Here is a 57,671-nt window from a genome sequence, read left to right as displayed (position 1 = left end):
GCAACTAATCGAAATAGTCCTTGAAAGCAACTCGAGGGGACACTTGACATCTAAGCAGGGGGGATGATTTCCTTTCCTCATCACGCGAAATCTCTGTGGGGAAAAATAGTTTAAAACAACACAGCAGCCGGCAACTAATCGGCTGCTGTTTTTGTTGAGTATGCATGCAGCCTTTTTAACTTTTCTCTTGCTGTCGAAGGGAAGGCTAAGCCAGGAATGAAATTCCCGTGGCTTAGCCTTTTTTTGTTGTCATCTGATAGCAACTCCGCTCTTTGTTCAAAGTTCCCATTCAAAATTGGCAGCGGCCGGCGTGTAAATCGGATTGGTCTCCTTCAGCAGCTCGATAAATTTGGCCAGTGCACCGGTAAGCAGCGAATCTTTATGGCGGATGAAAAAGGTTTTGGTGCTGCAAAATTCCGGCGGAACCAGAAAGGTCCTCAGCAGTCCTTTTTCCTCATAATCCTGGACAACGGAATGGGGAAGGAAAGAGACGCCGAGATCGGCGAGCACGCCCTGGATAACCGAATCCAGATCATTAAAGTCCATAAACCGGACCTGGCTTATCCCCTGGAACTTCAGCCAGCTTTCCAGCCGGCTCCGGTTGGGGCAGCCGCTTAGATTCACCAGAAAGGGCTTGGAGAACAGGCTTTTCATATTCTTGTATTCGGGACGCGCAACGATAACCAGTTCCTCGGTGATTTCCAGTTCTTTTACGAGATTGCTGTCATTGACCTCCGGGAGCTTCACAAAGGCGCCGTCCAGCTCGTAATGAAGCACCTTGTCGAGCAGATCCTCTGTCTGCCCGGTAAACAGCGACAAATTCACGTCGGGATAAAACTTATGGTAGCGGGCCAGCAGCTTGGGAAGGTGGGGCGAGGAAATGTTGGCATACGCACCAAGCTCCAGATTGCCCGAAGGCAATTCCGTCTCGGCCATAAATTTCTCAGCCTGGTCCAGCAGATGCAAAATCTGCTCGGCATACGTCAGCAGCTTGCTGCCTGCAGGTGTCAGAATCATGCCGCGCTGCCGGTAAAATAACGCTGTCCCTACCTCCGACTCCAGCTGCTGTATACGGGCCGTCACATTTGACTGTACATAACCCAAAGTCGCAGCCGCCTTCGTAATACTTCCCTCCCGGGCAACCGCCCGGAATATTCTCAGCTCTGCGCTCTCCATTTCATACTCTCCCTCACTTATATCACTAAAAACGAAACATACTATCGTTTATATTCATTTTACGTGATGCAAGAAGCGCTGTAAACTACAGACAGGTCCTGAAAATGGAATAGCAGCCTGAAGGAAGCGGGCAATGGCTGACCGCATAAGAAATAAATTTACATTTGAGAGGAATGTGTCTATATGAAAACTTTAATTATTGTTGCACACCCCGATTTGCAGGCATCGCGGATTAACCGCGCCTGGGTGGAGGAATTGTCCAAGCAAGAGAATGTAACGGTTCATTCCCTTTACAATGAATACCCGAGCGGAGCAATTGACGTCAAACACGAGCAGGAACTGTTGGACAGCCATAACCGGGTGATTTTTCAATATCCATTTTACTTTTATAGTACGCCGGCGCTTCTCACACAGTGGTTTAATGAGGTGCTTAAATTAGGCTGGGCGTTTGGCCCGGGCGGGGACCATATGCGCGGCAAACAATTCGGCATTGCTATTTCGACGGGCGGAACTGCCGCAGCCTATCAGGACGGGGGCCACAATTTGTTTACCATCCAGGACCTTACGAAGCCGATGGCTTCGATCGCCAATTACGTGCATGCCGATTATCTCCCGCTGTTTGTTCTGCATGGCGTCGATAAAGTGACAGACGAGGAGCTGGCAGCAAGCGGGGCCGCTTACGTCAACCATTTGGCTGCCGTAGAACCTGTTGTTTATAAATAAAGGAAATATGGATTTAACTGAAGAAGCAGCGGATATTTCGGTATCAGCGGGCTTCTTTTTTTGTTGACCGATATTGGTAAACTAAGGCAAAGAGGCCTACGGAATTGCAGCTTTCATTCTTCCATCCGTAAGCCATTACAAATAGGAAATTCGTATAAAGCCGGGAGCCCGGTAATTGGCCCCGGATCGACCATCGGTCTATTGGGCGGAGTCCAGCTGGGGCGGATGATGGCGCTGGCCGGGGCAAACCTTGGCTACCGGTTTGTTGCCCTTGACCCGACGCCGGACAGTCCCTGCGGGCAGGTCGCCCGGCAGATTGTGGCCGGTTACGGCGACAAGGAAGCGGCGCTGCAAAAATGGTGTCGAGGGACAAGAACATAGTCCCAATGAAAGCCGCTATTTTAGCGGTTTTTTTGTTTATCGGTACAAGTTCTTGTCCCGAACCAAAGACAAGAACTCGTACCGATTGCCGTAAAGGACAAGAACATAATCCGATTACCGATTAGATAAGCATCAAACTACATTTCACTGCACTAGTTCATTAAGCTAACTGGCAGGATAATTCAGTTATACCTGATCTTATCCTCCTAATTGTTTGATACGAATGTTAATATAAGACTACTAACCAACGTTTCGCTGCGAGATATCCACACCAAGTTCCCGTTGATCTCGACACTTTCTTGCGATAAAGGAAGTAATGAAGGGGTGAAGCATAGTGACTCAGGAAGAAGTATTAGATGGCGGTAATATTAATCACATTGTCCGGAAAGAAAACACTGTACTACGCCCCACAGGCATTTGGAGTCCGTGTGTGCATGAACTACTTAAGCATCTGGAGAAACAAGGGTTTGAAGGTGCGCCAAAATTCATTGGGATTGACGACTCCGAACGTGAAATATTGACATTTATTTCTGGAGAAGTACCAGGTAATAAATACCCTGAGCTTGAACCATATATGTGGTCGGATGCAATTCTTGTGGGTTTGGCACGACTTTTGCGGCGCTTCCATGATGCGACCGAAGGATTCATACTCATGTCGGAAAGCAAATGGCAACTTAGCTATTTTGACGAAGGCCAGCACGAAGTGATCTGCATAATGACGCAGCATTGTACAATGTGGTCTTTCAACAAGGGGTCCCTGTGCACTGATTGATTTTGATATGGCAGGTCCAGGTCCCCGTATGTGGGACATTGCATATACCATCTACACTTCAGTTCCGCTTGCTTGCTTTGCACCTGACTATTCTTCGGGGAAAACAAAGTCTTACCAAGCCGATTTACATGCTGCAGAGCGAAGTCGGCGAATTCAGTTGTTTTTGAATCATATGGAACCGCCATTCCTAAAGAATTGCTAAAGTGGATTACTCAACGGTTGACTGCACTATGCGATACATTACGAAATGGTGCTTCCGATGGAAATCCTGCCTATCAAAAAATGGTTGAAGAAGGGCACTTGGCGCACTATGAGCGTGAGATTGAGTTTCTAAATGATAATTTTGAAGACTGGATTATGAATGGATCATTAAGCTAACGGGGAGAAGAGGGAGCTGTAATGACCAAAGACTGTCATAGCTACTCGACAATTTCCGGTTGGCTCAAAGTTTTTGACCTTGTTGAACGGTTATCTAGTCGCCCAAACATTTAGATCCATGTTTGGTCAGGATACCTTGTACCTAAATCATTTCTCCCTTTTTCAGCACAAGGTAAAGCGTATCTCCTTTCCAGACGGAACGGTATCGGCGGGAAGACATACAGTTCTCAAAGACAATCATAAACTTTACAGAAAATTAATCATGGCAGATCAGTTTGGGGAAGTGGGGCATAGTTAGTTAAAGAAAGGGTTGGAATTTCAACAAGGGTCTAGTCCTTAAGGGATAATAAGTATCAAAGGGGTTAATTAAAATTTCAGGGTTAAAAGAAAGTGTGGAGTGAAAAGTTGAAAAGAATATTAGCAATGATTCAATCGCTAAAGTCACTCTCCATTAAAATGAGAAGTGGCTTTTTGCTGATGAAAAATAGCACTCATAATTGGTTGTCGAATATTTGCAGAAGTAAAAAAGCGACCGTTTCTCAGTGGAGTACCGAGGAACAGTCGCAGTATCATGGTGGCAATGTAATTCGTCCATGAAATCAGTTAAGCCATGCTTTACAAAATATAACTTTGAATTTGGGGAAATTACCTCTGGGATATTAAACTGCTGAGCCAATCTTGAAAATGTGTCGTTGTAATACGCGCACTTTGCTCATCTGGTACGAGAGATTGATCATTCACCTCTACCGATCCGTAGTATAGCGCGTTGTTGTCTTTGACCACCTGCCGCGGATCTTGAATGGCGCTCAAGTATTGCCGAATGAGTTCATCCATACGGAACTGATCCGGACCAGCCACATCTACGATACCATTCACGGGCGTTCCAAGTGTGAAGTCAACCAGCGCGCCGGCGATATCATCCGAAACGATAGGCTGCATCAGGGCAGGAGGCAAACGAACGATGTCTCCTTCGGTGGCTACATCGGCAATACCGCCGAGGAATTCGAAGAACTGCGTCGCGCGGACGATCGTATAGGGAATCTTGGAATCCTGGATCAGCTCTTCTTGAGCCATTTTCGCACGGAAATATCCACTTTGAAGAAGTCGCTCGGTACCAACGACCGACAATGCAACATGGTGTCCCACGCCAGCGGCTGCCTCGGCGGCAAGGAGATTGCGGGTGGATGTCTCGAAAAACTCCAAAACTGCCTTATCCTCGAACGAAGGTGAGTTTGAAACGTCTACAACGACCTCAGCACCATGAAGAACTTCTGCTAGTCCCTCACCTGTGAGGGTATTTACGCCCAAAGAACGCGAAGCAGCTGCTACCTCATGGCCGAGAACCTTTAGGTTATTTACGAGTTTGGTTCCAATTAGCCCACTGCCGCCAATAACTACAATCTTCATGTTGATCCTCCTAATTAGTTACCCTCTATGGGGCTTGTTTTCCTTTCATATGTAAGACAACACACCAATGAATTCTGTGACAATCATGTCTTCCAATGTTTTCTTATGCTGCCTTGAACCACAAAATCAGTGGTATTCCTATGTAAACCATCGGGTAAAAGAAGGAGATGGGAAGCGTGCTTCTAAGCGTATTCGAGATCCGGATATTATGTGAACCATAGAGTACGTAAGCCAGCCAAATCACCGTGATGACGCAGCCGATCCGCTTCCAATTTGTAAAGCCGGTCCATTCGGACAACCCGTAACTTAGAATGAACAAGCATACCGATACTTTAATGAAAGCACGTGTTTGCTACGCAGTGATAGAGCTTCCATTGATCAAGATGGGGCAATAGAGTGGTGAAGTATGTTGTCATATTTAGTGCTGATTTTTTCATGAATTAACTGAAGGTCTTGCAAAATTGAAAACAACAGGAGGAGAGATAATAGGGCCTAATTCTGTTCATAAAGACTTTCTTATTAATTTAAACACTATTCATGCAGTTAAAGGTGAACCTCATTTGGCTAATTTACTACTTGAATCAACTATAAATCGGGAAAATAAATCATTTCGTCGGAATAGCAACACATCATGTCGAGGGACAAGAACATAGTCCAATGTATGCCGTATACAGTTTTTTTGCAGAGTATCTTTCGAAAGTAACAAATATGCCTGATAAAGAAATAAGCATAATGTTGATATAATTTGCTTAACCGGTATTGCCGGGAACATGCTGGCAGGAAAATGGCTTAGCCGTAAACCAGTGCAGACAGCGGTTATTTATCCGATAGTAGCAGCTCTCTTTGTTTGTTTATCTTTTTGGAGATTTTCCATTCCCTATGGTGTTACTCATTGCAGTATGGGGTGCTCTCTTCACCTTTGCACTTAACCTCACTCAAAATTGGATTACTTCTGCGGCACCAGAGGCACCCGAATTCGCTAACGGATTATTCGTTTCGTTCTCCAATCTAGGTATCACAGTCGGCACATCAGTAGGAGGTTTGTTTATTTCAGGTATGGGGACTCATGACGTCGTATGGGCAGGTTTAATGATGCTGGTTGTAGGATTTTTATTTATAACGATAAGAGTCTCCGCTTTCCGTGAAAAAGCGTCATCATTGAATTAATCTCGCTGGCAAACGCATAATTGATGCGGTTGATTAACTCGATTAACTCGACTGGTCATTTTCTTTTTTTGCGCTAATGATGCTGTATTAGTGGGGGGGAGTTTTCCACCTTAAAAAATTCCAGTTAATATCCTGCTTCGGCAGAAACAACAGGTTTGAGTCATGCATACCGCGGGTATAATGGTTGATGATCTAAGTAGTTGAAAAAACATTGCCTTTCCAATGCGGATATGGGACATCCTAGACATGAAACTTCAAGAGAGCACCGATATGCAGTTTGGGTCTGGTCCTCCTTTGGGTGACCAAGTTTCACGAAGCCGATCGTTTCCGCAAAATATCGCTCCGATTCATTCATCGCGACGACATGGAGAGCGAGGGCTACGGCAAATATCTCAATCAGGTTGAGGAGGTTTAACATGCATCAGCGCGCTGTACTCGCTGGCGGATGCTTTTGGGGAATGCAGGACTTGATCCGCAAGCTTCCCGGCGTCGTCTCGACTCGCGTCGGCTATACTGGCGGTGACACTCCGAATGCAACCTATCGCAACCATGGCACTCATGCGGAGGGGATTGAAATCGTCTTCGATACAGCGGAGACGAGCTACCGGCGCATCCTGGAGTATTTCTTTCAAATCCATGATCCTACGACGCTGAACCGTCAGGGCAACGATATCGGCACAAGCTACCGTTCGGCGATCTACTATACGAGCGACGAGCAGAGAAAGGTGGCGGAGGAGACGATTGCCGACGTGAACGCGTCGGATCTGTGGCCGGGCAAGGTTGTCACCGAAGTGACGCCGGTCGGCGACTTCTGGGAAGCAGAGCCAGAACACCAGGACTATCTGGAGAGGTATCCGAGCGGCTACACCTGCCACTTCCCGCGCCCCAACTGGGTCCTTCCCAAACGGGATGCCGGTGGCGCCCCGTCAAGTAGACAACAATGAAATAAGAGCACTAAGCAACCTTAGTTCGGTACTCCACCGGACTAAGGTTATTTAATTTCTTCTGAAACCGCTTGTGCTTGTAAAAGTGAATGTATAAAAAAGTAGTCCTGTAAGACGACAAGAACATATATCGTTTGCCGAAAAAGACAAGAACATGTATGGTTAACCGTGGTTGATAAGGATTCTCATTACAGTTGCAGTTTTTACCATTTTATAATGCGTGACTGAGCAGGGGCAAAAGAAGAACCGAGTTCGATAACTGATACCCGCATAAACGGAGTTAAAAAGCTAAATTGGCTTTAGGGATTAAGCTAACGGGAAGAATAAGGGTAAAGGAGAGACTGAATTTCATGAGAGCACGATATTTGTTTATAATTGGGTTGTCGGGGGACAAGAACATAGTCCCATTGAAAGTCGCTATTATAGCGGCTTTTTTGTTTTATCGGAACAAGTTCTTGTCCCGAGTCGAGGACAAGAACTTGTTCCGATTACCGTAATGGACAAGAACATAGTCCGATTACCGATTAGGTAAGTATCCCAACTGGGTACCCTAACGGGCAGATACCACCGCCTGTATGTAAGACGACAAGAACATACACGCTTAAAAGCAGCCGCGTACCAGTGGCTTTGTTTGTTTTAACGATATATGTTCTTGTCAAAACCCGACGTATCGTTTGCCGAAAAAGATAAGACCAGGTATGGTTAGCCGTAATAGATACGGATTCTCATTACAGATGCAGTTTTTAGCATTTTATAATACATGCAATATCACTTTCTTGACTTGACAACAAAATACTTACACCATAAACTTACAATGTAAACTTATGGTGTAAGTATTTAGGTACAAACAACACAAGGAGAAGTATATATGGAAAAAATAGATCGAAAACGATCTCTAACTCGGGAAAAGGTACTAAAAGCTGCTGTACAATTGATTGATCAAGAAGGTTTAGAAAATTTTAGTATGCGGAAACTGGGATTAGCATTAGGCGTTGAAGCAATGTCCCTTTATAATCACATCGCAAATAAAGAAGAGTTGTTTGATGGAGTTATTGAATTTCTTTTATTACAAATACCATTCCCAGAAACATCAAATTCGTCGCCGTATGATGATTTATGGGTATTTGCACATGATTTTCGTAATGTCCTACGTGCACATCCACGTGCACTGCCTTTGTTTGCATCACGTCCATTACGAACTCCTGCATCCCTGTCAATCTTGGAACGTCTTCTTGCTACTCTCCATCGTGCAAATATATATGGAGCTCACGCGATCTATGTATTAAATGGTATGGTTGGTTTTATTATTGGTCATGAGCTACTTGATGTAGGTTCAGTCCTTTTTTCTGGCATGAAGCCAGAAGGGTCTCATTCAAAATTGTGGCAAGATATTCCCGGAAACAAGTACCCCGTTCTCCATAATTTGATGTCAGACCTTGAAAACGGGAATCCAGATCAACAATTTTCCTTTGGTTTACAAGCACTTTTAGCTTTCAGTTTTCCACCCAAAAATATCACTAGAGAGATTTGATTTTGAATAATGGCGCTGCTATTAACCTCAATAAGGAGGAGAAAATCAACATGGCTAATTTCGACTTTGCCCATTGGCAAAATCGTATCGATGAGTTACGTGCTAATAATCATGTTCCTGGTGCATCATTAGCAGTACTTGTTAACGATGAAATTCACGAATTGGCGAGTGGTATATTGCATCGTGGAACGGGTGTAAGGGTAACGACAGACTCAGTATTTCAGGTTGGTTCGATAACCAAAGTTCATACTGCAACAATGGTAATGAAATTGGTTGAATCAGGTGAACTAGACTTAGATGCACCAGTAATAGATGTATTACCAGAGTTTGAAACGGCAGATAAGATCGCTACTAAAACCATCACTATTCGACAATTGCTCAGCCATACGAGCGGTTTAACCTGTGATTTTACCCATGATACGGGACGTGGTGATGACTGTTTAGCACTTTATATTGAGGCCAGTAAAAACATAGCTTTGGATTGTCCACCCGGCAGGACAATTTCCTATAGCAGTGTTGGATACAACGTGTTGGGACGTATTATTGAAGTTGTAACAGGACAAACTTGGGACAATGCACTTAAGGATAGATTGTGTACTCCACTTGGACTAAATCGTACCGTTACATTACCAGAAGATGTATTGCGATTTCGATCGGCAATAGGTCACATTGGACTACCAGGTCAAGAGCCAGAACCATGTCCAACTTGGAATCCATTACCCCGTTCATCTGGTCCTTATGGCGGTGTTCTCTGTGCTTCTGCTGCGGATATTGTACAATTAGCAAAAATGCATCTAGATGGAGGAATAGCTTCTGATGGAACTCATTTTTTGAAATCAGAGACGGTATCTGCCATGCAAACACGTGAAGTCAATTGTGTTGATAAATGGACGTTTAGCTCCGATGGTTGGGGATTAGGATGGGCATTGTATGATTGGGATGGCGTTTTTGGATTCGGTCATGATGGTGCTACGATCGGACAGTATGGTTTTTTACGTGTAGCACCAGAATCAGGAGTTGCGATCGTCTTATTGACGAATGGTGGGGGTGCACAGCAGCTTTATTCTTCCTTATTTAAAGAACTTCTAAATGAGCTTGCAGGTATTAAAATGCGAGATTCTTTCGCTCCCCCCAAAAAAACGATCTCTGTAGATTTCAAACCGTTTATCGGCAGTTACAAGCGAGAAGGCATTGTTATCTCCATCACAGAACGAAACGGTAAACCATACTTTGTAGGGGAATTTGTTGATGGTATGAAAGGATTTGCACCTCCGCTAGAGACGAATCTCGTACCAGTATCCGATACAGCATTCGCTGCATTCTTTGGGGAGAATTGGCTACCTGTTGTGTTCTCTACTTTTTCAGACGGTACCGAATTTGTTTTACTTGGGATGCGAGTCGCTCAAAAGATTAAGTAATACCTTCCGGGTGCAGGGAACCGAAGTACAACAAGAGTAACGGTGTTGAAGGACGTCATCCCCCTTAGGGCAGTTTCGAGCCTTACGTTAATACCTGTTCATACCGATTGCTTGCGGTAACCTGGAAGGACCCGTCCGACGTGGACTTGGCTGTGATTACCCTCCGCTGGAACGTAAAGGGGTTAAGCGGAGCTCAGCGAACCGGTCGAGGTGTCGAAGGGAACCGAGTCGTTCGGAACGGCTCGGGTAATCGGAGAAGGGACGACAAGAAATTGTGTAGGATTCTAATTCTTCACAACCACTAAGGAGTATCAATGAATATTGACATTGTTTCCAGCCAATCTCATTAAGCTAACGGGCAGGATAATGTAATGATTTCTAATATATTTCCATGCACAGGTTACAAAAATCCATCCTACATCTAATACACAAAATGTAAACTATTATTATGATTTAAGTTTTATTTCTGATGGCTAGAAATGCAATAATAAGGGGTTTACTAAAATGGAGGGTGTTTAAATGGATTACATACAACATTTAAGGTCAATGGTAGGAAACGAGAAGGTTGTTATGGTTGTTGCGGGTGCATTCGTTTTTGATATAAAAAATCGAGTACTGATGCAGAAACGTTCTGATAATGGTCAATGGAGTTTTCCAGGTGGGTTTATGGATTTAGGAGAAAGCGTTCAAGATACAGCGAGAAGAGAAGTCTACGAAGAGACAGGGTTTAACCCAATGGGGTTTTTGTTACACTTCGCTATAAAGGGGGATGAGCTTGAGTGAGGGGACAAAACATCAAAGACATACGAGTTGTTATTGGTGCTGGCGGATATAGCAATAATCCCGAGTTGACGCAAACCGAAGATATTACGAAGAGAACAGTGGTCTGACCGTTTTCAACCCAATACCATTACTGTAGTTTTAGCCGAACATGTATGGGAGCACCTAGACTTCGAAGAAGGTGTTAAAAGGTAGGCGGCTCAAAATGGACGAGGCTCACCTGGGCCCAAAGAGCGGCTGGTTTCATGGTAGGGTTCAAAGGAAATAAATCGAGGGATACACCTATTTTGAAAGAAGTTCGGAGGCTTGGCAACAGAAACGACAGCTCGATATACGCAACCGAGCCTTAAAGGTACACGTAAGAAACTTAAAGATATCAAAGGGTAGAGTATCTTAAGCCAAGCTGATATATTCTGAGGACGAATCCGTTAAGCGATATCCACATTTTTACTCCATTATTTGCCGTGACTGCATAGGAACTCTAAACATAGGTTATTAGCATGAAGAGAGGAAAGGAGTTGGGGCGAAAATGGTTCGATCAAATGTCAAAGTATTCAAACATCGAGTTGGAAGAAATCAATTTATCGTCGTGAAAATCTTCCAATCATCAACTGCGAAGGCAGCGGGAGGAAACGCGCTGGCAAGCAACTCAGCGAACGTTCGAATTTCCAAATCTCATAAAAGATAGAATTGTCTGATTCTTCACCCCTTTATATATTGAAAGGAGGTGATATGTATGTTCAAACATTCAGCTAAACGTAAAAATAGTGTCCGTGTTACTCAAACCGCTACAGCAAAAGCAGGTGGAAATGCATTGGCAATTAACCTGGCGAACGTCAGTATCAAAAACAAGAAAAAACACTGGTAAGATGAAAGGGCTGGGACTTGTTTCCCGGCCTTTTGTTTTCGTTTTATTGAGAGTATACTCAGTTTTTTGTCGAAGGACAAGAACATAGTCCCATTGAAAGTCGCTATGTTAGCGGCTTTTTTGTTTTATCGGTACAAGTTCTTGTCCCGAGCCCAGGACAAGAACTTGTACCGATTGCCGTAATGGACAAGAACATGAGCCGATTACCGATAAGATAAGTAGCAGAAAAATGTAAGCGACGTAGTTATGAAGTTGGTTAGTCTTTGGAGTAAACTGGTATCAAAAGAATGAAGGTGAAATGAAAAAGTCCTGAAAGGCAGTTTTTCAGGATTTTTTCATTTCAGGCGGCGACGGAAATAAATATTCCGAATAAATAAAGGAATTGGTGTAATGCATGATGCGGCGCGCACTTCCGGTTTGATAGGCTTGCCAATTACTTACTAGACATTTGATTGGGCTGTGACTGTCAATCATAGATGTTATCAATGATAATAATTGAATTATTGAAATTGATCAATCGTTTGGATATTTCTATACTAGAAATCAAACATTCAAGAGGAGGAAACATAGCATGCTTGAAACAGTGCTCACGATTACTTCGATGAAGACACCCGATGAGGCTCGAGCCTTCAAAACACTTAACGAGGAATGGATTGCCCTCCTCTTTACCATCGAAGAGGAGGACCGGGTTATCCTCAATAACCCAGTGGAGAACATCGTGAACAAAGGAGGAGACGTGCTTATCGCGCGAGATGGTGATTCGATCATCGGTTGCGTTGCACTCGTTCCGAAAGGCGCCGGTGTGTTCGAGCTCTCGAAGATGAGCGTTACACCCGAGTCACGGGGGCGCGGATACGGACGGATAATCATCCATGCCGCCATTAACCGTGCACGCGGGCTTGGCGCAACAAAGCTCTTTTTGGGCAGTAGCACCAAGTTGCCGAACGCTGTTCATCTTTACGAATCGGTTGGGTTCAAGCACGTTCCTGTTCAGCAAATTGGGCCTATGCCTTATGTAAGAGCAGATGTGTTTATGGAGTTTGAATTAAAGTGAATACGAAGACAAAAATATCGACGAATCTATAAATGTTATCGTTAGATCGAGAATGAAGTGAATTAAGAGGAAAATGCTCTTATTCTTATAGAAATTCAATAATTTTAAAGGCAAAAAGGCAGCAAAAAAGCGTCGAGACATTATTGTCTTGACGCTTTTTTGGCGGATACAAGCCTTGTAACCCGCGCCTTTCAACTTATTATCAACATCAAACGTCGACTAATAACTTTAATATTGAATTATGTTCGTTAAGAAAGGTTGCTGCTAACTATCTTATAGAAATAGGGCGAATTAGTAGTTTTACATATTAATATCTTTTCTCAAACGCTAATATCGATAATTCAATTGCAGTGTGGGTGACGACGATTTGCTAGTCCGCTCAAATCTGTCCCACACTTCCTTCGAACGGCGAGTCAATACCTTCGCGAAAAGAAAACTGTAGCTTGGACGGGGCCTAAGGGATACGATAGTTGAATAACGAACAGGAAGAGCTGCCGGTGCTGATCGGCAGCTTCATTACGCTAACGAGCAGTAGAGTGTGGTAATATCCAGATGGTAACTTCAATTGAAATCAAATTATCCATTGTATCTTTCCTGAGTAACAGATTATGCTAATGTATAAAATGCGTGGAAAGAGAGGGATTCGTATGCCATATTTCGCACTTCTAGTCTGATACATGATGTATAACGAGACTTTTGCAAATAGAAAAAGACCCTTGCCAGCAAGTAAATCATATTGTTGTCTCAACATTAAGAATGGCATTCAAACGAAAAGACATTCGCACCGGGAAGAAATTGAAACACACTATATTAATGCGAAGCTAATGCATTTAGAGACCCAAATAACTGAAACAGGGTTAGTCCGGGACGGTAAAGTTCTGGACTAACCCTGTGTTTTTCCGGTGTTAGTTCATGATTGGCTGTGTAAACAGCAACATCTCGAAAACGCAGCAGGTTCAACATGACGATGCTGCCCTCAATACCTCGTTGCATTTACCGCATCCCAGCGCGTTGTGTTAGTTCAATGTAACGAATAAATTCTAACTTAGTGTATATGCGGAATGCTAGATGAGCTTAAATTTGATTAGAAGTAGGCTGTGTCCGAGGCTTGCGAAAACGCGAAAGGTAAATTTAGTGGTAAAGATCGTACTAGTCTACAATTTTTATCAGCGGTAAGCCTTGGACGAGAAGATAAGTCCTGGACCACCGCTGTTTTTATTGTGTTATTGTTTCCCGTTAATTGAATAGTAGGTTACAATCTTCACTGGCGGTCGCACGGTTGTTGATCAGTCAATCGACGCTCTGCCATTAAGATAGCCGTTGCGGCTCTAATGTGCTATAGTATTTCAATGTACATTAACATTTCAGGAACAAGCCTTCAGGTCTATTTTTCCGCTGTGCGAAAATTGAGTTATTCATAATATCCTTCAGTAGATTTTCTCAAAGTTTTAAATTGATCCATATCATGCCCGAACCACACTTGGGAATTCGTGCGGGTAGCCAATGTACGGATTTTCTCTACTGCATTTCGATAGCCGATCAAATCATAGATAATACCAGGCGGCTTGACCGGAGGACCAAAACTTTCCGCGGTATAAATGGCATCGGAAGCTAAAATGATTCCGCCGGTTTCTGGCATTTCGATCTGAAGACCTAACATTCCCCATGCATGACCGCTTCCGAAATTCAAGATTTTGATACCCTCCACCAGATCCAAATTGTCTTCTCCCGGTTTGATCGTTTTCCATTGCAGTTGGTTTTTGATCCAGGCGTCAATATCAGCCCACACATAGGCTCCTTCTTTTTCATTGCGAGCGTAGGTCTGCAGTGCTCCATTAAACTCATCCTCATGGACGATAATGGTCGCGTTTGTGAACAATTCGAGGCATCCAGCATGGTCCAGATGCAAGTGGGAGGCAACAACATACTTTATTTCCTCGGGTCTAACCGTAAGCTGCTCCAATCGGTTATGCAGGTAACATTCCTCGCTTGCCACCCATGGAGACGACAGTTGGGTCGATTGTGCCCATCGCCCTTGAGCGCCCATTGAGTTTGGATTGCAGGCTGTATCAAATAAGATTTTCCCCTCAGGATGATCAATTAATACTGTATAAATTGGGAACTCCACAAATTGTGTCTGGGCATTCGGATTATTAATTGTTGCTGGATTGTGCATGGAGATGATCCAATTTTTGTCCATGCTCATTCGACCGTTATCCAATACATATAGCTTAGGATGCATTTTTATAATATTTGTCATGTTTATTACCCACCCATCGAAGTAATCCAGTACAAGGTAACCCCTTTTGGAAGCGCATCTTGTTGCTGTTGGAACACTCGGATTTGCCTTTAAGAAGTGTCTTTGCTATGGCAGATTTAGCTAAAGCGGCTCAGTACTGGTATAGACATACAGTAGTACAAAAAATAAAATGATATAAGTAGGCACTTTAAAGTGTCCAGGGAACTTCATAGGGCATAGGAGGGGAACTGTTTGGCACATTCATCAACAACTAAGCAATCTGATATTTCGTTATCCAATTGCGGCTATAGCAAAGTTCTTGACATTATCTCTAACAAGTGGTCAGCTCTTGTTATATATGCCATGGAAGACGGTAAAATCAGATATGGAGAAATGCTTCGGAGGGTGGAGGGGATATCTAAAAAAATGCTTACCCAGACGGTAGCGCAAGCTGGAACGTGATGGAGTGGTTCAACGACACATTACTCCTACTGTACCTCTAAGTGTCGAGTATTCACTAACAACATTAGGGGATACATTGCTTCAGCCGATGAAAGAGTTAAGGCAGTGGGGAAGAGAAAATTACACTCAAGTTGTAGAGGCTCGAGTTAAGTATGACTCTGCTTATACACCCTGGTTCACATGAATCCGGCAGCATAAATTGATGAACTTTACGTACATGAAATATCACGTCGTGGAGTCTTGTATATCAGCTAGGCCTTGGAAGACTCTTTGAAAAGGCTGAAAACGGAATTTTTCAATATACCTAACGGGCACCGCATAATCCGGGAATGCCGAGGATTCTAGAAGGGGAGTCGTCATACGGGCCGAAGATTTATGTTATACTCATTAATTCAGTCGCCAACTGGCGGCTTTTTTCTTTGGCAACCCGCTTCCGGTCTCAGCTGAATGAAAGAAATGCCATATTTGTACGCATGAATAGTAAAGCCTTACGAATACAAAAAAAGCGCCGGCTCACGATGTGAGGTCTACTCGTCCAATCGGGCACTGCGGGAATCCGGCTGGTTACTACCCAGGAAGTACGTATCAATTGCGACGAGCCGTTCGCTCTATGGCATTAGCAATTACTTCATAAAGTTGGTGCGGCAGGTCGTGTCCCATGCCGTCAACCAACATGAGCTCGGCACCAGGAATGGCCGAAGCCGTGTCCTCGCCACACGCCGGGACGAACAGGGGATCGTCCATCCCATGAATGACAAGTGCAGGTACTTTTATGGTGGCAAGTAAAGTGAGAGCAGTGTTACTTTTCTATTCGTGAAAGCAATTTAGGCACAATCATCAACCCCACGACATTTGCCACTACAAATATTAAGAAAAATAAATCACCTGTTAATGAAAAAGTCGATGCAGAGACAATAGCCCCGATCCAGGCGAGTCTTTTATATGTATTTATTGTCTTTACCATTAAAATTCACCTTTTGTATATTTTGGTTCATCTACTTTAAAGGCCGCCCAAACGGACGGCCGGGAAGAGGAGAATGCAGATACCACCCAACTTATAGGAGCTTACCCTTTTTTATTTTGGGTAATCCTGGGTGATTCTATACCTTTAAGATAAGTATCTAACATCCATGTAATCTCATTAAGCTAACGGGCAGGATAGTTCATCGCAAGAGGCTATTGATCTATAGCGATGAGCTCAAATCCATTGATCAATCGGAGGGCACGCTCAAAATTATGCAGACGGCGTACGCAAGGTCTAGGGTGTCAGCTTTTTAGAGCAGACAAAAGGCACGCTAGTGCGATGGACTGAGCCATCGTCGATTTGCACTGTTGCAGGTCCCCAAATATTCATATCCACCGATCTACGTCATGGCAAGTCTCAATCGATTGCCTGCACCGTCTCTTCCCGCAGCCTTTTGATGTCACTGATCGGCGGGGGACCAAACAGCCTTGCGTATTCACGGCTGAATTGCGTAGGGCTCTCGTAACCGACACGATAAGCCGCATCGGCGGCATCGGGGGACTCGGTTAAATAGCAGACGGCGCGCCTCTTGAAGGCGAATCCGTTTCAGGTACTGCAGCGGGCTCAGTGCAGTCACTTGCTTGAAGTAACGATGCAGCGACGAGGGTCCCATATGGGCCGTACTCGCGAGATCATCGATATGAAGCGGCTGGGCATCATCAAACTTGATGCGGGCGATGACTTTGGCGATCCGACTCGTACTCACTGCTGGCGAGGGCAAGCTGCTTAAAGGCTCCGCCTTGGCTTCCCCTCATGATCCGGTAATAAATTTCACGGGCGACCAGCGGCGCCAGAGAGGAATGTGCGAAAAATGGCTTGAACCGGTTCTTAGCTAACGGGCGGCGTAGTGACAAATTACAAACTCTTGTAACAATACATGAAACAATACGAATCAAAATAATAATATAATATTTGTGTGAAATCGCTTTCAAAATGATGTGATACGGTATTCAAAAGAGAAGCATTCAGCTCACAAGCCTAGAGGAAGCACCTAAGATCTGGTAAGTTATTTTGGTGGAAACATGCAAGGAACTTTACAAGCGTGTCAACTGGCATGGGTTTGGATTAGGCCACTGGCTGTCGAAATGTTAGCATAGGTACGCTTGCAAAGGTAAATGAGTAAAGGAGGTTCTGCTTTGGGAAATGACTATACACCTATGGCATTCCAGTTGAAAACTGAACGACTCGAACTGAATATGTGGGAGGAATCCGATGCAGACTGGCTGAGGCAGCTTATTCGTGAGCGTGGAGTGGACATGCCAACACTCGAAGCCACTCGAAGCCTCATCATCGATATGCGCAAGAAAGCACTCGAAAATGGGATTTCCCTGCTCACTATTCGCCGCCGTGACGAGGGCGATTTCATCGGATACTGTGGCCTTATTATCGGTCGTACTACACTTGAAGAGCCTGAGATCGCATACGAACTGTTCCGCAGTGCTCACGGTAAAGGCTATGCGACTGAAGCAGCATCCGCGGTCTTGGACGCCACGATAGCCACCAAGCGCAGTCGGCTCTGGTCTACTGTGGGTGCATGGAATGCTGCATCCTTCCGAGTTCTCGAAAAACTAGGCTTTGAGCGGCAACATAGTACCTGGAAAGAGAATGGAGAAGAAATTGTTTGGAACAAGCGTGAACTTTAGAGAGATGGTCAATTTAGGGCTTTGCTGTGAAAAGACTAATCGTATCTCATTGATCTCATTGTTTTCACGTTGGCTTCACTAACGGGATTGTAAAAACAAGATCAAAGGGCCATCCCTCAAAGGATGGCCCTAAAACTTGCCGTTACAGACAGTGAATCCGTATCACAGTAAATCATTAAGCTAACGGGAAACGTTAGTTGGATATACATCAGTCGAATTTCTTGCTCCGCAAGAAGCCGGGTACCCGGTGGCACGGGAAAAAAACCAAATTATCCTGCCGCCAGCCGCGCGTTGCGCTACCTGCAAGTATATCGAATGAAGGGATGAAGGTGAACCTGTCGAAAATAATTCAAAGCATACATATGAGGGATGTCATGGTAAAATTTCGAGCCAATTGCGGTCGATTGCTGTGGTCAGTTGAGTAATGAAGAGGAGTTCACGGAGGAGGAGACTGCGTTTTGATGCCTTTACTGGATTATTTCTTAAAAAGACCGCCATTGCAGCATGATGACATGTTCCATTTCGAACGGCTCTATTCGAGCATCTTGGGGCGGGAAAAACCGATTGAATTGGACTATGAACTATCTGCGCCCAAATGGATGTTCTTATGCTATCTGTGCGAGACGAAAAACGTCGTGCTCCATGGATCCGCGAATCCTTCTATCTTGGAGTTCGAGCCTCGCCAATCGAATGATGTCAACGAGTTCGGCAACCGTCGCGCCGTGTACGCGGCTTCCGACGGCATCTGGCCGATGTATTTTGCGATTGTGAACCGGGAGCGCATCTCTTTATTGTTGAACAGTTGTTTTGGTATTCGACAAGAAAACGGTGCCGCAACGGACTATTATTACTACTTTTCGGTCGATCAGGATGCACTTCTTCATGATCCTTGGCGTAACGGCACAATCTATATTTTGCCGCGCGATACCTTCGAACAGCAAGAACCGCTGCAACGCCAGGGCATGCGTCTCGATTCGACGCAATGGGCCAGTCCCATCGCCGTAAAACCGCTTGCCAAACTGGTCGTTACGCCGGACGATTTTCCTTTTAAACAACAAATAAACGGTCATGATCCTCAGCTAATTGCCGAACGTTCACGGCGAAATCCAGAAGGGTTTCCTTGGAGGGATTGATTGGATTAGCGGGCAAGAGGGCTGTACTATTGCCGGGGGCAAGCTGTTGCGGCCCTCTTTGTGCCTTTGGAGAAAGAGCCGACTGACATCAGATGGGTACGAAATCGTAGGTTATCGGACCCCGGAGATGCAAGTGGTCAAAGACACGCTGCCGGTATCTGCAGCGCCAGCGGCTTCTGCGCAAGAGTTGCAAGCTCCTAATGTTCTGTTTCGGCTGAAGGCGGGACAATCTGGATCGGCCAAGCTGCAAGTTCCTTCGACGGCCTCACTCCTGCTCAATAAAGACGGATGGGATTACTATGCGGAGGGAACGGCTACGGGGCAAACGTCGCAGGGGGGGCGGCAATTCGCAGGCCAAGCCACTTTTTCAAGTGTTTAGCAGCTTAGCGAAATCAGGTGCTCCGGTAGCCGGCGCTAAAGGCACGGTACTTGTAACGGGACAGGGGATTTCTAACGTCACCTATGCCGCAAGTTGGACGGTGGATGATTCAACGTTCTACTCCTTGTACTAAAGGGAGCGGCTCAGTCCGATTTTACATCAATGCTGACAAGCTTCCGGCCGGATACAGACCGATTTGGCGGCGATCGTAACATTTGTTATTGTGGTGAAAAGTTAGCTCGATTTTGCATACCTGTAGATACGCTATGAGCGAAGGTATGGGATGTAAGATAGAAGTATAGTCTCTGGAAATGACTTTCGTCATTTAAGGGAACCTTATCTTAAAAATTGAGGTGGAAAATGAAAAGGAAATTGTCCGTGTTGCTCGTTATCTATCTTCTGGTTTACGGCTTAGCTACTATTGCTGAGGCGTCTCCATCTAAAGTATCCCAAAGCAACTCTCATGCGCTGGTGTTTAGATTGACTGCAAATGATGTTCAAACAGCGTATGTAAAATGGGGGCCTGGATTTTACTGGACGTTGAATAGTGAAGAAATTGATTCGCTTATCATCATGTTGCAAAAAGTGAGGAAGGAAGACATCAAGCCATATCATGGTCCTTTGCCAAAAGGAGGACCATTTCAAGTCAACATAACGACAAAATTAAATGAATATTTCACTTTTACGGCTGGTGTTGGTGGGAAGGGGTATGTCCTTTGCTCCCCATTGGAGAAGGTATATCTTCCTGAATTTAGTGAATTTATGAAACCATTTATCGCTCGAAGAGCCAGTGAGGCTAAGAATCACACGTATTAAACGTTAAAGGAGCTGCAGTGCAGCTCCTTTACTTCTGTACAAAAATGCGAATTCTATATATATCCTATAAACACGAATGGGGGTTAATGGTTTAACATCTATGCTTCCTGGGGATTTCAGCTGTCGGGGGACAAGAACATGGTCTCATTGGAAGTCGCTATTTTAGCGGCTTTTTTGTTTTATCGGTACAAGTTCTTGTCCCAAGTCGAGGACAAGAACTTGTACCGATTACCGGAATGGACAAGAACATAGTCCGATTGCCGAAATGGACAAGAACATGTTCTCATTTACGATTAGGTATATATCTAATTAGTATTCTGCTTAGCCGATTCTCACGATCAGCTACGAGCTCATTTAAATCAATGGACTCTTTTTGGAGAATTTGACCGTCATACTCGCCACCGATGCACAAATAAGCGATAACTCCAGCTGGATTGGTCAAGGTAATGATCAGATTGCCATTAAGGGAATGCCTGCACGGTGGGACGAAATCATTCAGAAATACGGCGTTCGGATTTCTTCTGGTGGTTACATACGACGAGGAGATTGAGCTTGGGGGAGATAAAAAAGTGCCCTCAGCTGCTTAAGCCGAGAGCACTTCAGTGTTTATTCGCTTTACCCGATTCCCCTGCAATGTTGTTACTTAAAGTTCTTTCAAACTTCGAATGCTTATGTTTCCCATGATGACTCCTCCTAAAGTGAGTATTAAAATCTTTATGGTATTCCAGGGTTCTAATCAACTTATGAACCACCCTATAGGAAGTTCGTTAGATTTTGATATTCGAGTGGGTTATTGATATATATAGCGCTTTCATTCCGGATTATAATGAGTGTCAGACAGATAAATAAACCAAGGAGGATTAAGATGAGTGCCAGCCTTACAGAAACTGCGAATTCTGCGCCTATAAGAAAGCGGTTCCAAATCAAGGATAGATATACACTCTTCTTGACGGCGTTGCCCTTTCTTGTACTCGTATTTTTATTCTCGTATTTTCCTCTCTACGGGTGGATTTACGCGCTGTATGACTATCAACCGGGCATTCCGCTGGCGAAAACGGACTTCGTCGGGTTGCAATGGTTTACTGCAATGATATCGGATAAGGTTCAACGGGTTGAGATGTTCCGGGTTCTGCGGAATACGTTCGCCATTAGTTCACTTGGCATCGTGACTTCGATACTTCCCGTCATCTTAGCGATTCTTCTGACGGAGGTACGGAATTCGAAGTTCAAGAGGATCGTTCAGACCTTGACGACTTTGCCGAACTTTATTAGCTGGGTATTGGTCTATTCCTTCGCATTCATGCTGTTCTCGGTTAACAACGGCTTTCTCAATCACTTTTTGATGAACCTCGGTTGGATTAGTTCGCCGACGAACATCCTCGCCGACGACAATCACGTGTGGCTCGTGATGACGTTGTGGGGAGTGTGGAAAGGGGCTCGGATGGGGCGCGATCATGTACATCGCCGCGATTACGGGCATCGATTCGGAATTATATGAAGCGGCCAGAGTAGACGGTGCGAACCGTTTCCGCCAGGTCTGGCACGTGACGGTGCCAGGCATCATCCCTACGTACTTCGTGCTCCTGATTTTGTCGATTGCGAACTTTATCAATAACGGGCTCGAGCAATATTTTGTGTTCGCCAATGCCTTGAACATGAGCCATATCGAAGTGCTCGATCTGTACGTGTATAACATTGGCATGGGGAACTCCAACTTTGGGTTTGCAACCGCCGTCAGCATCATGAAATCCATCGTCAGTCTGTTCCTGCTGTTCGCGGCCAACGGCATGTCCAAGCTCATCCGCGGCCAAAGCATCATCTAAGACGAGAGAGAAAGGAAGAAGAGACCCATGGCGACCAGGCAAAGATTTACCTTGTTCGACGCTTTAAACTACACGCTGCTCGGCTTGTTCACATTAGCCTGTTTCTTTCCGTTCTATTATTTGTTTATCAATACGATCAGCAACAACGACATAAGCAGTAAAGGGCTGGTCATGTTCTGGCCGAAGGGGTTCCAGCTGTCCAACTATGAGCATGTTTTTCAAATTCCCGGCCTGGGAATGGCTGCAATCGTATCGATCGGACGTACCGTGATTGGCACGGCATTGACGGTTGCGGCATCCGGCTTGCTTGGGTTCCTGTTCACGAAGAATCAAATGTGGGGGCGCCGGATATGGTACCGATTCATTATCGTAACCATGTACTTTAACGCCGGTCTGATTCCATGGTACCTAACGATGCGCAATCTCGGACTAACCAACAACTTCCTTGCTTATATTCTGCCTGGGATCGTATCTCCATTCTTCATTATTTTGGTCAAGACGTACGTAGAGTCGACGCCGATTGCCCTGCAGGAGTCCGCACAGATCGACGGGGCGGGACACTTAACGATCTTTTGGAAGATCGTTATGCCGCTCATTAAGCCGATCCTGGCTACCATCGCGATCTTCTCTGCCGTCGGCCAGTGGAACCAGTTCCAAGACACGCTGTTTCTTGTGACAGATCCGAAGCTCTTCACGCTTCAGTTCATTCTGTATCGATACTTGAACGAGGCTTTGTCTGTCGCCGAACTCATGAAACAAGCGATGAGTGGGGGAGGAGCGGTGGCTAATCTGGCTTTGCAGCCGACGCCGACTTCAATCCAGTCGACGGTGTCGATGATTGTCGTGATTCCGACATTGCTCGTCTATCCGTTTTTCCAGCGGTATTTTGTGAAAGGTCTCATGATCGGCGCGGTTAAAGGGTAGCGTACCGATCTGATGGGCACTGACTTTTTCAAGGAGGTGGTTCATTCGTTGTGAGCGATTGCAACGGAGTAATCGGTTAATTCCGGATTTCTCGGCGCACATTGCGCGCCTTAAAGTAAAGTAAAAGCCGTTAATATGAAAAGGGAGGCTTTACAGTATGCCTAGGCAAAAAAAATGGACCTTTCTCGCTGCTCCTGTGTGCCTAATGATGGTTATCGCGGCATGCAGTTCCGGAGGAGGGGGCAATACGAGCTCGCCCAGTGCCACTAGCAGTACGGAAACAGCGAGCGCTTCGGATAACGGAATCATAACGGACTGGTCCAAGCAACCGGAAATGACTTTGACTGTATTCGATACTTTGGCCAACTATGCCGGCGAGCAGCCGGGCTGGTTCGCCAAGTTGATCAAGGATAAATTTAATATCAAACTGAACATCGTCGCACCGAACCTGTCAGGCGGCGCTCAAATGATCGCTACGCAGATGGCATCCGGCGACCTCGGCGACCTGGTTGTAGGACTTGGCGGCAAGGATTATGAGAATGCGATCAAAGCAGGAATGATTCTCGACTGGACGAAAGACGGCCTGCTCGACAAATACGGCAAAAATTTGGAGAAGTACGCCGCTCAGGCACTTGATGCGAACAAGAAACAATACGGCGGAGGCACCGCGATTTATGGCATCGGGCATAACGTTGGCACCGGCGACGGCCCGAGCGAAGGGGCGGACATGACGTTCGGACCGATGCTCCGCTGGGATTTGTACCAGAAGCTCGGCAGCCCGCAAATCAAGACGCTTGACGACTATCTGCCGATTCTGAAGAAGATGCAAGAGATGGATCCGAAGAGCGATTCCGGCAAGAAAACGTACGGAATGTCGCTGTGGTCCGACTGGGATGGAGATTGGTCCACCTTGGCTAAAGTTACAGCACAGTTTTATGGCTATGCAGAAGGCGACACCTTCAATCCCGGGGACATGATTCTTACCAAAGCCGATGGGCCGGAATATCAAGGTTTTCTTGATGATAACAGCTACTATATGCAAGGACTCGAGTTCTACTTCAAAGCTAATCAGATGGGACTGCTCGATCCGGATTCCCTGACTCAGAAATTCGGCGATGTTTCGAACAAATTTAAGGACGGCCAAGTGCTCTTCTCTCAATTCCCTTGGATTTCCAACGTGTATAATACACCGGATCATACGTCTGCAGGCAAAGGATTCGTGCTTGTTCCGTTCCAGGACGAGAAAGTGTACTCCTCTGGCTTCAATCCTTACGGCGGCTCATTGATCTGGTCGATCGGCTCCCATGCGAAAGATCCTGCGCGTGTACTGGCATTCGTCGACTGGTTGTTCTCGCCGGATGGCGTGCAGGAAACCAACATCGGTCCGAAAGGCCTCGCATGGGATATCGGCAAGGATGGCAAGCCGGTATTGACCGATTTCGGTAAGAAGGCGACGACTAACGGCGACACCCCGGTACCGGCGCAATACGGCGGCGGAACTTGGAGGAACGGTGTTTCCCAGCTAAACAATTCGACGCTTACCACATCTCAGATCAATCCGAATACCGGGGCACCGTATGATTCCAACCTGTGGAATTCGACGTTGACCGCTAACCCGGATCCCGTGACGAAGAGCTGGCGCGAAGCGATGGGCGTGACCACTTCGAAGGAATTGTTTGTCAAGAATAACCAGGTTGCGGTCACGAAACCGTTCTTCAACGGACAACCGTCGGCCCAAGAGCCTTCGGATATCAAGCTGAAGCACACCCAGGTTGGCAAGGTGATCAAGGAGTACTCCTGGAAGATGATGTTTGCCAAGGATCAGAGTGAATTCGACCAATTGAAGCAGCAAATGGTTCAGAAGGCAAAAGGCCTCGGCTATGACGATGTCGTCAACTGGGAAGTCCAGCAAACAAAAAATACAGTATTCACGATGTACAAATAAGTCACACTTCGATGGGAAGAAAATAAGGCTGGTGTCGCTTCCCGTACCCGATCCATTGATTGGGTGCGGGAAACTTTTAGATTAAAGATATAAACGATTAATCATGATATAATTTAAGCTCATCTGAACAAGCATGAGGTGTGTCTGCATGGCTCTACTGAAACGTTTGGGCGTCACTACCAAATTCGTACTCACTTTTATATCCATTCTGACGGTATCGATGTCGTTCATGGGCTATATTCTGTATTACCAGTCCTCTCATGCAGCTATCGCACAGGGGCAAATTCTCATGATGCAGAACGTGCTGCAAATGAGGAACAGCATGAATCAAAAAACGGACATGGTCCAGAACCTGTCTCAAATCATTGCCTTTGATCCGAAAATTCAAAATTTCCTCGGGACTGCTTTCTCGGGCGATCCCTTCCAATTGATCGATTACCGATACAACATCGCGCCGATTTTGGGTAATCTGATGCAGCAGAACACCTATATACACGCAATGCGGATCTTCATGACCAATAACGAGATCCCGGAGATGAACGATAGTTTCTTGCATCTGAAGCGTGTGCAGTCAGACCCTTGGTATGCTTCGTACATCCATTCAACGGTGGTGGGAGATTGGCAGGGGCTTCATACGGAGAAAAGCTTTATCGGCACTTTCGATCCTAGCGTCCAAAAGAAGGTATTCACTTACGACCGAAAAATCGATTCGTCCAATAGTACGGCGTTGGCTGGAGTCCTGGAGATCGAGGTAGATCGCGAAGTTCTGTTCGATGGACTAAAGAATCCGCAAAGCGAACATTTTGGGAGCATCTTCGTCGTTGACCGCCGAGGTGAGATCGTATCTAATAACGTGCCTCAACTGGCAGGCGAATCCGCCAAGTCGCTCGGACTGCCGATACCTGCGCAAGGCACCGAGATCAACAAAATCATGGACATAAAGGGAGTACGATCGATTGTGATTTCCGTCCCGCTCGGCGGGACGGAACTTTACGTTACAGGCGTTTTTCCCGTCAGTCCATTCATCGAGAGTATGAGGCTTTCGCTGAAATGGATCATCGTGATCCTCGTATCCTCGCTTATCCTGCTCAGCGGCGTCGTCACCTTTATTACCCATGCGCTTCTGCGTCGGATGAAAGTGCTCGTAAAAGCGATGAAGCAAGTACGGGAAGGATCGCTGAACGTATCGGTCCCCGTCGTAGCGAATGACGAGTTCAGCCAGATGGCGGTAAGCTTTAATCTGATGACAGCTCGCATTCACGATCTGGTCGAGACGGTCTACAAAAGCAGCATTATGGAGAAAGAAGCGGAGCTGCGGGTGCTCGAATCGCAAATCAATCCGCATTTTCTCTACAATACCTTAGCGACGATTTCCTGGGTGGCCCGCAAAGTGCATTCGTCCGAGATCGCACATCTGTCCAATTCGCTGGCCAAATTTTACCGTTTGGTATTGAACAAGGGCAAGTCTGCTATACCCGTTAGGGATGAAATCGAGATGGTCAAGGCTTACCTGGAGATTCAGAAGTTCCGCTTCGAGAATATGTTTGATGCGGAGTTCCGCATCGACGATCATGTTCTTCCTTATATGGTCCCGAAAAATATTTTGCAGCCGCTAGTGGAGAACGCATTGTCGCACGGCATCGAGCCAAAATGCTGCCACGGCACGGTCATTATCGAAGCAGGCTTGCAAGAGGAGAGCATCGTCTTTCGCATCATCGACGACGGGGTCGGCATGACACCGGACCAGGTTGGAGCGGTGTTGAAGGGACAGGTACGCCGGACGAGCGGAAGCGGCTTTGCGGTTAAAAATATTATCGAACGATTAAACAGTTATTATGTCAACAACTACAAGCTTGAATTGTTCAGTCGCCCGGGAATCGGTACGGTCTTTGTCATTACGCTGCCGAAGGAGTGAGTTACCCTTGTTTACCTTGCTGATAGTAGAAGATGAAAGGTGGGAACGGGAGGGCCTGGTCGATTTTCTCGACTGGAAGTCTATGGGGATCGAGATAATCGGCACTGCTTTCAACGGCTTGGATGGCGTCGAGAAGGCGCTCACCCTGCGGCCAGACATCATCATTACAGATATCCGTATGCCGGGAATGAATGGGCTTGAGATGGCTAATCGCATTCGCGAGCAACTCCCGGATGTGCGTTTCATCGTGCTTACGGGATACAATGAATTTGAATACACCCGGGAAGCAATCTTCCTGCATGTGGACGACTACGTGCTCAAGCCAGTGGAAGAGGAAGATATGAAGAACGCGATGGCAAGGGTCCTGAAGGAATGCGAGCTTATCCGCAGCAGGAGGCAGGATCATGTGAGGCTGCAGGAGAAGCTTCAATTCGGAGCGAGAATGGCGGCGGAGAAGCGGCTTTCGGAGCTGCTGCATGACAGGATTGATCAGGAGCAGCAGGAGCATGACCTTCTCGCCGGAGCGGAAGATCTTCGCGCTAATTTCTACGACGCAATGGTGATTGCCCCGATGGATTCGGCCCTGCGCGAAGAAACGGTCCGAAGGCTAATCGGCAGCCCGTGCTTCATCGTAAGCTGCGACGAGCTTTCTGGCGGAATGGCGGTGATCCTGCCGGACCCCGGACCTGACACGGTGTCGTCGGAGACAGCCGCGAAGATTCTGATCAAGGAATGGAGCGACGCGCGGCCCTATATGCCTGTGATCGGGATGGGACATAAGGCAAATAGTCTCCACATGCTGAAAAAGTCTTACCGGCAGGCTTTGAACGCGGCCAAGTACGGGGTGTTTTACGGTCATGCCGGCGTCATAACCGCCGAGATGGAAGAGATGGCGAGAATTCGGTTCTCCAAACAGGCAGGGGAATTTCTCGCCGCCTGGCAAGAGATGTCCCGGCAGCTCCGGCTTCACCTGCTCGCGCTGCATAAGGAAGAAGTCTACACGCAGCTTGAAGCCATGATCAAGTTGATTACGGATGCCAACGGGGCCCATGTCGCGGCGCTGCTGAACTCGCTCATCATTGAGCTTTCGGTGCTTGCAGACGGTCAGGGAGGGAACAATGGGAGTATCCAGCAATTTCTCGCGATGACCCGCCTTCAAGACATGCTCGACTATGTGCGGAATTACGTATGCGAAATCATCCATCTCCTGGACGAGAAGATGAACAACAAAGATAAATATATCGTCGACAAGGTCATCCGCCTGATTGACGAGCGGTATGGATCGGGCGAGCTCAGCTTGACGGTTCTGGCGGACGAAGTGTTCGTCTCTCCGAATCATCTGAACACGATGTTCAAGAAAATAACGGGAAGAACGGTTCACCAATTCTTGGTGGATACCCGGATGAGCAAGGCCGAGGAACTGCTTCGCACGACCAAGCTCAAAGTATCCGAAATCGCGGGCAACATTGGGATGTCCAACATATCTTATTTTTGCTCGATCTTTAAACAGGAGTTCGGACTGAGTCCGGGTGAATACCAGGAATTGATGCAGCGGCCATAAAGGGTCCTTATGTATATGTGTGCCGGCCGCTAACAGAGCGGCGGGCAATCCTGGATGCGATCTTAACGGAGAACCAGGCTTTTAAACGCGTGCTGCAGGTAAATGGCGCGGGCAAAGCCTTGTTTGATATCGAAGCAGCGAAGCCTGGACTGGATAGATCGGTATTTTCCCGAGTTTCTAACGGTCTTTAAGGACTGGGAATGCAAGTCCGCAATTCAAATGCTAAGCCTTAATTTACTGCCGCATGAGCTTGTTTCTGTGCCAGATGAGACGTTACTGCAGCACTTGAGAGAAGCTGCAAAGGCATCAAAGGGCGTAAGAAAAAACATGGGGGACAAGAACAAAGTTATAGCGGCTTTTTTGTTTTATCGGTACAAGTTCTTGTCCTGGGCTCGGGACAAGAACTTGTACCGATTGCCGTAATGGACAAGAACATGATCCGATTACCGATAAGAGAAGTATCTAACTATATCACCTACGACAGTACATTCATACGTTTATGTATTTTCTACCCATTTAGCAATTTCCACACAACTTTTTCCTCTTTATAGATTCATGCGCAGGGTTAGGTAAGTGGCAGCAGCAGAAAATCAACAGCCTATGGAAATATGTAGCTTTACTAAAAAGTAAAGCAGTTTTTATACTAAAGAGCCTACGAAGTCTGATGCTCGCTTGGAGTTGGTGAATTGCACAATAAACTAACCAACCACAGAGCGAATGACCGTAATGGCAAAAAAATGAGGATCATGGTGATAGCAATCGTGATGCCGTGATCAAGAGGGGGGGATTGAGCAGTAACCTGACATCGATCGAGTTTTACGTATGATCTTTACTGTACCAGGCAAAGGAACAAGAGATTGAGCAGGTTTAAAGATGTATAGTCCCAACCTTTGACGAATCAATTTAAAGCGCTTTCAATCATCATAAGAAACGGGGGATTACATTAATGTCAAAAAGGATTGTTTACGCAAAAAGAAGCGCTATATCCATTCTTTCACTCATGTTGGTTATGGTATCGCAATGGTGGCTCGCGGCTCCGGCAGATGCACGAGTGGACAAAGCGTTCGGAGAGCCGGTCTCCATCGGTTCCCCGATTGAGAATGTAGCTGTTTTTGACGCGTCTTTCGGAAACGAAGATGGCAGAGATGTCATGTATACGACGGTAACTGGCAAGCCGGCCATATTCCAGGTGGTAGATCTGGTGAGCAGGGAGGTGCTGCGCAAATTCAGGCTTGAAGGAACAGAAAGCTCCTGGACGCATATCACCCTGCCGGACGGTACGGTCTATATTGGCGGTAACGGCAAGCTGTATACGTATTCGCCTGTAACGAAGGAGCTGCGCGACCTGGGCGGAATTGGAGAAAGTGTCGTATACGGACTGACGTATGACGAACAGGGCCGGGTATATTTCGGTTCTTATCCAAATGCCAGGGTTGGACGCTACGATCCCTCCACCGGCGAGATGAAGGATTACGGCAACGTAATGCCTGGTCAAAGTTATACCCGGGCCACAGCCTATCATAATGGATATCTGTATGCAGGTATCGGTATTCAGGGAAGCCTTGTAAAGGTGAACGTGGACACGGGGGAAAAGGAACAAATTCCGCTGCCGACATATGGTGGTGCGGTGGAGACTGCGCAAGTGTATCAGCTTGATGCAGCAGGTAAGTATATCGTAGCTGGCTTGAGCGGAGGGAGTAACGCTCTGCTGTTCTATGACACGGAAGCCGGGGATTGGAGTGATACCTTCTTTTTGGACAATAAGGGAATTCGATTATCGTTTGGGGAGCCGGGCAGCAACAAAGTATATTTCGTACAGAACAACCGGTTGATGGAGCTCGATCTCATCACAATGGACGCGGTCGACACCGGAATCGAATATACCACCTACCTTCGCAATACCGCGTGGGTCGAGATGACGAACGATCCGGAGCTCCCGGGAAAATCGCTGGCTACCGTCATGTGGTCGGGAGCGGTGGCTTACATGAATATGGAGACGAAGAAGGTCAAGTCGGTTACCTACCCGTTCTCCGGTAATCCGATTCCGATTCAGACGCTGGAGAAAGGGCCGGACGGCAAGCTGTACATGAGCGGTTATCCGGGTGGGAAAGGGGCTGCATATTCCCCGATTTCAGGTGAAATTGAAACCTTCTCTTTAGGACAGGCGGAAGGCATGGCTGCACTCGGTGACAAAATGTACTTCGGTTTTTATCCGGGAGGTTACATCCGGGAGCTGGATGTGAACCAGCCGATTCAGGATGGAGTCAATCCGAAGGAGATATATAAAATTCCTCACGAGGACAGACCGTTCGCCATGACGTCTGGCGAAGGTAAGCTGTTTATTGGCGCGATTCCGGACTACGGAGAACTCGGCGGCTCGCTGACCGTGTATGATCCGTCACGCGGTCCTGAACAAGGATTTACTGTCTATGAGGACGTTGTACACAACCAGTCGATCGTCGGCCTTGCCGTCCACAACGGAAAGCTTTACGGTTCGACTACCATAGCTGGCGGCCTTGGAATCGATCCGACGGAGACAGCGGCCAAAATATTTGTATGGGATATCGCCAGTGGAAGGAAGCTTCAAGAATTCGTTCCCGCCATCCCGGGTGCATCCGTTCAACCTAACATGATTGGCGGACTAAGTATCGGTCCTGACGGATTGCTCTGGGCAGCGGCGGATGGAACGATCTTCGCCATGGATCCGGAGACAATGGATATCGTGAAAAGCGCCAATATTTATCCGTCCGTATCCAATTATGGAAGATGGCGTCCGGTTCACATCCGGTGGAGCGAAGACGGCTACATGTTCACGACGCTTGCGGGCAGGATAACCGTAGTCGATCCAAAAGATCCGGAAGCTGCGGTCACGCTCTCGTCAACGCAATTGATGACACTTGGCGAAGACGGGCATATCTATTACTCAGATGATACATTACTTAAAAAAATCGAAGTGACGAAGGGAAGCGGAGCTGTTCACATCCCGATCGAGCTCCCTCTATTGAACAGAAGCTTTGACCAGCCTCTTGATTCCGGCGTGATCCCGGGCTGGAGCTCCTTGTTTAATATAACGCCAAACGTGTCTTTTGGGCTGAGTGATGAGCAGACCGTAAGCGGGCCGAGTAGCCTGAAGATAACGGATACTTCCACGACGGAAACGGTTGCGGTCGCATCCGATTCCGTTCCCGTGAAACCGGGTACGGCGTATTCGGCGAGATTCCAGGTTTACTTGCAGGAAGGACGTACCCTCGCTTCATTGAATTACTATGATGCCAACCATAAGCAAGTCGGCGGGACTTCGCTTCAAATTACCGCAGGAAACGGAAAATGGCAGCAGCTTGAGATGAGAACCGTTGCTCCGGAGAATGCAGCTTACGTCAGGCTGGTCTTTTTCTGTTCCCAGTTATGGATGACGAAGGCGTATTATGATGATGCATCCATAACCTATATGGAGACGGTCACGCCGGATCAGCTGCCGAAATTAATCGAATCTCGAATCGATCAAGGTGAGATACAATACCTGCTGTCGAAGCAGCTTTCTAATGCAATCCGTCAAGCACTGTTTCACTATGGAGAGGGCCGCCTCGAACAAGCGGTTCATCAGTTGGAGAATGCACTGAAGCATCTGGATCGTTCGGGGGAAGGAGATATCGAGGAAGGAACCCGGATATACGTTCAAAGCGTAATTCGCGCGTTCATCCAATCCTGGCGTTAAATAGATAAACGGATCAATTATCGTTGATCCAATGAAGAGAGCTGGAATTCACCCTTCCATGCTCTCTTTTTTGTACGAGCTCAGTTGGCACTTAGCCGCTAAGTGTCGGGGGACAAGAACATGGTCCGACGGGCGGCGAACAGGAAAACGGGATGGATGGATTATTACGAAAAAAGGATCTTATCGAGTCGGGCGGTGTGGCGAAATCGGCGATAGCGGATTAGAGTACTGAGTTCCATGTATTCCCGACAGTAAAACATGGAGCCGTTACCTTCTATAAGCCGGAAGCGCTGGACGTTCTGACGATAAAATTGAGGGGAAAGTGGTGGGGGTGATAGGTAGCCCGCAGCGAGGGTGTTCGCGGGACTGCCTAATTGTAATAAGTGATATGAATTGACGTATCTTTTATCTCTTGTGGTATATTAGAAAAATGAATAGTAAAATTGTGGGTGGTGATACAACTAATGAGATTCTCAGGTATAGTTCGAGAAGTAGATGAACTGGGGCGAATTAGTGTTCCTTCAGAACTCCGTGATAGGGTTGGTCTAAATGACGGAGAGCCTTTTGAAATATTTTGCGATGATGATTCAGGAAGATTAATTATTCGGAGATATCAACCTTTTCAATGTATATTCCGTGGATCTATGGAAGGACTTTTATTTTTTCAGAGAAGGTTTATATGTGGTTCATGCCTGAACGATTTTTCAGCAGATCAAGAAATAGCGGTAGCCACAGAAAACGAAACAATAGTGCAGCCGAACTTTTCAATTCAGTTAGAGGAAGAAAACCTAAAACATCCTGGGAAGAACTCCTTAGTTTAATGGAAACACACCCAAACGAAAAGCCAAAAGACTGGGCGAAAAGACTTGGTGTTTCCCAGGGCCGAATAAGCCAGATGATTAAAAAATACAGAGGATTATTTTGAAAGAGGTTTATATGAAAATCTTAATTGGATGTATATGTGTTCTAATGCTTTGCATGAGTGGCTGCGGAAGTAAGGTAGATGGAGAAAAGACGTCAAAAGTCAGTAGAAATACAGCAAGTCAAATTGCGGAGGTGTTTGGAAATAATATAAAAACATATCAAGATAAAGATTTTAATTTCACTTATCCCGGTGAATGGGTACAGAATTCTGACTTAATAAATCAATCCCAATCCATAAAGGTATCCTTATTCGACCCTAAGCCGTTTGGAGGATCTTTTTACAATAATGTACAGGTTGCAGTTGCAATGTTGGGGGCTACAGCTAGAGAAGCGGCTAATGCAACTTCTGAATTGTTAGCAAATGATTCTCAACCTGAAATAGGGGAGTATAAAAAAGTCAGCTATGAGGATGAAAAGGATGGTACTGGTGTATTAATTAGTGAATATCACCATATCCCATCAGACGAAGATGTAATTTTGACAGAATATTTTGTACCTCATGGAGAGTATCTATATACACTGTCAATAACCTTTGAAAAATCATTATATGATTCTGGAGGGAGCAACATGGTACAGAAAATGGTTGAATCTTTCAATGTTAACCCCAATGCAGAAAAGGGTCAAAGCTTTGAAGATTTTAAAAAGGAGCATAATTTGTAGAATAAATGGTGAATTAAGTTAACGCCTAGCTATAACAGGCGGACAACCCTGCGAACCTAACCGCGTCGCGGCCGGCAGCTGAAGCTGCCTTAAGGTTCTCGGGTTCGTGAATACGGGAACGTTATCTGAAAGATACGCCGGGATAGAGAAAGAGTTAAAAAAGGACATTAACTTTCGGGGGTCTCTATGGAGCAATGGGAAGGACTCATTGAAATATTGCTAGATAAAAGTGCTTCAGATGCCGAGCGGGATGATGCTGCGATGGATCTAAGTGAATATAGCAATGAAGCAGTTATCGAGGCATTAGTGATAACAATAAATGATGATTCGGCTGATGACATGATTAAAGCAAGCTGCGGAGAATCTCTTGCAATGATTTTTATACAGAAAAACAGATTTGAGGAACAGATTTATAAAGAATTGAAGGGCATGGCAAAAATAGAATTTTGATGGGTCTATCTACTCTCAAAAAAGAGAGTGGGAAAAATACTTGGATTTAGAAATTATCTAGAAATGACGAAAGATGTCGGGGGACAAGAACAAAGTCCCATTGAAAGGACAAAAACATAGTCCGATTACCGATTAGATGAATATCTAAGTAATCCAAATGCTACTTCATTAAGCTAACGGGCAGTATAGTTTAGTTATAAACGTACTTTCCAAAAAAGTGTGTGATAAACTGTTTGAAACACAGCCTAACTATACTACGGATGACTTTTCAAACGATGAAAAGCTCTTTTCTTCACTTCACATGAGTCCAGCAGAATTGAAACAAGAATTGGCGACGGGACTTGAAGACGAAAGCCGTTAGCGAATGTAAAGTGCCTCCCTGTCAAGTGTGTGTAATTTATAATAGGGAAACAAATGAGCAGCGAACAAAATTTGTATTAGGAGGAGTATCTGCCATGCGCATAGAAACTCAAAATGTTGTTATAAGAACATTGGAAAAAAAAGATGCTAAAAGATTTTATTCAATTGCCAGGGAATCGGCTGTATACCGTTATATGCCAGATTGGGCAGACGGACGCGCACATCCGAAGGATTATTATGGATTGATTGATCAGTATCAAAAGCAATCGGATAATACGGATATTTCCATTGGCCGTTCCTACGCGATTGCCTTGCCAAACACCGATGAGATGATTGGTAGCATAGGGGTGGGACTTAAAGAGAAGCTAAATGAAATCGAACTGGGATATTTCATGTCGGAAAAACATCAAAGGAACGGATATACTAGAGAAGCGATAAGTGCCTTGGCAGAATGGTGCTTTGAGGTATCTGATGTTAAGTATTTAATCCTGACAATTAATTGTGCCAATGTTCCCTCGAACAAATTGGCTGAAAAATGTGGATTTAAATTGCTTGAAAGACGAACGCCTATAGGGGAAAACCATTTTTATATGGAAAATGATAGTTACTTTTATTACAGAAGCTACAGAAAATAAGCATTTGTTTCCGATGGCTCCCAATCAGCCGTAAGCGATTTGTTGTGTCCAATCAAAACTAAAAATGCTTTGATATTGTAAGACGACAAAAAAAAGACAAGAACATTGTGGTTAACCGTGATTGATATGGATTCTCATTACAGATTTAGTTTTTAGCATTTTATAATCCGTGGCTAAGCAGGGTTGAAAGAAGCACCGAATGCGATAAGCTGGTGCGCGCAAAAACGGAGTTACAAAGCTAAACTGGCTTTAGGCATTAAGCTAACGGGAAACGATAGCTGAATAAACGATCAGTGAGAAGGCTGCCGATGCTGATCGGAAGCTTTATTAAGCTAACGAGCAGTTTAGTGACAGATAGAAACATCTAATATATTGTGCTTATACAGTTGAATGGAGGGTCTACCATGGGCATTAGGAATTATCTGATTGGAGGCGTTTCCGGCGCTGGCAAAACTACGGTCTGCAACGAATTGCAGCGGCGCGGCTACCATGCTATTCATGGTGACCGTGAATTGGCTTATCAAGGCGATCCGGAAACTGGTACCCCGACGGATGGCTTTAAACCCGAACACCACATTTGGCATGTTGATAAAGTAAAAGCATTGGTCGACAATCAGGATGAGGCGGTAACATTTTTCTGCGGTGGTTCGCGGAATTACCCCAAATTCATCGACCTCTTCGACGGCGTGTTTGTCCTTGAGGTCGACCTGGAAACCTCTCTCCGGCGGATTGATGAGCGAGTGGCGCTGGACCCAACTGACTGGGGTGGCAGACCAGAGGAACGGGAAATTAGTGCGCGCTTGCATCAAACGAAAGAAGGCGTTCCTAAAAACGGGATTATAATCGACGCCACCGCACCGATTGCGCACGTCGTTGACGAAATCCTCCGTCAAATCGAGTAAATGAACGCCAACGACAGTAACTTACGGGCGCTCAAGGACAACCCAATACATCAGTGCACCCCGATACGAATAGCACCATCCACTTACGTAACTGTCGAGGGACAAGAACATAGTCCCATAGAGAGTCGCTATTATAGCGGCTTTTTTGTTTTATCGGAACAAGTTCTTGTCCCGAGTCGAGGACAAGAACTTGTTCCGATTACCGTAATGGACAAGAACATAGTTCGATTACCGATTAGATAAGTATGATGAAATTTGCCGTTCGAGGAGGCATTCCCATTGATGTATTTCTCGAAGTATTGGATCGAATGATAGATGAGGGTGCGGATTTAACGATAAAGAATAATCAAGGAGATACCTTTTATTCTAAGGTTAAGCCAATGTTAGAAACACAGAACACCGTAAATGAGATAGAGAAGCGGCTAGCAGGAATTCAAAGTGATGAAATTAAAGTATTGGATACACTTGAAAGTCATCCAGACTCTAGCGCCTATAGAACAATTTACGGAGACATTATAGGGTGCCCGAATACTGGGATGGGGGCAATGGTTGTAAGTATCGATGGAGTTGTTCATGCTATTAACGGTATTTCGATTGGATATTATAAAAACCTCCCTGCATATACTGGAGAACACTTTGACGAGTATGTGTCGGCTTGTATAAAAGGGTTAGAGGAGACCAAACTGGATCCAGTAATTGATCCTTGAACAGGAATTAATTTGAAGGCATATCACGTTTTGATTGCTCTCAGTTGAATGTACGGATGCCTTAGAAAAATAAATCACAAATTGATTGTAGGGTCTGAAATGTTTATGGGTTAACTTTAGGAAGTAAAGTTGATACTGTGATTGATAAGCTTGCTGTAACGACAAAAACATATTTGCTTAATAACCGACGACAAGAACATATATCGTTTGCCGAAAAAGACAAGAACATGTATGGTTAGCCGTAATTGATATGGATTATCAATCGTGTTGAGCACGCAGATATGCCAGAAAAGCTTACAGAAGGTTCACAAGAAGCCATCATTTGCTCAGTACAAAAATTAGTTGAAACGTTTCCAATTTGGTGTTATTATGATTTTCATAAATAAATGGGGGGGTAAGATGCCAAGTATTAAAGATGTAGCCACTTTAGCTGGGGTAGCCGTAGGAACTGTGTCCCGCGTCATTAACAATTCGGGAGCTGTAAAACCCGATACACGCAGAAAAGTAGAGGAAGCCATACAAGAGCTGAACTATATTCCGAATGAGGTTGCCCGAAATTTTAAAATCGGAAAGTCCAAAATGGTAGCTCTGCTGCTTCCAAGTATCTGGCACCCCTTTTTTTCTGAGCTGGCTTATTATATTGAAGATGAGTTGGATCGGGAAGGCTTTAAACTCATGCTGTGCAACAGCGGCGGCAAACCGGAAAAGGAACTGTATTACCTGGATATGCTTCAGCAAAACAAAGTGGCGGGCATTGTCGGCATTACGTACAACGATATAGAAAATAGCGTAAGCAACGACATTCCGATCATCAGTATCGACAGGCACTTTAATAAAAATATTACATGCGTTACGTCCGATAACTATGAAGGGGGACGCTTGGCATTGAGGGAGCTTGTTAAGGCCGGAGCAAAAAAAACCTGCTTTTATGGGCAGCGTTACTTCCGTCTTCAGCGAAACAATGAACCGTAAGGAAGGTTTCATTCAAGAAGCGAAGGCATTGGGAATCGATTACGTCGTTTACGAGAAGCCAGACCCTGTTGAGGACGATGATGCCTATTTTGATGAATTTTTGGATAAGCATCATGATGTAGACGGCGTTTTTGCCATTACCGATATGTTCGCCGCCAAATATATAGAAAGAGCAAGAAAGATGGGGATTCGCGTTCCAGAGGATGTAAAGGTCATCGGGTATGACGGCATTCAGGATCATCCTTACTTTCATCCGATTTTGTCAACGATCAGGCAACCCGTAGAGGAAATGGCACGCTTGACAATCAGACTGCTTTACAAAAAGATTGAGGGCGAATCTTTGCATCGGGACGTTTACCGTCTTCCCGTCGTATTTAGGGCTGGCGAAACTACTTGATAAAATAAGAACTTTGTAAAATGGCGAAATCGCATGCATAACAACCGCATTCACTGGAATGTACGTCGAAAGACGTATTTCTTGCGCCAAATTGGAAACGTTTCAATTAAATTGGAAACGTTTCAAAAAGAGATTGCAATTTAGGGAGAAAGGGAGTATCAAAGTGAATCCAATGGAGTCCGGGGGTCAGCAACACCTCATCAAGGAAAATCGGAGAACATGGACACGAGTCAAGCGAGACTATGAGCTATACCTGTTTCTGCTGCCGATTATTATTATTTATCTTGTATTCAAGTACTACCCGATGTATGGAGTCCAAATCGCTTTTAAAGATTTTTCACCAAGTCGCGGCATCTGGGGAAGCGGGTGGGTTGGCTTCAAGCACTTTATAGAGTTTTTCGATTCTTATAACTTCTGGACGATTATGGTCAATACACTTACGCTCAGTTTTCTGTCGCTTGTTTTTAGTTTTCCGGTTCCAATCATCATCGCGATCATGCTGAACCAGATGCTTGGTAAGAACTACAAGAAATTTATACAGACCGTCATCTATGCACCGCATTTTATTTCTACGGTTGTGCTTGTAGGCATGCTCAATGTGTTTCTATCGCCTAACAGCGGTCTCGTGAACCACATCATTACTTGGTTTGGTGGAGAACCCAGGTTGTTCATGGCCGATGAAGGCTGGTTCCGTCCTTTGTACATCTTGTCGGGGATATGGCAGGAGACCGGCTTCTCGACGATTATTTACCTGGCCGCTCTCGCAGGGGTTAATCCCGAGCTGCATGAGGCGGCAATAATGGATGGTGCAAGTAAATGGAAGCGGGTATGGTACGTCGATATCCCAAGCATATTGCCGACCATTGTCATTCTACTGATTCTGGCGCTTGGTAACATTATGGGCATTGGTTTTGAAAAGGCTTTTCTGATGCAAAACGATCTGAACTACGCGACCTCCAATATTATTCCAACCTATGTATATGAGATGGGAATTCAGAAAGCACAGTATAGCTTTTCCACAGCGGTAGGCCTGTTCAACTCCGTAATTAACATTATCCTGATCTTCACCGTCAACCGAATCGCCAAAAGAATGACGGAAACCAGCCTTTGGTAAGGGGGAGCTCATGTTGAATTCATTATTAAAGAGAAAGAGCAAGGGAGATGTATGGTTCGACGTCATTAACTACGTGATCCTTACCATCATTATGCTGCTCGTATTATTCCCGCTGTATTTCGTGTTGATTGCCTCATTCAGTGATCCCAACCTCATCTATTCAGGAGAGGTATGGTTATTTCCAAAAGGATTTACGCTGGACGGATACGAGCGAATCTTCGGCGATTCATCCATTTGGATCGGGTATGCCAACTCCATTATATATGCGGGTCTAGGAACTTTGATCGGCGTAGCCGTGACGGTATTTGCGGCCTATCCGTTAGCTCGTAAAGATCTGGTTGGGAAATCGGTGATTATGTGGTTTTTGCTGGTCACCATGTTCTTTAGCGGAGGATTGATCCCAACCTATCTGTTAATTAAGGATCTTCACATGCTAAATACCATCTGGGCCCTTGTTATCCCGGGTGCGGGCGGAGTTTTCAATGTCATTATCGTGAGGACATTTTTCCAGTCCAGCATACCGGATGAATTGTGGGAAGCTGCATCGATTGACGGCTGCTCTAACACCCGATTCTTCTGGAGCATTGTGCTTCCTTTGTCCAAATCTATCATCGCCGTAATGGTACTTTATCATGTCGTCGGCTTCTGGAACGGTTTCTTTGACGCTTTGATCTATTTGAACGACGAAAGCAAATATCCGCTTCAACTGGTGCTGCGGAACATTCTAGTCCAGAATCAGGTCAATTCCAACATGATGTTAGATGTAGAGTCCTATGCGGCGAAGATGCGTGTCACAGAGCTTATCAAATACGGTGTAATCATGGTATCCAGCCTCCCGCTGCTGATTTTATATCCTTTCCTGCAAAAGTACTTTGTCAAAGGTGTGATGATCGGATCGATCAAGGGATGACGCTGGCAGGGTGCTTGAAAGGGGGGATGTGCAGCCGTATTGATTTATCCAGATTAGACTAGCAAGGACTATGCACGATTTTTATCTGTGGAATGATCTAAAGGGAGGTTATGGACAATGAAAAAAACTGTCTTCAAAAGTGCAGGGATTCTCATGTTGGCCGGAGCGTTTGCCATCAGCGGCTGTTCGAGTAGCAGCGGGGGTACAAAGCAACAAGCGAAAAATCCGGACCAAGATGCGAACTTTAACAAAACCGGGCTTCCAATTGTAAACGATGCCGTGTCATTAAAGATGGTATCCCCGAAAGCTGCACTGGCGCCCGAGTATTCGAAAATGGAAATTTTTAATCGACTGGAGAAGCAAACCAACGTAAAGATCGAGTGGGATAACATTCCGGACACCGACTTCACCGAAAAGAAAAATTTGCTGTTGGCCAGCGGTGATTTGCCGGACGCATTTTATGGAGCCGGATTCACGGATTACGAGCTTGTCAATTACGGTAAAGACGGGACTCTCATCCCGCTGGAGGATTTGATTGATCAATATGCACCTAATTTGAAAGCGCTCTTAGAAAGCCGTCCAGACATCAGATCGGCGATCACGGCGCCGGATGGTCACATCTACGGGCTTCCGTCTTTTGAAGAGAACAACCTTGGGACCAATCCTTTCTTTCACGTCATCAATAAAAAGTGGCTGGACAAATTGGGTTTGAAAATGCCGCAAACGCTGGACGAATATACGAAGGCATTGATCGCCTTTAAAACACAGGATCCGAATGGCAACGGTAAATCGGATGAAATTCCACTAAGCTTTATGCACATGCAGTGGTGCAGTGACATTGCGGGCATATTCGGAGCTTTCGGGCTTCCGGATAACCTGGAACATCGGATCGTCCGCGATGGTAAAGTGATCTTTACCGCGAATCAACCTCAATATAAGGAAGCATTGAAATATATACATGATAACTGGTATGCACAAGGCTTGATTGATCCCGAATCGTTCACTCAGGATGCGGCTCAATATTTGGCAAAAGGCAAAACGTCAGACGAAACGCTTGGCTCTTACGTCTGGTGGGAAGTCGAAGAGGTTGTCGGAGCAGAGCGGAGTAAGGATTATGCTTTGCTGCCTCCGCTCAAAGGTCCAAACGGGGATCAATTGATCGGTCGCAACAATGGCGGGGGTCCAGGACGTGGGGCTTTCGTGATTACTAAAGAAGACCGTTACCCCGAAATTACGATGCGCTGGATTGATCAACAGTATGAACCTTACATGGCGGCTCAAATTCACTGGGGTCCGTTGGATGTCGTATTTAAAAAAGACGAAAACGGAAAACTGGTGAACATTCCGCTACCCGAAGGTACTTCCGCTGGTGAATTCCGTCAGAAGGTAGCTCCAGGTGCAGGGGCCCCGGGAGTAATTACTGCTGAAAATTTGGGGAAAGTGGTTGATCTGGAGCCTCGGGCTCAGCAGCGTGTAAAAGATTTGGAGAAGTACTACGATCCTTATATGGAAAAAGAAAACTATCCAAGTATTTTCTTCAAACCAGAAGAATTGGATACAATCAACCGGATTGAACCTGAATTGATTAAATACGTGAACACTCAAAGAGGCAAATTTATTGTCGATGGCGGCGTGGATGAGCAGTGGGACAGCTATGTGAAGACTTTGGATAAAATGGGCCTAAACGAATTGATGGAGATCTACCAAACCGGACTGGATCGTTATAACGAAAATTTAAAGAAATAATAAGTAAATGATAGGTGGGGAGAAACTGTGCTTGATGTCATTGCTATCGGGGAAGTTTTGATAGATTTTACTCCTGCAGGGCAAAGCGAGGGAGGTAACGAGCAGTTCGAATGCAACCCCGGAGGGGCACCGGCTAATGTAGTGGTTGCGCTATCCCGCTTAGGAGCCAAAACGGCTCTGGTTAGCAAAGTAGGGGAGGATCATTTCGGATCCCTTCTTCAGCACACATTGTTAAGCTGCGAAGTTGATGTGACTGCTCTTTCGACTACAACAGATGCTAACACGACGCTGGCATTTGTCCATTTGGATGATAACGGAGACCGATCGTTCAGCTTCTACCGGAGGCCGGGAGCCGACACATTGTTGTGCCCAGCGGATGTCCCGTTCGATCGTATTCAAAACTGCCGTATACTGCATTTTGGATCTTTATCGATGACCCATGAGCCGGCCCGTTCGGCAACAAGAGAGGCGGTCGTGAAGGCCAAAGAAGCAGGAGCGCTGCTCTCGTTTGACCCGAACATCCGGATTGCATTATGGGAGAGTAACGAAGAAGCAAAACAACATATTCTTTGGGGCATGAACTATGCCGATATTCTGAAAATATCGGAGGAGGAGCTTGGCTTTATAACAGGAACAACCGATGTGGAAAAAGGCTCGCAGGAGCTGCAACAGCAATTCGGTATCGCATTGATCGTGGTTACCTTAGCGGAAAAAGGCTGCTATTACCGGCTCGCTGGTCATGATGGATATGTGCCCGGATTTCAAATGAAGGTTATCGACACGACTGGAGCCGGGGATGCTTTCCTGGGCTGCTTGTTATATCAGATCCTTCAAACCGATCATGCATTAAATCAACTGACCAGACAGCAAATCACCAGCATGCTGATTTTTGCAAATGCAGGTGGAGCATTAGTAACAACACGTAAGGGGGCTCTTCTGTCAATGCCAACCAAAGAGGAAATGATGAAAATTGAGTTCAGTAAACAGCAAAATGATGATCGATTCAGGCCGGGGTTTCATTTCTCGCCACCTTCTCACTGGATGAACGATCCCAACGGACTGGTCTATTACGAGGGAGAATATCACCTGTTTTACCAGCATCACCCTTACGGTAACAAATGGGGTCCGATGCATTGGGGGCATGCTGTCAGCCAAGATATGGTGCAATGGCGGCATGAACCAATCGCCCTGTTCCCAGACGAGCATGGCGCTATTTTCTCTGGTTGCTGTGTAGTTGACTGGAACAACAGCAGCGGACTATTTGAGGGGCCACATGGATTGGTAGCAATCTTTACACATGCAGATACCTGCCCAAAAACCGGGCTACCGCGCCAGCGGCAAAGCTTGGCTTACAGCAGTGATAAAGGTCGAACGTGGCATAAATATGAGGGGAACCCGGTTCTTGCCGAACCTGATCTGATTGACTTCCGGGATCCCAAGGTGTTCTGGCATTCGCAAAGTGAACGTTGGGTGATGTCGGTTGTCGCGGGAGATCATGTCCGGTTTTACGGATCAGAGAATTTGCTCGAATGGTCGCTTACGGGCGAATTCGGCCATGGAGAAGGTTCGCATGATGGCGTGTGGGAATGCCCGGATCTCTTTGAACTGCCGATTGATGGCAGCGGACGTTCCAAATGGGTTCTGATTATAAGCATCGGGGATCATCCCGATTATCCGGAAGGTTCACGCACGCAATATTTTATCGGTGAGTTTGATGGGGACACATTTATCAATGACAACCCTGCAGATCATATCCAATGGCTCGATTATGGCCGGGACAATTATGCGGGGGTGACTTGGTCGGATATACCCGATGCTGATGGACGGCGCGTGATCATTGGATGGATGAGCAACTGGAAGTATGCCAACGAGACACCTACCGGAGACTGGAGAGGAGCGATGACACTGCCTCGCGTATTGTCATTGACCAGCCGTGACGAAGGCATCCTGCTGACCCAAAAGCCGGTTAGGGAAATGGAGCAGCTGCGAAAAGAATCGAAGAGCTGGAATTCAATTTTGATTACGCCAGAGGCACCTTTTATGCAAAAGATGCAGGATGAACTGTTGGAGATTGAAGCTGATATTGATGTCCGTTCCGGGGACGAGACTCAGATTAAGATGAAAACCTCTGAGCTGAGCGAAACGATAATCGGATATGACCCTGAGCGCCAATGGCTGTACATTGACCGTACGAAATCAGGAGTGACCGATTTTCATCCGTCTTTTCCGTGCAATCATGGCGCCCGATTGGTTTCTGAGGACGGGAAAATCAAGCTGCATATCTGGCTGGACCGCAATGCGATCGAAGTGTACGCGAATGATGGTCTGATTGCCATGACGGATCAAATTTTTCCTGATGCTCAAGTAGATCAAATGGAAATTAGTGTCAAGGGAGGGCGGGCTGTCCTGAACTCTCTTCAGGTCCATACGCTTAACCCCATACACATTCCAGAGAGCTCCACGGAGCGGATGTCAAGGAGGGTGGAAGCGTGAATCAAAGACCCGACAATCGGGGACCGATGATGTATTGGCCCTTTAATGAAGGAGCCGGAGCAAGCGCTCTGGAGTACGTATCCCAAGTCCGGGATGAGATTCGGTATGTTTTTAAGCAAGCTGAGTTTACCGAACCGTGCGACCCGCTGTGGAGAAAAGGCGTCGTGGGGAGTGGGCTTTCGTTCGACGGTTATTCGACTTACATTTCCCATTCATTCCAAGAAGAAAATCCTGCGGGCACCCCCCAATACCGGTCGGCGATCAGCATCGGCGTATGGGTTGCCCCTCGTTCGTACGAAGTGGGGGACGACGGCAAGCTGTCGGCCATTGTGAACCGTCACAACAAAGAACAAAGGCAGGGATACTTACTCGGTATGTATCGTCATGGATCATGGTCCTTCCAAGTTGGACTCGAAGGAGGAGAATGGAAGGAAATTTGGTCACCGGATGGGCATGAGCTGCCAAAAAATGAATGGTCTTACGTAAATGCTGTGTTTGATGGGAACCAAGGGGAAATGAAATTGTTTCTGAACGGCAGGAAGATTGCGTCGACCGGGTTGCCTCGTGGTTCCCGCTTGACCGAGGCGACCGGCACGGATCTCCTAATCGGTAAAAATAATCACAGCAGCCAGCTGGCGAAGGTGTTCAGCCTGCACATGTTCAGCGGCATCATGGAAGAGCTGAAAATCTACACAAGGGCACTGAGTGAAGATGAGGTGGCCGCTTCTTATCAGCTCGTGTTGGATATCGCATGTGGAGGAGTCCATCCAACGTTAACATATGATCAGATTAAACTGGATCGGACCCCTCTGCTGGCGGATCGGCACCGACCTCAATATCACGTTAGCCCACCTGCTCACTGGATGAATGAACCCCATGCGCCAATTTATTTTGACGGCCAATACCATTTGTTCTATCAGCATAATCCTCATGGGCCTTTCTTTCATCAAATTCATTGGGGACATTGGGTTAGCGAGGATCTGGTGCATTGGCGGGATCTTCCCGTGGCTTTGGCGCCCGAGAAGGATAAGCTCGCACCAGATGGAATCTGGTCGGGAAGCGCGACCTACGATGCAGACGGCCTGCCGGTCTTGTTCTTTACAGCGGGCAATGACAGTGCTTCGCCGAATCAGAGTGTAGCGCTTGCCCGAAGCACCTATTCCCGAGATAAGGACCCCGATCTAGTTCACTGGGTCAAACATCCGGAGCCGTTAATCGTGCAGAAGAAGGGAATAGGTTTATTCGGGGATTTCAGGGACCCATTCGTGTGGAAGGATGATGATGGTTGGTATGCCCTGGTCGGGTCCGGAATCGAAGGTGAAGGCGGAGCCGCATTGGCATTTTCTTCTCAGGATATGCTGAATTGGACGTATAAAGGGCCCTTTTTTAAAGCGGATACCGAGAAGTTTCCTTATCTAGGGCCGATCTGGGAGCTCCCCGTGTTTCTTCCCCTTGGCAGCGACAAACAGGGGGTGAACAAGCATCTTCTGCTGGTCAGCCCAGTGGGAGAGGGAGCGGATGTCGAAGTGTTTTACTGGATCGGACAGCTGGATAAGCAGAATCTAGCGTTCATCCCTGATCAAGAAGAGCCCCAATTGATTGATGTCGGTGATTTCCATTTTACCGGTCCGAGTGGAATGGTTGATCCGAAGACCGGCAGAAAAATCGTATTTACGATAGCCCAAGGAGACCGGACGTCCGAACTGGAATATCAATCGGGTTGGGCGCATAACGGCGGCCTGCCGCTCAGCGTGTATTTGCGGGAAGACGGACGATTGGGCATAGAACCGATCCAAGAGCTGCAGTCCCTGCGGGGAGAAAAACGATTATCTCTCCGCGATAAATCATTGGCTGAAGCAAATGTCCTGCTGCAGGATGTTCAAGGCGACATGCTTGAGATCCATTTAGAGATGGAGCCGGGTAGCGCCAAGCAATTTGGAATCAAGATTCGGCGTACGCCGGATGGAGAAGAAGAAACGCTACTTTACTACGACTTGAATCAATCGATGCTCCTGGTCGACCGTTCGAAGACGACGCTTCATCCAGGAGAAAAATGTGGAGGAATCCAAGGGGGGGATCTAGAGCTTCATGGAGAGAATCTGAAGCTTCACATGTATTTGGACCGTTCCATGGTCGAAGCCTACGCGAATGGATTGAAAAGCTTGACGACCCGGGTGTATCCGAGTCGCAGGGATGCACTGGGGATTCAGATCTGGGGAGATGGCAGTTTGATGGTTAAATCGATGGAAGTGTGGGATATGCAGTCCATTTGGTAATGAGAGGAGAGTACCATGAACCAAACCAAGCTACCGGTTTATTCTTATCAGGATCTCGTGCGGAGATTATATGATCTTGAAGCACTTGCAATACCACCACAGGACGGCGAAAAATCGGGGTGTTTCTCCAGCTTTGACCGGAGCTCCATTTATAATGCCGAATCGGGCTTGTATGAGAACTGGGGAGCTAATGATGACGGGGGTGGCTTCATCCGCCAAGAAGGAGACAGCATCGTCGCTTTGGAACTTGATGGACCCGGCATGATTTGGAGAGTCTGGTCAGCGCTCCCAGAGGAAGGGCGTATCCGAATTTATATAGATCATGCTGATACTCCAGTGATCGATCAGCCGTTTCGGGATTATTTCGACACATTCAACCGGGAAGGGCCACCTGCCAACTTCCCGAATCTGACGCCTACCTTATCCCGCGGCAGAAACAGCTTTATTCCCATTCCTTTTCAGAAACATTGCAAAGTACTGCTGGATAAAGGGTGGGGTGCTTACTACCATATCACCTATACCGTTTTCCCTGTCGGGGTTAGGATGCCGTCCTTTGATGGCCGCTTCGATAAGGAGTCGGCAATTGCTTTGGCTAAAGCAGACCGGTTTTTACAACAAAGGGAAACATATTCTTTTGTACAAGCGGGTGGGCCTATAGACGAGAGTGTTACGGTATCCGTTCCGGCAGGAGGCAGGGCAGTGATTTTTGATAAGCAAGGGGCCGGCTCGATCTCCATGATTCGGATCAGGTCCGACCTTGGACGAAAGAGTGAACAATTGCAGCGGAAGCTGGCCAGGCAATTGACCATCTCGATGAAATGGGACAACGAGGAAATCCCTTCTGTATGGGCACCCCTGGGTGATTTTTTTGGCAGCGCTCCAGGGATCAAGCCGTACAGGTCTCTGCCCTTGGGGATGAACGAACATGAAATGTACAGTAATTGGTACATGCCTTTTTCGGAAGGTGCGAGAATCGAAATCGAGAATGATGGGACGGAAGCATGCGAAATTACGGCGGATATCCGGTTTACTCCTTTATCAAAGTCTGACACGGATGAACTTCTTCGTTTTCATGCGAAATGGCATCGGGATGAATATCTGGATCTGGATACGAAGCGGTTTAAGGAAGGAGGAGACCGCTGGCCGGATTGGCCTTTGCTGCTGGCGAAAGGTCAGGGAAGATTCTGCGGTGTTCACCTGCATGTTTATAATACCTGGGAGAAACCAGATGAAGAGCCTGAAACCTGGTGGTACGGGCAATGGGACCGAAAAACCATTGACTGGTGGTGGGGAGAAGGGGATGAGAAATTTTTTGTGGATGGTGAATCCTTTCCGTCTACATTCGGAACCGGAAGCGAGGATTACATAGGCTACGCTTGGGCAGCCGAGCCGCCATTCCCGATGTTTGACAGTGCTTTCGCAAGTCAGCCCTTCATCGAAATGGATGCAAACGGCCACACTTCCGTCAACCGATTTCATATTTGCGACAACGTTCCTTTTATGCACTCCTTTGAGGGATTTATCGAGAAATACAAAGCGAATCATTGGGGCCTCAATAACGAATGTTTATATGCTGCCACCGTTTACTGGTATCAGGAGCGGGGGACAAGCGATGCTTATAAGCCTGTTCCATGGATTGAACGCTTAGATCACTTGAAACTTGGGGAGGAAATACGATGAGGGAATTTTTCTATCGGCCAGAGAATGCCTGGGTAGGGGATATAATCCCTTATTATGAAGACGGGGAGTTTAAGCTGTTTTATCTGCACGGCTGGAGAGATAACTACCGGGAGGGACTTGATCACGGCTGGTATCTTATAGGAACAAAGGACTTTGTGAATTACCGGGAAGATGGAGCTTGCAAGATTGAAGGCGGAACCGGCCATATTCTGAAAGTGGACGGGATTTATCATATGTTCTACTGCATATTTCCTCCGGGAAAGCAGCTCGTCTGCCATGCGATCAGCAGCGACTTGGGGACCTGGGAGCCCATTCCAGAAGATACCTTTGCTGCGGACGACCGCATCTATGAACTGTCCGATTGGCGCGATCCTTTCGTGCTTTGGAATGAAGAGGAAGGCCAATATTGGATGCTGCTTGCCGCGATGGCCAAAGGGCCAACCAACCGAAAAGGGTGCACTGCGCTGCTGTCATCTAAAGACCTTAAAACCTGGGAGTATCGCGAGCCTTTGTATGCTCCGAATTTGCACGTGGGTGCCCATGAATGTCCCGACTTGTTCCGGATCGGGGATTGGTGGTATTTGATCTATTCCTCCTATACGGGACGTTTTGCGACCTTTTACCGGATGAGCCGTTCCTTAAACGGACCATGGATAACCCCGAAGGAGGATACCTTCGACGGCCGTGCCTTTTATGCAGCCAAGTCTGTTTCGGATGGGGAAAAACGCTTTTTATTCGGGTGGAACCCAACGAAAAACGACGATTTATTCAGCTGGAATCCGCCGAAGTCTCGCGGCAAGGATTACGACACATGGGATTGGGGTGGGAACCTGATTGTACATGAAATGGTTCAGCGTACGGATGGGACCCTTGGTGTAAAAGTGCCGGAAACCGTGGATGCCGCATTCGCAAAGCCGTTGATTGTACATTTCTATAAAATTGCAGGAGATTGGAAACATAGGGGTAGCTCACTTTCCTGTACGTCACCGTATGGGTTTGCCGGCTGCATGACCCGGGATGATTTGCCCGATCAATGCAAAATATCCGCTACAATTTCTTTCTCCGAGCAAACTCAGGGGATTGGGTTCATGCTGCGGACAGAGGATACCTTGGATGAAGCCTATTACGTCACCTTCGAGCCACAGCGCGACCGCATTACCTTCCGAGGATATATCATGCAATCGGAAGAAGGCGGGAAGACGTTCCCGTATGAAGTAGAGCTGGAACGGCCGATTGAGATGATTCCCGATCGTCCTTACGAAATCAAAGTGTTTATCGATGGATCGATATGCGAAATCTACGTGGATGAGAACATAGCCATGAGCGCCAGGATGTATGATATACCTGAAGGGAAGCTTGGCTTGTTTGTCAATCAGGGCAGTGCTCAATTTAGCGATGTAACGATCTCGATTAGAGATTAAAGCAGAAAAGATCGAGCAGAGGATTGGTTTGTCCTCAGCACGATCTTTTCCACACTTTCCCTAGCACAGCATATCAGCTGGTTCGCCGAACCATCAATGTCGTCGGGAACACTTCTTCGACAGGTTCAAGGCGCTGCCCATCAGCAATGGCGGAAATATCGTTTAAGCAAAACAACGCTTGAGGCCGTTCTTGTCCTCCGACACCAATAGAGTGTCCCAAAAGTGGACAACGGATCCATTATTCCCGACATATGTACAAAATACGAGTTTTGTGAAAATATATTAAGGAAACGTCCGGATGACGGCCAATTTTTCTACTTTACTTATCCATATTGTTAACGGCTTTTCTCATCTCTTCATCCGTTAAATGCGTATAGATCATCGTCGTCTGGATCGATGAATGCCCCAGCTGGTTCTTCAGCCTCGGTACGTCGTTGTTCTCCAGGTGGTAGCGGGTTGCAAAGGAATGCCTCAAGGAATGCACAGTCAATGCCGGTTTACCAAACGCTGCAGCGTATTTTTCGATCAGCTTTTCAATCGATCTTGGTGTTAACCGCCGGCTTTTGCCTTTGCGGCCGATTGGCGCTGCTATAAATAAGAAATTTTCGGATTTTTCCGGTACATATCGCGTTTCCCGAATTTTTAAGTAGCTTTCCAGGTCTAATAAGGCTTGCTGGCTAAAATATACATATTGTTCTTTGTTGCCTTTACGCAGCACGCGCACTTGGCCTTTGTTCATATCCAAATCCTCAATATTGATTCCCGCTACCTCGGATAAACGCAATCCTGACCCGAGGATCAGCGATACGATGGCCGTATCCCGCTCACGGTTAAATTCGTGGAACCGGACCATACGTTTGTTGCTTTTGTTCAGTTCACCGAAATCATGTGCCACAAACTGCCGGAACTTCTCAAAATCGTCTTCACGTAAAATTTTGCCCTCAATGCGGTTCGCGACGGTTTCTTGGCTTTCCTTAATGGAATTAAAGTCGATCTTGGCCATCACATTTCGTTGAATATACGGCTTGAGGTCCGACGTTTCAGCCTTGTTCTGCAGGTAATCAAACAACGACTTTAACGCCGACAATTTCCGGTTGATCGTGTATTTATTGTTGCCCAGCTGATACTCCAGAAATGACAGAAAATTTTCGACTTCGCGCACGGTCAGTGATTCCAGAACATTCAATTCAATGTCTTTACGATCATCCGCAGCCAGTTTCTCGGCCACAAGCCAATCAAAAAAGATAAGGTAATCGTGGCAGTAATTCAGCAGCGTCGTGTGCGACAGCTTGCGTTTGCGGCTATCGATGTATTCGGTCACGTACCAAGGAAGCTCCGCACATTTATCGTCAACGCGTTTCATGTAATGCAGCTTCGTGTTTTTATCCATTTATTGCTAAACCTCCTTATGTACAGAATAACTTATATATATTTATTCGTCAAATTATTATTTTACGTAATTATAAAATTGCATTAAATAGTCAAGTCATCTTAGTCACTAGTCACTACTCAGTATGCGGCGCTTATTCCATCACATCCTCTATACCCGAGCTCCAAAAAGCTCCACGATAAGATACTTATTATCAATTAGACTCATCATTTCCGTTACGAATGATCTTCATTGTACATTTGTGTTAGTGTCAGTTGGTTTAGCTTTTTAATTTAAATCTTACGTCATCGAACAATCGCCAAATTATAGATTTGCACTGCTTATAGACAGCATCTTATCTAAATCGTTCCTATAATAATGAGCCTGATCATTTATATCCGTCCACTTAAAAAAGTACAATAAAACCGCGCTTATGCGCGGCTAATATTGCTAAGTTGTTCTTATTTAACCAACCACTTAAAACCGGTTAGGTCAATAACCACCATCTTAATAATAATTATTTAATTGTCACCGGCAGCACCCCGCCGGCTTTCAGTTGGCCTAGCAGCACTTTGATCCCGGCGGCTGTATTTGGCTCCTGCTTACCGTAAACCGCTATCCCCGAACGCATGTTCTGAATGTAGATCGTCTCATATGGATTGCCCAGCGATAACAGTGTATAACGCTTGTTACGTTTGTTCATCTCATCGATCAACGTTTGATCATCGGCCCAGCCAAATTGACTGGCCACGTTACGGAACTGATATGAAGCCAGGATGACGTAATCCGCCTGATCCACCGCCTGAAGCGCCTCATTCGTTTTTCCTTGACCGACTAGGGCTGTTACTGTTTTAAGCGATAGGTTATTTGCGGCTTGCTTCAGCTGTCTCTCGAGCTGCTTCGCCTGCTCCTCATCGGCTGCGACAATCGCAACCCGATCGCCTTGACGAATGGAATCCGGCTGCGCACCGTCACGGCCGGCTAACAAGGTGACCGCTCGCTCTGCGATTTCCCGCTCCACTGTACGATGCTTCTCGGAACCAATGACACCATTAAGAGCGGCCAATTGCTGCGTAAGGCTTTCGCTGCGGTCAAACAAACCGTATTTTGCTTTCAGCTCCAAAATCCGTTTCACTGACGAATGGATGGTTTCGATCGGTATCGCCCCGCTCTTCACCGCGTTCACCAGCGTTTGGTGCGCGGCTGCCGGATCTTGCGGCATGAGGATGATATCCACACCTGCGGAAACGGCACGTACCACCGCTTGATTTTCGCCAAAATGCTCCGCGATCGCATTCATCGTGAAGGCATCGGAAATGATGACGCCTTTATATCCAAGCTCCCCCCGGAGCAGCCCGGTCAGCACCTTCTTGGATAACGTAGCAGGAATCGGCACGCTGCTTCCGTCCTTAAGTGATGTGACGTGTTCGTTGTCTACTGCTGGAAACGCAATATGTGCGGTCATGATCATCTCTACTCCGTTATCGATGGCAGACCGAAACGGTTTGAGCTCAACGGCATCTAGCCGCTCCCGATCATGCGAAAGCACCGGCATTCCCAAGTGGGAGTCTACTACCGTATCGCCATGGCCTGGAAAATGCTTGACCGCCGCGATGACTCCCGATTGCCGCAGTCCTTGGATCTCTGCGAGACCCAGTCGTGTCACCAAATCCGGATCCGAGCTAAACGACCGCATTCCGATAATCGGATTATCCGGATTGCTGTTAATGTCGAGCACCGGCGCAAAATTGATCTGAAGCCCGAGCGCTTTTAGCTCCTCCCCGGTCAGCCGTCCGGCCGCTTCGGCGAGCGTTGTATCTCCGGTTGCGCCCAGCGCCATTTGACCCGGTAGATTCGTACCCCCGGGGATTCGTTTAACGACCCCGCCTTCCTGGTCGATGCCAAGGAACAGCGGAATGTCGCCTGCTTCCATCTGCAGATCATGCGTCAGAGTGGTGACCTGACGAGCATCTACGATATTTTTATCGAAAAGAATAAGTCCGCCCAAATCCTGATCATGGATGCTGCGTTTGACCCCTTCATTGACCGTAGTCGTCACTTTCCCGTTCCATTGCCTGATGTCAGGCATGAGCATTTGGCCGACCTGCTCGCTGACCGTCATGTAGGACATCAGCTTATCCCAATTCTGTGCCTGAATGGCTCCTTGACGTTCGAAGCGAATGACCCGTGACATAAATACGGCAAACTCCGCTCGCGTCACAGATCGGTCCGGACGAAAGGTGCTATCTGAATATCCGCCGATCAATCCGTTGGAGCTCATGATGAGAATAGGCGCTGCCGCCCAATGCTTTGCTGTATCCGTTAATGTTACGGGTTGCTGGCCTTTTACGAGTGAATAGGCCCGTGTAAGAAACGCCGCTGTTTCAGCACGGCTCATCGGAGCATCCGGATGGAATGTGCTGTCAGGAAATCCGCTGGCCAGCCCATGTTTTGCGGCAATGGAAATTTCAAGATAAAAAGGATGGTTCTTAGGCACATCTGTATAGGTCATGCCGCCGCCCGCTTCTTGCTGCAGCTCCTGCGGATAGAGTTCCCGCACCATGAAAGTGACGGCTTGCGCTCTTGTGACTTGTCTCTCAGGCATAAACTTCCCGTTACCGTATCCAGCGACGGTTCCCCGTTCAGACATATAGGTGATGCCGTCTTCCGCCCACTTCGAGTGCTGCAGATCGGTAAACCGTTCTTCCGCAGCTGCGCTTCCTGCCCATACGAGCACAGAACCGAGTACGGCACCGAATATCGTTATTAGTTTCACATTCATCTGTTCCACCCCTGTTGCTGTTCTATATACGTTGATTAGACGCAATGGATGAATTTTTGTTGCGTTAAAACTATGACACCCTGCACATCGTGAAAAAATACGGATCCCCTACTCTGCAGGAAATAAGCCCTTACTCATAAGTCATTACGCTCAAGCCATTATTCCCACGGGATTACTCTTTCCCTTCATATATATCCGCTGCTTTTACGCAAAAAAAAGACCGCCGGCACAGATGCTGGGGCCTGATTACGAATGGATTGAACCATATGCATCGCTATTTTTTTAAATGATACGGTACCGTTGTCACAACAACATCTTTGCGGAATAAAAGATAAGTTCGGATCATCAAGCTCGTCTGGTTGTGCAGCAGATTGTGCCAGCTCCGCTTTGGAATAAACTGTGGAATAATCACAGTGACCTGGTAGTTGGATTCGCTGGCTTTCCGGTGCACCGTATCGATAAATTTGCTAAGCGGATGAATGATGCTCCGGTATGGAGAATGCAGCGTCACAAGGCGCACGTCAGGCCGCCATTTTTGCCATTTTTCCTCAAACCGGTTCTCTTCTTCCCGTTCAAACGGAATATATACCGCAATGATCTGATCCGCCGCCAGCGACTTCGCATAATTCAGGGAATGCTCCACGACATGCGTAATGCCCGAGACGGGGAGAATGATCACATTGCCTTCAATCGGTACCGCCGGCTCGCACGTCGACAGCCGCAGCTGCTCGCCAACCGCCTCATAATGCTTCTTGATCCGGTGGAACAGATACACGATCAGCGGCAAAAAGATCAGTACCGGCCAAATCTGCGCAAACTTGGTTGCAAAGAACATCACCGACACCGTGAAGCTGATCAGCGCGCCGATCGTATTGATGACGAGCTTCGTCACCCAACCCTGCGGTTTTTCCCGGATCCACTTGACGATCATTCCCGTTTGCGAGAGCGTGAAGGGGATAAATACCCCTACCGCGTACAGTGGGATCAAATGTTCCGTCTGTCCGTGGAAGGCGACGATCAGCACGATGGATAGTAGGCCAAGAATGATGATTCCGTTCGAATAGCCTAAACGGTCACCGCGGACGGTAAACATCCGGGGAATAAACCGGTCTTTGGCTAAATTGACCGCCAGCAGCGGAAACGCCGAATATCCGGTATTGGCCGCCAGGATCAAGATGAGTGCCGTCGTGCCCTGGATAAAAAAGTACATAAAATTCCGTCCGAACGTCTGATTGGCAATCTGGGATACGACCGTCTCCTGGGGATTCGGGGATATGCCCAAATAATAAGCAAGAAATACGATGCCCGAGAAGAGTACAGCCAGCAGAATCCCCATTGCCATCAAGGTTTTGGCCGCATTGTTCGGGGCCGGATCTTTGAAGTTCGGGATGGCGTTCGAGATCGCTTCGACCCCGGTTAGGGCGGAGCTGCCCGAGGCAAAAGCTTTTAAGAGCAGGAACAGGCTGATTCCCGCCACCGGCGTCCCGACCGGCGTATGCAAATGCGGTGAAACGTGACCGGTCACGATGTTGTACATACCAACGCCGATCAAAATGAACAGCGCGAAGGCGAACAGATACACCGGATAAGCCAGGATGGAGGCGGACTCAGTGACGCCCCGCAAATTCAGCAGCGTAATGAGGATGACGAAGGTGACGGCAATCCCCACCGTATGCTCATGCAGCGCCGGAAACGCCGAAGTCAGCGCGTCCGTGCCCGCCGAAACGCTGACCGCAACAGTCAAAATGTAATCTACCAGCAGCGATCCGCCGGCCACCAGCCCGGGATAGATTCCCAGATTCTGTTTGGAGACGACGTAAGCGCCGCCGCCATGCGGATAAGCGAAGATGATCTGCCGGTAGGATAAAATGAGTGCAGCCAGCAAAATCAGTACGCCGATTCCGATAGGTATCGAATACCAGAACGCCGCCGTGCTGACCGTGACCAGAACCAGCAAAATTTGCTCCGGCCCATACGCTACGGACGACAGCGCATCGGAGGATAGAATGGCCAAAGCTTTTTTCTTATTCAGTTTTTGTTCTCCCAATTCGGTAGACTTCAGCGGCCGTCCGATCAAAAGTCTTTTCAATGCTGCCATAAAATGTTTGTCACCGCCAGTGTTAGAGTTGAAATGCTCATGATGTACCCGTTAGACACGTGCTCAACCCTTTTTGGGCACAACAAAAAAAGCCGCAGGAAAGCTGGACCTTCCCGTGGCTTTACGCGCACGACAAATCCCTCTTTCATAACGCTTACGAGGTTAGCTGACGGATTCGGGACCGAAAGTATCCCTACACTCAATAAATGAACATCAAGTGATTCACCCCTGGGACGAAGGCTTAACTTCCTCCCTTTGGTTCCCCCGCTCCTGATTTCAGAATTCAGCGATCAAGGAGTATTACGTTTCAGGTTCACAAGTTCACGATTACGAATTGAATCTTACTCCTTCCAGATGCCTGCTGTAAAGAAGCAAACGGTTTGAGATACGTATGAAAAAATTCAAAAGAACTCCATGTCAACGCTTACAATGGCGGCAATCTATTAATTTCTGGCTGTAGCTGTGCTTATCGCTTGTTTACGCTATTAAAATCATATCGGGCTCTATATATTTCGATCCGCCGCATTCCTCAGCGAAGCCTCTACGGTATCCAGTCGGTTCAAGCAGTGATGCCGGACCATTTCGATGTCGTTATCCAGCTGGTCCGGTTCCAGGTCACGCTGCAAAATATTCATGCACCAATGGGTCAGGTTTCTCAAATGATGGCGGTATGCATAATAACGCAGCAAATCCGGGTTCAGCTCCATCTGTTGTCCTAGTTCCTGCTCATACCCTGTGAGGAAATGACCCAGTCCGTCCCCGATATACCCCACGATATCCAGCTCTGGTGGCGCAAGCATAGCCGCTTCCCAGTCCAGGACGATCAGCCTTCCGTCCGCGGTCTCCATTAGATTCCCTCCCCACAGATCACCGTGGCAGAGCACATTGGGGGCTGGATCAAGCAAGAGACGCTCACGAATACCCATTATCTGGTGCAGCAGCTCGGTTATGCGCGTTTGCTGAGGGATGACAAGCTCACGCAGCAGCTGGCTAGCGGGACTTGCACCGGGCTGAAGATGCTCAAGCTGCTTCAGGCATTGGATCAAATGTTCGGAAAAGGAGACGTGATACGTTTCACTCGAAAGGCCGGATGTGGCAGTAAAGGGAGTCAACTGCCGAATCCGCGCCGCCAGCCGTCCAACACGCTCCAAGTTATGCTTGGAAAAAGGGTAAGCCTCAGCCCAGGTTTCTCCTTCGATAAATTGAAACAGCACCGCTGTGCAATCAGGAAGGGAAAGCAGAAAAGCACCGCTTAAGGTTCGGAGCGGACAGGGCAGCTCCACAAAGTGGCCGGTCTGATGCAATTCCCACATAAACGGCACATAACAGCTGCACCGAAGGATGCCTTGGCGGTGGCTGTCATTGCTATGGTCAAACAGTTTCAGATAGTATCGCGTCCCGTTTTCTCCCTCCACCCGGTAAGAATAGGCCGAATCCCCATAAGGGATAAAAATAAGCCTCCGGGCAGCGATTCCATAAGCTTCGTTCAAGTGATGCACAAAAGCCCCTTCGTCCATTCGATAAGAGTGCCTCACTTCGCTCTCCCCTTTCCCTTTTCATCACGTACCGCGGATAAAAGCAATCAAGCCCGGTGTCT

Annotated in this window: 44 protein-coding genes, 3 pseudogenes and 1 riboswitch; of the genes and pseudogenes, 37 read left to right on the top strand and 10 right to left on the bottom strand. The window is 46.8% G+C overall.

Annotated features, from left to right (window positions below; all coding sequences use genetic code 11):
• Window positions 1–276: 276 nt before the first annotated feature.
• Window positions 277–1,176, bottom strand: coding sequence for a LysR family transcriptional regulator (locus ABIE48_RS15125; protein ID WP_192714051.1), 900 nt, complete (start codon window positions 1,174–1,176; stop codon window positions 277–279).
• Window positions 1,177–1,359: 183 nt separating this feature from the next.
• Between ABIE48_RS15125 and ABIE48_RS15120 the strand changes: the two genes are divergently transcribed.
• From ABIE48_RS15120 to ABIE48_RS15110, 3 genes and pseudogenes are all read left to right on the top strand, one after another.
• The gene (locus ABIE48_RS15120; protein ID WP_192714052.1) at window positions 1,360–1,899 is read left to right on the top strand and encodes an NAD(P)H-dependent oxidoreductase; all 540 of its coding nucleotides are present in this window, start codon (window positions 1,360–1,362) and stop codon (window positions 1,897–1,899) included.
• A 141-nt stretch (window positions 1,900–2,040) separates the two neighbouring features.
• Window positions 2,041–2,247: pseudogene (locus ABIE48_RS15115) on the top strand (5-(carboxyamino)imidazole ribonucleotide synthase); the annotation flags it as partial.
• Window positions 2,248–2,614: 367 nt separating this feature from the next.
• A complete protein-coding gene (locus tag ABIE48_RS15110) occupies window positions 2,615–3,052 on the top strand; it encodes an aminoglycoside phosphotransferase family protein (protein ID WP_260869153.1) in 438 nt (145 codons plus the stop codon).
• 1,023 nt (window positions 3,053–4,075) lie between these two features.
• Here ABIE48_RS15110 and ABIE48_RS15105 read toward each other — a convergent pair.
• Complete coding sequence (locus ABIE48_RS15105) at window positions 4,076–4,837, bottom strand: SDR family oxidoreductase (RefSeq protein WP_145019161.1); 762 nt, start codon at window positions 4,835–4,837, stop codon at window positions 4,076–4,078.
• An 879-nt stretch (window positions 4,838–5,716) separates the two neighbouring features.
• Between ABIE48_RS15105 and ABIE48_RS15100 the strand changes: the two genes are divergently transcribed.
• Complete coding sequence (locus tag ABIE48_RS15100; RefSeq protein ID WP_145019164.1) at window positions 5,717–6,004, top strand: MFS transporter; 288 nt, start codon at window positions 5,717–5,719, stop codon at window positions 6,002–6,004.
• Window positions 6,005–6,420: 416 nt separating this feature from the next.
• Complete coding sequence (gene msrA, locus ABIE48_RS15095; RefSeq protein WP_145019167.1) at window positions 6,421–6,948, top strand: peptide-methionine (S)-S-oxide reductase MsrA; 528 nt, start codon at window positions 6,421–6,423, stop codon at window positions 6,946–6,948.
• A 10-nt stretch (window positions 6,949–6,958) separates the two neighbouring features.
• On the opposite strand, the gene ABIE48_RS15090 is transcribed toward msrA, so the two are convergent.
• On the bottom strand, window positions 6,959–7,075 hold the full coding sequence (locus tag ABIE48_RS15090) for an IS3 family transposase (RefSeq protein WP_354519187.1): 117 nt from the start codon (window positions 7,073–7,075) through the stop codon (window positions 6,959–6,961).
• Window positions 7,076–7,816: 741 nt separating this feature from the next.
• On the opposite strand from ABIE48_RS15090, the gene ABIE48_RS15085 reads away from it, so the two are divergent.
• From ABIE48_RS15085 to ABIE48_RS15065, 5 genes are all read left to right on the top strand, one after another.
• A complete protein-coding gene (locus ABIE48_RS15085) occupies window positions 7,817–8,479 on the top strand; it encodes a TetR/AcrR family transcriptional regulator (RefSeq protein ID WP_192714053.1) in 663 nt (220 codons plus the stop codon).
• Between the two features lie 50 nt (window positions 8,480–8,529).
• Entirely contained in the window at window positions 8,530–9,897 is a 1,368-nt protein-coding gene (locus ABIE48_RS15080; protein ID WP_192714054.1) for a serine hydrolase domain-containing protein, read from the top strand.
• Window positions 9,898–10,416: 519 nt separating this feature from the next.
• A complete protein-coding gene (locus ABIE48_RS15075) occupies window positions 10,417–10,680 on the top strand; it encodes an NUDIX domain-containing protein (protein ID WP_192714055.1) in 264 nt (87 codons plus the stop codon).
• Window positions 10,681–11,413: 733 nt separating this feature from the next.
• Window positions 11,414–11,545: a hypothetical protein gene (locus ABIE48_RS15070; RefSeq protein WP_258169102.1), complete on the top strand. Its 132-nt coding sequence runs from the start codon at window positions 11,414–11,416 to the stop codon at window positions 11,543–11,545.
• Window positions 11,546–12,116: 571 nt separating this feature from the next.
• On the top strand, window positions 12,117–12,599 hold the full coding sequence (locus ABIE48_RS15065) for a GNAT family N-acetyltransferase (RefSeq protein WP_105446210.1): 483 nt from the start codon (window positions 12,117–12,119) through the stop codon (window positions 12,597–12,599).
• A 1,411-nt stretch (window positions 12,600–14,010) separates the two neighbouring features.
• Here the strand turns inward: ABIE48_RS15065 and ahlS are convergent.
• The gene (ahlS, locus tag ABIE48_RS15060; RefSeq protein WP_105446211.1) at window positions 14,011–14,859 is read right to left on the bottom strand and encodes an AhlS family quorum-quenching N-acyl homoserine lactonase; all 849 of its coding nucleotides are present in this window, start codon (window positions 14,857–14,859) and stop codon (window positions 14,011–14,013) included.
• A gap of 231 nt (window positions 14,860–15,090) precedes the next feature.
• On the opposite strand from ahlS, the gene ABIE48_RS15055 reads away from it, so the two are divergent.
• Together ABIE48_RS15055 and ABIE48_RS15050 are read left to right on the top strand one after the other, a co-directional pair.
• Entirely contained in the window at window positions 15,091–15,300 is a 210-nt protein-coding gene (locus ABIE48_RS15055) for a winged helix-turn-helix transcriptional regulator (RefSeq protein ID WP_354519184.1), read from the top strand.
• A gap of 4 nt (window positions 15,301–15,304) precedes the next feature.
• On the top strand, window positions 15,305–15,484 hold the full coding sequence (locus ABIE48_RS15050; RefSeq protein ID WP_354519182.1) for a winged helix-turn-helix transcriptional regulator: 180 nt from the start codon (window positions 15,305–15,307) through the stop codon (window positions 15,482–15,484).
• A 1,276-nt stretch (window positions 15,485–16,760) separates the two neighbouring features.
• On the opposite strand, the gene ABIE48_RS34475 is transcribed toward ABIE48_RS15050, so the two are convergent.
• Both ABIE48_RS34475 and ABIE48_RS34470 read right to left on the bottom strand, forming a co-directional pair.
• On the bottom strand, window positions 16,761–16,937 hold the full coding sequence (locus ABIE48_RS34475; RefSeq protein WP_438822555.1) for a helix-turn-helix domain-containing protein: 177 nt from the start codon (window positions 16,935–16,937) through the stop codon (window positions 16,761–16,763).
• A 46-nt stretch (window positions 16,938–16,983) separates the two neighbouring features.
• Window positions 16,984–17,178 (bottom strand): hypothetical protein, encoded by a 195-nt coding sequence (locus ABIE48_RS34470; protein ID WP_483312704.1) that lies wholly within the window; start codon window positions 17,176–17,178, stop codon window positions 16,984–16,986.
• A 303-nt stretch (window positions 17,179–17,481) separates the two neighbouring features.
• Here ABIE48_RS34470 and ABIE48_RS15040 point away from each other — a divergent pair, with 303 nt between their 5' ends.
• From ABIE48_RS15040 to ABIE48_RS14925, 25 genes and pseudogenes are all read left to right on the top strand, one after another.
• Window positions 17,482–17,967: a GNAT family N-acetyltransferase gene (locus ABIE48_RS15040; protein ID WP_192715268.1), complete on the top strand. Its 486-nt coding sequence runs from the start codon at window positions 17,482–17,484 to the stop codon at window positions 17,965–17,967.
• A 458-nt stretch (window positions 17,968–18,425) separates the two neighbouring features.
• Window positions 18,426–19,100 carry a hypothetical protein gene (locus ABIE48_RS15035; RefSeq protein WP_145164384.1) on the top strand — a complete coding sequence of 225 codons (675 nt, stop codon included), beginning with the start codon at window positions 18,426–18,428 and terminating at the stop codon, window positions 19,098–19,100.
• Window positions 19,101–19,839: 739 nt separating this feature from the next.
• On the top strand, window positions 19,840–20,295 hold the full coding sequence (locus ABIE48_RS15030; protein ID WP_145019176.1) for a hypothetical protein: 456 nt from the start codon (window positions 19,840–19,842) through the stop codon (window positions 20,293–20,295).
• Window positions 20,296–21,160: 865 nt separating this feature from the next.
• Window positions 21,161–21,793: a hypothetical protein gene (locus ABIE48_RS15025; RefSeq protein WP_354519180.1), complete on the top strand. Its 633-nt coding sequence runs from the start codon at window positions 21,161–21,163 to the stop codon at window positions 21,791–21,793.
• Window positions 21,750–22,118: an ABC transporter permease subunit gene (locus ABIE48_RS15020; protein ID WP_354519178.1), complete on the top strand. Its 369-nt coding sequence runs from the start codon at window positions 21,750–21,752 to the stop codon at window positions 22,116–22,118. The genes ABIE48_RS15025 and ABIE48_RS15020 overlap by 44 nt, the downstream gene beginning before the upstream one ends.
• A 27-nt stretch (window positions 22,119–22,145) precedes the next feature.
• Window positions 22,146–23,042, top strand: a complete 897-nt coding sequence (locus ABIE48_RS15015; protein WP_105442849.1) for a carbohydrate ABC transporter permease — start codon at window positions 22,146–22,148, stop codon at window positions 23,040–23,042.
• A gap of 157 nt (window positions 23,043–23,199) precedes the next feature.
• Window positions 23,200–24,987: a type 2 periplasmic-binding domain-containing protein gene (locus ABIE48_RS15010; protein ID WP_260866728.1), complete on the top strand. Its 1,788-nt coding sequence runs from the start codon at window positions 23,200–23,202 to the stop codon at window positions 24,985–24,987.
• Window positions 24,988–25,135: 148 nt separating this feature from the next.
• Window positions 25,136–26,902: a sensor histidine kinase gene (locus ABIE48_RS15005; RefSeq protein ID WP_192714059.1), complete on the top strand. Its 1,767-nt coding sequence runs from the start codon at window positions 25,136–25,138 to the stop codon at window positions 26,900–26,902.
• Window positions 26,903–26,909: 7 nt separating this feature from the next.
• Entirely contained in the window at window positions 26,910–28,463 is a 1,554-nt protein-coding gene (locus ABIE48_RS15000; RefSeq protein WP_186327281.1) for a response regulator, read from the top strand.
• Window positions 28,464–28,610: 147 nt separating this feature from the next.
• A pseudogene (locus ABIE48_RS34465) lies at window positions 28,611–28,781 on the top strand (IS110 family transposase); the annotation flags it as partial.
• 628 nt (window positions 28,782–29,409) lie between these two features.
• Window positions 29,410–32,178 (top strand): FIMAH domain-containing protein, encoded by a 2,769-nt coding sequence (locus ABIE48_RS14995; protein WP_192714060.1) that lies wholly within the window; start codon window positions 29,410–29,412, stop codon window positions 32,176–32,178.
• Between the two features lie 464 nt (window positions 32,179–32,642).
• Window positions 32,643–32,999 carry an AbrB/MazE/SpoVT family DNA-binding domain-containing protein gene (locus tag ABIE48_RS14990; RefSeq protein WP_192714061.1) on the top strand — a complete coding sequence of 119 codons (357 nt, stop codon included), beginning with the start codon at window positions 32,643–32,645 and terminating at the stop codon, window positions 32,997–32,999.
• 115 nt (window positions 33,000–33,114) lie between these two features.
• Entirely contained in the window at window positions 33,115–33,762 is a 648-nt protein-coding gene (locus ABIE48_RS14985; protein WP_192714062.1) for a PsbP-related protein, read from the top strand.
• A gap of 186 nt (window positions 33,763–33,948) precedes the next feature.
• Window positions 33,949–34,212, top strand: a complete 264-nt coding sequence (locus tag ABIE48_RS14980) for a hypothetical protein (protein ID WP_192714063.1) — start codon at window positions 33,949–33,951, stop codon at window positions 34,210–34,212.
• Between the two features lie 455 nt (window positions 34,213–34,667).
• Window positions 34,668–35,207, top strand: coding sequence for a GNAT family N-acetyltransferase (locus ABIE48_RS14975; protein ID WP_192714064.1), 540 nt, complete (start codon window positions 34,668–34,670; stop codon window positions 35,205–35,207).
• A 404-nt stretch (window positions 35,208–35,611) separates the two neighbouring features.
• Window positions 35,612–36,109 carry an AAA family ATPase gene (locus ABIE48_RS14970; RefSeq protein ID WP_145019194.1) on the top strand — a complete coding sequence of 166 codons (498 nt, stop codon included), beginning with the start codon at window positions 35,612–35,614 and terminating at the stop codon, window positions 36,107–36,109.
• A 248-nt stretch (window positions 36,110–36,357) separates the two neighbouring features.
• Complete coding sequence (locus tag ABIE48_RS14965) at window positions 36,358–36,816, top strand: hypothetical protein (RefSeq protein WP_145019197.1); 459 nt, start codon at window positions 36,358–36,360, stop codon at window positions 36,814–36,816.
• 399 nt (window positions 36,817–37,215) lie between these two features.
• Window positions 37,216–38,185: pseudogene (locus ABIE48_RS14960) on the top strand (LacI family DNA-binding transcriptional regulator).
• Between the two features lie 172 nt (window positions 38,186–38,357).
• Window positions 38,358–39,299, top strand: a complete 942-nt coding sequence (locus ABIE48_RS14955) for an ABC transporter permease (RefSeq protein ID WP_192715269.1) — start codon at window positions 38,358–38,360, stop codon at window positions 39,297–39,299.
• A 13-nt stretch (window positions 39,300–39,312) separates the two neighbouring features.
• Window positions 39,313–40,209, top strand: a complete 897-nt coding sequence (locus ABIE48_RS14950; RefSeq protein ID WP_192714066.1) for a carbohydrate ABC transporter permease — start codon at window positions 39,313–39,315, stop codon at window positions 40,207–40,209.
• 117 nt (window positions 40,210–40,326) lie between these two features.
• Complete coding sequence (locus tag ABIE48_RS14945; protein WP_192714067.1) at window positions 40,327–41,955, top strand: ABC transporter substrate-binding protein; 1,629 nt, start codon at window positions 40,327–40,329, stop codon at window positions 41,953–41,955.
• A gap of 27 nt (window positions 41,956–41,982) precedes the next feature.
• The gene (locus ABIE48_RS14940) at window positions 41,983–44,448 is read left to right on the top strand and encodes a PfkB family carbohydrate kinase (protein ID WP_192714068.1); all 2,466 of its coding nucleotides are present in this window, start codon (window positions 41,983–41,985) and stop codon (window positions 44,446–44,448) included.
• A 26-nt stretch (window positions 44,449–44,474) separates the two neighbouring features.
• Window positions 44,475–46,724, top strand: coding sequence for a GH32 C-terminal domain-containing protein (locus ABIE48_RS14935; protein ID WP_483312688.1), 2,250 nt, complete (start codon window positions 44,475–44,477; stop codon window positions 46,722–46,724).
• Between the two features lie 15 nt (window positions 46,725–46,739).
• Complete coding sequence (locus ABIE48_RS14930) at window positions 46,740–48,404, top strand: glycoside hydrolase family 172 protein (RefSeq protein ID WP_192714070.1); 1,665 nt, start codon at window positions 46,740–46,742, stop codon at window positions 48,402–48,404.
• The gene (locus ABIE48_RS14925; protein WP_192714071.1) at window positions 48,401–49,825 is read left to right on the top strand and encodes a GH32 C-terminal domain-containing protein; all 1,425 of its coding nucleotides are present in this window, start codon (window positions 48,401–48,403) and stop codon (window positions 49,823–49,825) included. Before ABIE48_RS14930 ends, ABIE48_RS14925 begins: the two co-directional genes overlap by 4 nt.
• Window positions 49,826–50,144: 319 nt before the next feature.
• Here the strand turns inward: ABIE48_RS14925 and xerS are convergent, their stop codons facing one another.
• The 4 genes from xerS to ABIE48_RS14905 form a co-directional block, all read right to left on the bottom strand.
• Complete coding sequence (xerS, locus tag ABIE48_RS14920; protein WP_192714072.1) at window positions 50,145–51,215, bottom strand: tyrosine recombinase XerS; 1,071 nt, start codon at window positions 51,213–51,215, stop codon at window positions 50,145–50,147.
• Window positions 51,216–51,711: 496 nt separating this feature from the next.
• Window positions 51,712–53,976 (bottom strand): glycoside hydrolase family 3 N-terminal domain-containing protein, encoded by a 2,265-nt coding sequence (locus ABIE48_RS14915; protein WP_192714073.1) that lies wholly within the window; start codon window positions 53,974–53,976, stop codon window positions 51,712–51,714.
• Between the two features lie 274 nt (window positions 53,977–54,250).
• Entirely contained in the window at window positions 54,251–56,074 is a 1,824-nt protein-coding gene (locus ABIE48_RS14910) for an APC family permease (protein ID WP_192714074.1), read from the bottom strand.
• Window positions 56,075–56,209: 135 nt separating this feature from the next.
• A riboswitch (cyclic di-AMP (ydaO/yuaA leader) is annotated at window positions 56,210–56,373 on the bottom strand.
• 204 nt (window positions 56,374–56,577) lie between these two features.
• Window positions 56,578–57,609 (bottom strand): phosphotransferase enzyme family protein, encoded by a 1,032-nt coding sequence (locus ABIE48_RS14905; protein WP_186325820.1) that lies wholly within the window; start codon window positions 57,607–57,609, stop codon window positions 56,578–56,580.
• Window positions 57,610–57,671: the final 62 nt, after the last annotated feature.

The sequence above is a fragment of the Paenibacillus sp. OAE614 genome, from assembly GCF_040546645.1.
GTDB lineage: Bacteria > Bacillota > Bacilli > Paenibacillales > Paenibacillaceae > Paenibacillus_AQ > Paenibacillus_AQ favisporus.
Note: the sequence above shows the minus strand (reverse complement) of the source record. Positions and strands in the feature narration are given on the sequence as shown.

What these genes read in the sequence shown, in the direction of transcription:
- ABIE48_RS14935 (WP_483312688.1), top strand. Translation starts at nt 44,475, where the DNA reads ATGATGTATTGGCCCTTTAATGAAGGAGCCGGAGCAAGCGCTCTGGAG.
- ABIE48_RS15090 (WP_354519187.1), bottom strand. Translation starts at nt 7,075, where the DNA reads ATGTTCTTGTCGTCTTACAGGACTACTTTTTTATACATTCACTTTTAC.
- ABIE48_RS14990 (WP_192714061.1), top strand. Translation starts at nt 32,643, where the DNA reads ATGAGATTCTCAGGTATAGTTCGAGAAGTAGATGAACTGGGGCGAATT.
- ABIE48_RS15100 (WP_145019164.1), top strand. Translation starts at nt 5,717, where the DNA reads ATGGTGTTACTCATTGCAGTATGGGGTGCTCTCTTCACCTTTGCACTT.
- ABIE48_RS14910 (WP_192714074.1), bottom strand. Translation starts at nt 56,074, where the DNA reads ATGGCAGCATTGAAAAGACTTTTGATCGGACGGCCGCTGAAGTCTACC.
- ABIE48_RS15020 (WP_354519178.1), top strand. Translation starts at nt 21,750, where the DNA reads ATGTACATCGCCGCGATTACGGGCATCGATTCGGAATTATATGAAGCG.
- ABIE48_RS14955 (WP_192715269.1), top strand. Translation starts at nt 38,358, where the DNA reads ATGGAGTCCGGGGGTCAGCAACACCTCATCAAGGAAAATCGGAGAACA.
- ABIE48_RS15080 (WP_192714054.1), top strand. Translation starts at nt 8,530, where the DNA reads ATGGCTAATTTCGACTTTGCCCATTGGCAAAATCGTATCGATGAGTTA.
- ABIE48_RS14970 (WP_145019194.1), top strand. Translation starts at nt 35,612, where the DNA reads ATGGGCATTAGGAATTATCTGATTGGAGGCGTTTCCGGCGCTGGCAAA.
- ABIE48_RS15005 (WP_192714059.1), top strand. Translation starts at nt 25,136, where the DNA reads ATGGCTCTACTGAAACGTTTGGGCGTCACTACCAAATTCGTACTCACT.
- ABIE48_RS14915 (WP_192714073.1), bottom strand. Translation starts at nt 53,976, where the DNA reads ATGAATGTGAAACTAATAACGATATTCGGTGCCGTACTCGGTTCTGTG.
- ABIE48_RS14930 (WP_192714070.1), top strand. Translation starts at nt 46,740, where the DNA reads ATGAACCAAACCAAGCTACCGGTTTATTCTTATCAGGATCTCGTGCGG.
- ABIE48_RS14945 (WP_192714067.1), top strand. Translation starts at nt 40,327, where the DNA reads ATGAAAAAAACTGTCTTCAAAAGTGCAGGGATTCTCATGTTGGCCGGA.
- msrA (WP_145019167.1), top strand. Translation starts at nt 6,421, where the DNA reads ATGCATCAGCGCGCTGTACTCGCTGGCGGATGCTTTTGGGGAATGCAG.
- ABIE48_RS14965 (WP_145019197.1), top strand. Translation starts at nt 36,358, where the DNA reads ATGAAATTTGCCGTTCGAGGAGGCATTCCCATTGATGTATTTCTCGAA.
- ABIE48_RS15075 (WP_192714055.1), top strand. Translation starts at nt 10,417, where the DNA reads ATGGATTACATACAACATTTAAGGTCAATGGTAGGAAACGAGAAGGTT.
- ABIE48_RS15105 (WP_145019161.1), bottom strand. Translation starts at nt 4,837, where the DNA reads ATGAAGATTGTAGTTATTGGCGGCAGTGGGCTAATTGGAACCAAACTC.
- ABIE48_RS14975 (WP_192714064.1), top strand. Translation starts at nt 34,668, where the DNA reads ATGCGCATAGAAACTCAAAATGTTGTTATAAGAACATTGGAAAAAAAA.
- ABIE48_RS15070 (WP_258169102.1), top strand. Translation starts at nt 11,414, where the DNA reads ATGTTCAAACATTCAGCTAAACGTAAAAATAGTGTCCGTGTTACTCAA.
- ahlS (WP_105446211.1), bottom strand. Translation starts at nt 14,859, where the DNA reads ATGACAAATATTATAAAAATGCATCCTAAGCTATATGTATTGGATAAC.
- ABIE48_RS14995 (WP_192714060.1), top strand. Translation starts at nt 29,410, where the DNA reads ATGTCAAAAAGGATTGTTTACGCAAAAAGAAGCGCTATATCCATTCTT.
- ABIE48_RS15085 (WP_192714053.1), top strand. Translation starts at nt 7,817, where the DNA reads ATGGAAAAAATAGATCGAAAACGATCTCTAACTCGGGAAAAGGTACTA.
- ABIE48_RS15125 (WP_192714051.1), bottom strand. Translation starts at nt 1,176, where the DNA reads ATGGAGAGCGCAGAGCTGAGAATATTCCGGGCGGTTGCCCGGGAGGGA.
- ABIE48_RS15120 (WP_192714052.1), top strand. Translation starts at nt 1,360, where the DNA reads ATGAAAACTTTAATTATTGTTGCACACCCCGATTTGCAGGCATCGCGG.
- ABIE48_RS15030 (WP_145019176.1), top strand. Translation starts at nt 19,840, where the DNA reads ATGAAAAGGAAATTGTCCGTGTTGCTCGTTATCTATCTTCTGGTTTAC.
- ABIE48_RS15040 (WP_192715268.1), top strand. Translation starts at nt 17,482, where the DNA reads ATGGCATTCCAGTTGAAAACTGAACGACTCGAACTGAATATGTGGGAG.
- ABIE48_RS15010 (WP_260866728.1), top strand. Translation starts at nt 23,200, where the DNA reads ATGCCTAGGCAAAAAAAATGGACCTTTCTCGCTGCTCCTGTGTGCCTA.
- ABIE48_RS15015 (WP_105442849.1), top strand. Translation starts at nt 22,146, where the DNA reads ATGGCGACCAGGCAAAGATTTACCTTGTTCGACGCTTTAAACTACACG.
- ABIE48_RS34475 (WP_438822555.1), bottom strand. Translation starts at nt 16,937, where the DNA reads ATGGGACCCTCGTCGCTGCATCGTTACTTCAAGCAAGTGACTGCACTG.
- ABIE48_RS14925 (WP_192714071.1), top strand. Translation starts at nt 48,401, where the DNA reads ATGAGGGAATTTTTCTATCGGCCAGAGAATGCCTGGGTAGGGGATATA.
- ABIE48_RS14980 (WP_192714063.1), top strand. Translation starts at nt 33,949, where the DNA reads ATGGAGCAATGGGAAGGACTCATTGAAATATTGCTAGATAAAAGTGCT.
- ABIE48_RS14985 (WP_192714062.1), top strand. Translation starts at nt 33,115, where the DNA reads ATGAAAATCTTAATTGGATGTATATGTGTTCTAATGCTTTGCATGAGT.
- xerS (WP_192714072.1), bottom strand. Translation starts at nt 51,215, where the DNA reads ATGGATAAAAACACGAAGCTGCATTACATGAAACGCGTTGACGATAAA.
- ABIE48_RS15065 (WP_105446210.1), top strand. Translation starts at nt 12,117, where the DNA reads ATGCTTGAAACAGTGCTCACGATTACTTCGATGAAGACACCCGATGAG.
- ABIE48_RS15025 (WP_354519180.1), top strand. Translation starts at nt 21,161, where the DNA reads ATGAGTGCCAGCCTTACAGAAACTGCGAATTCTGCGCCTATAAGAAAG.